Raw genomic sequence first — 57671 nt, forward strand, 5'->3', positions numbered from 1 at the left:
AAGGGATATATGATGGTTTTGCAAGTCCAGATTAAATTGAGTAATTGTAACAATTACATCTGGATTGTCGTGAACTTTGATTTGAGTATTTTGGGAAACTGGAATTGGACCTCCTTGAACATGACCATTCTTTATTCCTGAAAACTCTGAATTATAAATAATTCCAAAATTATCATCTCCTGTATAAGAAATAGACAGTGTGGTAGTTACAGATTCATGAGTAAATACTAAGTCATAATTGTGAGTTTCTGACTTAGTATCGATAATAGTAGCTTGAGACATAATTAATTCTCCTTTTATTTATTTAAAATTATCATTTGGATGACTTATTTAATGTTACTGGAAAATAATTCAAGATGAATTGAGTTGGGTATAAAATAACAAAAATACTAGTTAAAATACCATAAATCTTAGTTGAAATGCAAAAGTGTTTCTATAAAATTTTTTGTGAAATAGTGTTGGAGTTAGAATTCCTATTTATAGAAGCTATCTATTTTTAATAATTAATCACAAGTATTGACCGTAGGAATATTATCTTATATGATACTTTCATAAGTAAGAAATAAATCATAGTAAGAGTTAGAAAACTCTTATAACTAGATATAGAGGAAAGTAGGTTTTCAGTATGAAAAACATAATATTTGATGTTGATGGTACCTTATGGGATACCACAGGAAGTGTAGCTAAGTCATGGAATAAAGCAGTTTCTGAAGTTGGTGTGGCAGAGCCAAATTTAACTGCAGATATGCTAAAAAAAGAGTTTGGAAAGCCAATGAATGTTATAGCAGACGATTTATTTCCAGATGCTAGCCCAGAACAAAAGGAACAATTATTAGAGCTTTGTTGTAAGTATGAGCATGAGGATTTGCTAAAAAATGAGGACAACCTATTGTTTCCAGGTGTAAAAGAAACTATCATAGAACTTTCAAAGAAATACCGCTTGTTTATAGTTAGCAATTGTCAATGTGGTTATATTGAATTATTTATGGACAAGATAGGCATTAAAGAATATATAGAAGACTACGAATGTTTCGGAAATACAGGCAGATGCAAAGGGGAAAACATCAAGCTTGTTGTTGAAAGAAATAATTTGGACGAAGTAGTGTATGTTGGAGATACTCAAGGAGACTATGAAGCTACTGTTCTTGCAGAAGTACCATTTATTTTTGCAAGGTATGGTTTTGGTAACGTTGAAAATTTCTATATGGCTATTGATAATATAGGAGAATTGTTGAAGCTATAAAAAACATTGCATTAATTTTAAGTCAGTATCTTATCGGAAGTCGCTTATTAATAAGATGATCAGAATTATATTATATTTAGTAAAGAAAACTATACTATAAAAATGAAGTTAACCTGAGAAATTGTAGCATGATTAAATACTAATTGCTTACGGATGGTGATTAAATGGATATCTTCGAAATTATAGCAGAACGAAAAATACAAGAGGCAATGGACAAGGGGAAGTTTGATAATCTTGCTGGACAAGGTAAACCACTTGACCTTGAAGATTTATTAGGAGTACCATCAGAATTTAGAATGGTTATACTATCCTTAAAAATGCAGGATCATTACCTCCAGAGATAGAGCTTACGAAAGAAATTAGTGAGCTTGAAACAAACTTAAATGAAAGTGATTCCGAAGAAGAAAAGAAACTTATAAGAATGAAATTGAATAGTAAAATTACTGACTTTAATATACTGAAAGAAAAAAATAAAGGAAGGAGAAGCCCTAGAGGATGATGAATCGGCCACTGGCAAGTAGACAACGTAAATATAAAAACGTTATTACTGTGGAGAGATCATATCACTAGATGATAAGGTTTCTCCTTTTTTTGTTACAAGAATATAGTTGTTTACTAGTATGAAATAAACTAGGAATTGGTGTTTGATTAAAGAAATGTTGATGTGAGATAACTAAATTTTAATATAAGAGATTTTGAATGAGAAGAATGATATGATTATTGAAAATATATTTTTTTCTATTGATGATTTTATTATAAGTTAAAAATATCAAAGCATCAATAAAAAACAATAGAATATACGTTATATGAAGACCAAGTGTGATTATATATCCATAGCCCTGTAGATAATATAATATGGAAGATTTAAGTTTTTTTATAAATCATATTTTAGTGATATACTCATATTAAGTTGATTAGGGGGCGTTTATATGGAAAATCAATTAAAAATTAGAAAAGCATCTTTGGAGGATGTTAACTTGATAGCGGAGATTAAAACAAAGGCTTACAGGGATGAGAAAGAAAGATTTAAACCTGAAGAAGACAAGATTCCTAAGTGGTTCTATAGTGAATGGTACATAGATATACCAGAGAATATTCGATTGATAAATGAATATAACGTATACTTACTAACAGTTAATGAGGTGGTTATAGGAACATTTTGGGTTCATGATGTTTATGAAGATACTATTGAACTTGAAGATTTTTGTATATTGCCAGAATATCAAGGCTTTGGTTATGGTTATAAAGCCTTAAATATGATGGAAGGAATGTTTGAGAAAAAGAAAAGATGGGTTTTAGGAACTCCTTTTTATAGCATAAAAAACCATTACTTATATCAGAAAGCGGGTTATAAAAAAGTCGGAACAGTGTCTGATGAAACAGTTATAGTATATGAAAAAATTATGATATAAGTCTAAGATAAAATTTGAGCTAATATATAGCTCATTTTTTTTTGCATTTCTAAAACCTTTTGATGCTTTTCCTTGTCTAATAGATGTAAAATATGAATTACATGTAATTTAAGTTTTGAGGAGTTAAAATATGAATTTAGAGGAACAAGTGAAATTAGCGATTAAAGGCGATGAAGAAGTTTTTGAATACCTTATGGATATTAATAAGGAAGGGCTTTATCGTACTGCTATTGCTTATGCAAAAAATGAGCAAGATGCATTGGATATATTACAAGAGACGGTGTACAAAGCCTATATTTCCATAGATAAATTAAAGAAACCAGAGTATTTTAAAACCTGGCTCACTAAGATATTAATAAATAATGCAATCAACTTTACTAATAAAAAGAAAAAAATTGTGTACATAGAAAATCATAATGAAAAGGGCACAGCTTCCTACGAAGAGAAGAGCATAGATGAAAAATTAGATATTCTAGAGTCTATTGATAAGTTAGAAGAGAAATATAAGAAGGTAATAGTTCTAAAATACTTTCAAGATCTCACAATTACTGAAATTGCTGAAGTCCTTAATTGTCCCACAGGCACAATAAAAACTTATCTTAATAAAGCTTTAAAGAAGCTGAGATTATTTATGAATGAGGAGATAGTTTAACATTATGGATAATTTAGATAATTTGAAAAATGATATTAAAATTCCAAGCACAATAGACTTGGCAGTTAAAAAAGGAATTGAGAGAGGCAAAAAAGATAAGAGAAAGAAAAAACTTCAAAGTACATATAAAAAAGTTGCTGCTGTGATAGCGATTTTAGTTGTAACAACTTCATTCGTAGTCACTCATCCAAACATAGCGATGGCAATTCCAGGGGTAAAGTCAATCTTTAAGCTTATAGGCTATAGCTATAGAGGAGAAAACTTTGAAAAACTTCAGGAGTTTTCAAATAGTATAAATCAAACTGTAGAGAATAATGGGATAAAAGTAACCATTGATGAAGTAACGATTAATGATAATATTTTAGCAATTACTTCAACTGTTGAGGGTAACAATATTAAAAATGATGATAAATTTGGAAAGAGTCTTATAGAAGAAGTTCGCTATCACCAATTAATAAGCCTTAATGGTAAACATTTAAGTCATATGGTTGAAAATAAAAAGATTGATGATAATACACTGGTGACAATGACTTATGCAAATATTTCTGATATAGATTTAGAAGAGGTGGTGGATGTTGACATAGATATTAAGTCTATTGGAGAGGTATACGGTTCTTGGAATTTTAAGTTTCAAGTTTCTAAGGCGAACAAGGAAACAAATTCTAAAGTGATAAACGTAGATAAAACTATTAAAATACCAAAGAGCACCCTTAAGTTTGATAATGTAGTAATAAGTTCCTTAGGAAGCACGATAAATTACTCTGGTACTTATGATGCTGATAGTGTAATTTTCCGAAATAGTATTAGAGACTTTGTGGTTATGGATGATAAGGGAAAGATATTGCAAATAATGTCTCCAGGTGCGTCATTTTTCCCAGAAAAGTATCAAGGGAAGATAGAGATACTTAATGATTTAACTAATGTGAAGTCTTTAACTGTAATTCCTATATTTAAGTATTGGGGACTTAAGAGAATGTATATAGACGATTTTATTTATGATGTGTTACAAACAACAGTTAATAATAATTTTGATACTCCTCAAGAATTAATAACAGAGGATGGAAAAGCAATATCAGAAGAAAAAACAAGTGAAAATTCTTTGAATAAGAAGTTTTGTATGTTTAATATAGATAAAGCTAGAGCATTTTCATCCATAGAGGGATTAATTAATCAATCTATAAAAGTAGGAAATAGTAACACAGCAACAATTAGAAATATCGAAATTTCTGAAAAAGAAACAAAAGTTACTTTCAAAATAGATGGAAATGGTGCATATCCATATAGGCAAATTAGTGACATGGTTATTATAGACGAAACTTATAATAAAATTATAAATACAAAATATGAAGAAAAGGTTGTTTTTGAAAATTTAGATGAAGGAATTGTATCCATGAAGCTACCACCTATAGATAAAACAAAGAAATATAAGATAGCCCTTCCTATCATAGAGGAACCAGAAATTGATGAACAGTATAAAGCTAATATTGATTTAACCTGTTGTGCTAGCAGATAAGTTTTCATTAAAAGGATATTTATACCATGATTTTAGGCAGTCCTATCCTATTGTCTCATATACTGTTTTTGGAAATTATTATCCGAATACTAATTCTTTAATCTTTGATATTTCTATACCTATATTAAAAAATTTATTTATAAAATAGCAAAGATTATGAGCTAATATTTTATTTGATATTCTTGTGGCAAATCCCCAAGTTGATTTTGTAAGAACCCTCTGCATATTTAATTGCTCGGAGAGCTGAGAAAAAGTAGTTTCTACTCTACGACGAGCCTTGAATATCAACTGCCTAAAAGGTTTTAAAAGTTTAGTTTTACTATTGTTACGATTTATTGTTAAAAGACGAATGTACCTTGTTTCTTTTAATTGCGAAGCAACTTTTTGACCTATATATCCTTTATCACCTATTAGTATATCAATCTCTGAATTAGCTGTGAGTTCCCAGACGACATCTCTGTCATCAATATTTGCTGCTGTTACAGTAAAATCTGTGATATAGCCATCGAGGGCTACTAAAGCATGTAATTTGAATCCATAATATGTTTCTTTTTTCGAAGCGCATCGCCCGTAGGCAGCCTCCGGCTTAAAAGCTTTATGGAAATGAGCTCTCCCAAACTTACACACAGGAATTGGCATACTATCTGCAATTCTCATTCGGTCATATTGATAGTTAAGAAATTTCGTTAACTCTTTACGAATTTCATCAATGACTCGAAATAATGACTTTCTAACTCTATGAAACCTCGGCCTACTACAAAAGTTGGGAAATAAGTCTCGTAGGTTTTTAGAGCAAAATCCAAACCATGCTTTTTCAGAGTCAATGGTTAAGAGTTCACCTACTAAAGAAATCGTAATTATTTCGCTATCAGTCATTACTGATTTAGCGATGTTACGACGATTTTTAATAAATGTTGGAGTTACTTTTTGGTAAAAGTCATCAATTATAACATAAGTGACAACAATAAAATCTTTTAAGTCATTTATTGTTATGGTAGAATCTTTATTAAACTCTGGCATATAGGTTAGCCTCCTATCATTAGATTAGTGGTGTTTTTTAATGATAGGTTAGCAAATATGCTGGAGTTTTTCTATTTGTAAGTATTGCCAGCGTATTTAACTAGCACAACGGGTTGATTTAATAAAATGATAGGTTGAAATACAGGCTTTTAAAATAAAGTTTGATATTAAATTTGCAAAGTGAATCTCGCCTTACATATAAGTATAAACCCTTGTTGGAACATTGTCCAATAAGGGTTTTTGTTTTTAAAAGAAATATTTTTATTGAAAATCGATAAAAATATATTTAATCTTTCTCAGGCGTAAGTATAATTAGGTGAATTGTAACACGAGTTTCCCATTTGTAGCCCAAGAATCCCATTTTGAAAATGAAGTTCTCCTTTTGTAAGCGAAAGTCCCATTTTGAAAACAAATATCCAATTTTGTAATCCAAAATCCCGGTTAACATACTGTTTTTTCAGGAATTTTGCTATAATTATCTTACTGACATTTAAAAAAGTGCATGCCAAATAGAAGGTCGATCTTCGGTCGATTTTTTGTAATCGGAAAATCCACCCCTGCTGTAGTCATATATAAGGTAAGGTTTGCCGGTAGCCACTACTTATTTATATGTTATTTTTTGAGAAGTGCTGGTTTTAGAATGATTTCCTCAGCTGCTACTGAGAAACAATCTAACCTGTGTAGTAAATCTTCTCCATAGTAAAAGCTGAACGCCTGGAATGGACTCCTGTTGTTCAGCTTTTTTCTTTTGTATGAATTTATATGGTTCATCATAAGACATATGTCTTTTTGGTCTAAAAGCTCAAAAGTAGTCCCTTTAGGGAGAATTCTTCGAACTAACTCATGATTTACCTCTATGGAGCCCTTTTGATAAGGGCTGCTTGGATCACAATAAAACACATAAGTTCTTCTAAGTCCATCAGGTCCAAATTCAATGGCTTTCGGATTGGAGAACTCACTGCCATTATCCGTAAGGATGACTGGAAACAAATTCTTAAACTCTGTTTTCCTATTACCTGATAAATATGTTCAAAAACATCAATAACCGACTGTGAGGTATTTGAATCACGCACGAACGCCAACATAAGACTAGTATTCACAAAGTGAATGGTTAATAGGACATTTCCACCTTTGCTTCCTATAACGGAATCCATTTGTACAATAGAAAGCTCTGGATTCTTTTCCATAAAGGCTTGAAAATCTTTGTAATTCCGGCCTATACGGCATCCTTTATCAACTTTGAATTCTGATTTCTTGTAGCGTGGTCGATATTTTACCTTGCGTGGTAAGTCAATGTTTCGTACATCAAAGAGGCATGCATCTATGTAGTTATAGAGTGTCTTTTCACTACACATGAGCTCATTTATATGATCGATATATATCTGGTGTATCGATTGACCTTGTTTAATCAGTGGTGAAATCAAAGTATTCAGTCTTGCAAGCTCCGCTTCACTTGAGAGAATTCCACTCCTTGCATCTGATATGTTTTCTTCAAAGGCGGTCTGGGCATCATCTGCATAATACATCATTTTTTTAAGAGTACATCTGTTAAGCTGTCCACACCCATTACAAACATAAGGTGGTTTAAAACTACTTGAACAGATTTCTTCTTCAAACTCTGAACAAAGATCATTGCAGTTGCGACAAATCTTACAGTACTGTGCTGAAGGATGAGTACACTCTTCTTTTTTGCATATACGTTTTAGTTTGCAGCTTGAGCGGCGTTTACAGGTATTGTATGGCCACCCACTGTATCCAGTTTTTATTTCAGTTGCATGCTTCTTTATCTCCTTGGCGATAGTAGTACGATCTTTCTTAACTATCTTGCCAATTGCTCCAAAAGAAAGATTTTCTTTTAAACACGCCTGAATATCAAGGCGTTCTTCGTAAGTTAAATATTTAGACATGATTATCTCCTTATCCGCCACCAGCATAACAAGGATAGCAATCATGTTAAACTATTTCAATCATCAAACAAAAGAAGACCAACCATTAACATTGATTAGTCTTCTAGCATTACTATTTGTAAAGGAAAAATCTATACACCCTTTATCAATACAAACTATATTAATCCTACTAGAAACAAGCCTAATAGCATGGATTTTCATTTTACAATTAAGGGTAAGTATAATTATATTATGTAATTAGGAAGCGTTTTTGAAATGGAGAGATTAAAATGAGTAAAGTAATATCGGTTTTTAAGAAGGCACCTTTTCCAGCAGTGGTTACGGTAATTTCTTTCTTATTCTTTATATTCATATATAGTGGTGAATTTGTGTCAGCAATTACTCCGCATTACGTTAGAAAACTAATGTATTCAATTCCATTTATAACTTTTGGATTTATAACTTTTTTAGCTACAAAAAGAAAGTTAAGTTGTTTTGCTTCATGTACAATAACAGGAGTGTTGATCCATATTTGTCCTGAACTACTGTTAGTTTTAGCTATTTTCTTTGCTTTTGCAGATGGTGACGATCTGGCGACAAAAGATATAAATAAATATGGAAAAGCGTTAAGGCTAACAAATCATTCCTTAACAAAATATTTTCCAAAGAAGATTCCAGAGAACGCAAGAAACATTACATTTAGTTATAGTCCTGAGTTTATGTAGGCAGAGGAAGAGTTTATCTTAAAACTTCAATTAGATTCAGATTATATTGATAGTTATATTGATACATTCTCGGAGAAAGCAAAATGGATAGGAAAAGTAAGTGATAGTGAAGCTAATGAAAATTGCTTGTATTCACAGCGATTACATATATTTGGTTATGGGCGGTCACCAGAAGAGTTTATGATTTATGTGTTTTATAGTAAGCCTAATCCTAATGGTGGGATGGAGCATTATAGTGTAAGTTTTGTAGCTATAAGTAAAGAAACAAACGAGATGATATTTTTCGCACAACATTGGTAATGAAAATTTAGTTAAGGTATAATTACATATACAAATTATAAACTATTTATAAAGAAAAAATAAATTATTATGTAGAATGTTGGTAATCGATTTCTGTTGAGAGTATAATCTAAATATGTCTTGCAAAATCAATGCAAAGTCTGGGGATAATGGATAATAAATCTCAACAGGAGAAATATATGAAGAAAAAGAATATAGTTTGGATAGGGTTATTTTTAATTATAGGTGTTCATATTACCAAAACCGTTTATATTAGCATAAAGTATAATATTGATCGTATACAAACAACTATGGTGCAAAATATAAAAACGTTTAGCAGTGAAAATTTATCAAACAAAGCTGTTAAAAAAATTCCTGCATATGAAGTAGAAAATACTACTGATTTGGAAAAGGATAAAGAAGTAGCTTTAGAGATTTTTGGTTTTTCAAAAGATTGTTATATCGATGAGCAAGAAGACAGAATAATCTTTAGTGATGGTAGTAAGAACTTGGATGTATATAAAAATACAGGAGGTTTCTATTATACAGATAATTCAGCGAGAAGTAGTTCTACGAATATAGATTTAAGCAAAGTTGATGTTAATAAAATATATGAGAAATGTGAACAGATACTAGAAACTCTTGATATTGAAGATGTATCAAGAGGTGATATTGTACCAGGTAGTACAAGCTATACTGGTAATAGTGATATTCCTACTATTACTCTAATAAGTGTAGGTTATGCTAGGCTTTTAGATAATAAAAAAGTAGGCGGATTTGGTTCAATTAGCTTCAGTTTTGATAGTGAAGGCAATATAGCTTCAGCGATGGTCAGTGTAAAAAGGTACAAGGAAGTAGGGAAGGTACCAGTAGTATCAGCTAAAGCAGCTTTAAATAGATTCAAGGATGGAGAAAATGGACATCTTAGTACCGATGATAGCAAGTCTACGGAAGCTATCATTAAAGAGGCAGAATTAGTGTACTGGATAGATGACTTTTATAAAGATAAAATAATATTAAAGCCTGTTTATTTAATGAAGGGTAAAACTTTAGATAGTGATAAAAAAGAAAATGCCGATGTGAGAATAATTACTAGCGCCGTTGGCTAGAAAATAGAAAAAATAAGAGGTGAACATTAAATGTCTATTGACTATACAAATAAAAAGATCACTGAATATAAAGATTTTGTAGCTATAGTAGAAGAAGTTGGATTTATGCCATTCTCGAAAAATTCTTTAGGCTTCATAAATCTTGATGATTTAACAGTTCCAGAGCAATGGCATACAAACTTGCCTTCAGACCCATGGCCTTGGCGTGTGGATATCGAAAGAGATGGCAAAGCCGCCTATGGAAAACTTTTTGGCAAAAAGCCAGGGTTTATTTCTCTTAAGTGGTATCCAACATTTTTAGCAGCAAGGAGAAAAGGCAGAAGTTTTCAAGAGGCGTATTCTGATGGTCTTATGAGTAACTACGCAAAACAAATATATAATTTGTTTGAAGAACATGAAATTTTGGCTGTCCATGAAATCAAAACATTGCTTGGAATTACGAAGGAGACAAACTCACAATATGAAGCTGCTATGTGTGAACTTCAAATGGGAATGTTTATAACAGTAAACGGAACAAAACAAAAAATAAACTCTAAGGGTGAACCATATGGCTGGCCTTCCACAGCCTATTCAACGGTGGAAACTTGGGTAGGACAAGAAATGATTGAAGATGCAGAGTCTATTATACCAGAGGATGCTATGGATGAAATTCTTGAAAAGATTTATGAATTCATTCCTGATGCTAAAAGAACAAAATTAAAAAGTTTCATAGGGTTTTAAATTCGAAATAGTGATATTATGAAAAGTAATAGTGCATATGTTGCACTTAAAAAGCGATATTGCTTTCATAAGTGATATATATTTAATGTAGAAATATTATTATAGCTTATATATTATAAAAAGTAGTATCATAAAAAGTAGTGGTATTATTAAAGGTAGTAACATCATTAAAAGCAGTACTATTATTGACGTAAGGAGCATCATTAATGGGAGAAAAGATAAAGTTAAACAAAAAAGTTGATTTATCTAGTAAAGAGGAGTATGAAAGATGCGTTAGTGAATTGATTAATCATGAAATGGTTGAATCAATGAAAGATTTCATACAACATGGAGATATAACCTGTTTAGATCATTGTCTTTCTGTGTCCTACTATAGTTACTTAGTTTGCAAGAAGTTTGGTTTTGATTATCATTCGGCAGCTAGAGGTGGATTGCTTCATGATTTTTTCTTGTATGATTGGCATGAAGAGAGGACTTATGATGGATTACATGGCTTTGAACATCCTAATATTGCGTTAAATAATGCAAATAAATACTTTAATTTAAATGAGATAGAGAAAGACATAATCAAGAAACATATGTGGCCGCTAACAGTGAAGTTTCCAAAGTATAAGGAAGCATATGTGGTATCTTTTGTAGATAAATACTGTGCAATTTTGGAGACGGTTAATGGAAGGAGGAAACGATGATAGATTTATTTTTAACTGAACCTAATGAAAAATATAAAAGAAGCTTTGAAAATTATATTTTAGCTTATAAAAAAATAAATGATGAAAATTATTTTAATAAATATAAAAGAGCCTTAGAAAATTTCTATGAGTATTTGAATTACTTAAAGGAGCATTCAGAGGGAAAAAATTTACCTCAGGGATATGTTGCTACTTCAACATTTTGGTTAATTGATAGAGAAGAAGTTGTTGGAGTTGTGAGAGTTAGACACCAAGAGGTAGATACTGCTGGTCATATAGGTTATGATATATCACCTGATTATAGGAATAAAGGATATGGGTTTCAAATTTTGAAGTTGGCACTGAAGAAGGCTGCAAAGATAGGAATTAAAGATGCAATTGTAACTTGTAATATAGAAAATATAGCTTCTAAAAAAATTATAGAAAAGAACAATGGAAAATTCTTAGAAACTATTTTTGATGAAGAGGAAGATGAGCATTTATATAAGTATAGTATTAATTTGACTAGTAGCTTATAACTTAATAAAGAAAAATAATAGAACCTCTGATTAACGGATAATAAGCTGTTAGTCAGAGGTTTATATTATATTCTGGGATAACTAAAAAATCCTTTTAGTAGTCTGAGGTGTTACCTAAAACTAATGCTTCAGACTTTTCGAGAAATTTTTGTATTTCTGTTGAGTCAAGAAATGGTTCTCCAATAAGACTATGCTTACGGTCACTAGGTTCATTTGTATGAAAATCTGAGCCAGCTGTATAATAGGAAAATTTTTCAGTGGCAACGCTTATAAAAGACCTTATCTGATAATCAGTGGAACGGCTATATTTTGCTTCTATTCCGTCAAATGGCATGTTCAAGAGCCAAGGTAGATTTTTTTCTGAGATACGAACAGGGTGGGCTAACACTACACTTGCCCCACAGGTTTTTAGAAGGAAAATTCCATCAACAGTAGATAAATGTTTATTGGCATGATGTTTTCTATAGCAATCTAGTATTCCTGTGACTTTATAAGCTTCACGGGCTTTTACTAACCTTAAAATTCTATGGAAATCGAGACTATTATATCTATCATCCTTGAAGTAGCCTAAGACATGAATGCTTTCATCATCAAATCTAGTTGATAATTCAATAGCAGGTATTACAGAAACCCCAAATTCTTTACCTGCTTCTGAGGCTTCATAAATTCCATCTATTGAATTGTGGTCAGAGATAGCAATAGTATCTATGCCTCGGCTTTTAGCGAACATTACTACTTGGCGAGGGTTAAGATAACCGTCCGAGGCTGTTGTGTGAATGTGAAAATCACCTCGGGTGAACATAGTATCAGCTCCTTTATCTTTCTTTAGTAATTTAAATGGCAGATATAAAAAAATAATCTTAGTATTAATATATTGTCTATAGAGATTTTTGTAGCATTATGATATATAAGATTTTTGTAGATTCTGGTTTTGGTATTCTTATAGCCTTCATGTTTTTTTCGATCTTTTTTAGGAGCTACGTTTATTGTTATTTTAGGCAAATGTGTACCAAAAAAGATTTATAACTTACATAGTTTCTTTATAAGAAAATTTAATTTATTAATAAACTCCTCAAAAATATAAAAATCAATATTCGACATATTTTGCTAAAGAGGATATTTTATCTGACGATATTAGATATAAACGTATTTGAAATATGCCATCTATAGAATAAAGAAATAAGCCAAAGATTACAAAGTGAGGAAAGAGAGATGAAAGACAATAGTCAGATAAAGATTTTGGTTGTGGATGATACGCCTTTTAACATTAAAATTGTAAGTACAATTCTTCAAGAGGTAGGCTACAACATTTACAGTACAACTTCGGGCCGTGAAGCTCTTGAAATGGTCAAAAACATTAGATTTAATTTGATTCTTCTAGATGTGATGATGCCTGAAATGGATGGTTATGAGGTTATTAGAAAGCTAAAAAATGATGAGGATACAAGAGATATACCTATAATTTTCCTTACAGCAAGAGGTGATAGCGAAAGTGTTGTAAGAGCCTTTGACGAGGGGGCTTATGATTATTTGATAAAGCCTTTTAATCCAAAGGAATTATTGTCACGTGTTAAGACTCATATTGAATTAAAGTTTGCTAGGGAAAATTTAGAGGAGGCAAACAAGACAAAGGATAAGTTTTTATCAATTATAGGACATGATTTGAAGAATCCTATTGGAGCAATTAATGGGTTTGCAATGGAACTTAAGGAAAATATCGATTCAATAGATATAGATGAGATAAAGTATTATACTGATAGGATTTTTAAAAATTCAAATACAGTAAGTAACTTGCTACAGAATTTACTTCAATGGGCAAGATCACAGAATGGGAAAATTGAGTACAACCCTAAAATCTTAAACCTATACAGTATTGTAGAAAATAGTGTTACCCTTTATATGTTAAATGCCAATGCTAAAAAGATAGAAGTAATGGTGTTAGTTGACGAGAATATAGAAGTTTATGCAGACTTTAATATGTTAGATACAGTGATAAGGAATTTCTTATCAAATGCTATTAAGTTTACCAAAAACGGAGGCCAAATAGCAATAAAGGCAAAGGAAGAAGATAACTTTTTTAGACTTATTATAAGAGATACTGGAGTAGGAATAAAAGAAGAGGATTTGAATAACTTATTTGCAATAGATTCCAATATGAGTACAAAGGGTACAAACCAAGAAGAGGGGACAGGTTTAGGCCTTATATTATGTAAAGAATTTGTTGAGAAAAATGGTGGCGAAGTTTTTGTTGAAAGCGTATATGGAGAGGGCAGTTCCTTTTCCTTTACAATACCTAAATTGGAGAAAAGATAATGAAAAGAGGTATATCTAAAAAGCATCAAGCATTAGTTTTTCCAATACTAGATATAGCCTTAAATGGACTCAATTATTTTTTTCATATATTTATTAGTTGGTATTTTATACCTGAAAAATATGGGACATTAAATTCACTTCTTTCTTTATTAGCTATACTATTAGTTGGAGGAATAGCATTTCAAACCTTTACTGCAAAAAGTACAGCAGAAAGTGGATTATCTATAAGCAACACAATTAATATTATTAAAACAGCCATATATTTTAACGCTAGTGCAGCTATAATTTTAATTTTAAATATTGTATTTATGAAAAATTTTACAAGGGCTAGTTATCTATCTGTTTTGCTTATAATAATCATTTTTCTTGTTAATGTAATGTTAAGTGTTTTTAGGGGGATGTTTCAAGGGACAGGGGAATTTTTAAATTTAAATAAAAGTTTTTATTGTGAAGTATCATTTAAAATACTGTATCTATTCGCTTTTTTAAAAAAGTATCCAAGTATAAATACAGTATTGCTATCTATACTTTTTGGTATGTTAGTTGCTATTGTTTATGGGTTCATAAAAAATAGAAACAGATTAAATTTTAATATAAATTTCTTGGAGATAGTAAGTGTTAAGAAAGAGGCAATAAAGTTATTAAAAATATTTATTGTAAATTTCTTTTTTTATTTCTTTACTTCAATTGATATGCTGATGGTCAATTATTTTCTTCCTGAAAAAGCAGGTGTTTTTGCAGTTATTTTAAAGTATAATCAAATTCTTCAGTTTGCGACTTTTAGTATTCTAACCGTATTCATAACCATATTAAGTAAAAATATAAATAACAAACCTGAGTTTGTTAAAAAAGCATCTTTAGCTGCTTCTATAATTGGAGGAATTAGTTTTGTAGCTATAATATTATATAATTATGTTTTACCTCCAACGGTAGGTTTGTTTTTTGGTACAGCTTATAGTGAAGCTGGAAAGTACTTGGTCTTTGGTCTTATTCCATATATATTTATGGTATTTTCGTTTCTAATAATAAATATAAATGTGGTTCTTGAGAAAACCAGATATATAGGAGTTTTGCTAATAGCAACTATTATAATTACTAGTTTATTATTTAATTTTCATAGTAGCATAAAAAGTATTCTTATTGTAGAAAGTGTATTCTACTTTTTGCTTATGCTAGTTTTACTTTTGCAATTGAAATTTGAAACCAGCGAAAGGAGTTGCCAGAATGGAGATTAGTAACTATGAAGTAGAAAAAAGTGATAAGATTACTTTGCTTTTTTTATCTTGGAGAGATATACAAGCACCTAAAAAAGGCGGTGCAGAAGTATTTACCCATGAAATGCTTAAAAGAATTGATTTTGAAAAGTATAGGGTAATACATATATCTCCTAGCTTTCAGAATTCAAAGGACGTTGAGATTTTAGATAATATTACGTATATTAGAGTTGGCAATTCAATTTCGGTTATTTGGGAAGCAAGAAAATTTTATATGAAGAACAAAGATAAAGTTAATTTTGTTGTTGATCAGTGTAACACTCATCGCTTTTTCACGAAGTTTTGGGTGGAACATAAAAAACGAATATTTTTTATCCATCAACTTACTAGGGAGATATGGTTCCTAAATGCGAAATTCCCAATAAATTTAATTGGATATATTACTGAGACACCATTTTTAAGACTTTCAAAAAATGATTATACTATGACTGTATCAGAATCTACAAGACAAGATTTACTTAAAATCGGATTTAAAAATGATAAGGTGAGAATTTTACCTGAGGGTATAGAATTTGAACATTGGAAAGAAGAAGAATTTTCCCAAAAAGAAAAAGTTCCTACTTTTGTCTATGTTGGCAGATTTGTTAATTATAAAGGTATCGATGCTTCAATATTAGCCTTCGCTAAAATTAAAAAGGAATATCCTGAGGCTAAGCTTTATATTGTAGGAAAGAAAAATGATAAATATATTGAAAATAATCTAAAGCCAATTTTTCAAAATGAAAATATTACATGGGGCAATCGAGAGGAAAACAGAGATGTAACTTTATTTGGTTTTGTCAGTGATGAAGAAAAATTGAAATTAATGAGTATGTCCCATGGTTTACTTTTCCCATCACAAAGGGAAGGGTGGGGGCTTATAGTAACTGAAGCTGCAGCAGTAGGTACTCCTAGTATTGTGTATAACTCACCAGGAATAATAGATGCAGTAGACAATGGTAAAGCGGGATATTTGTGTGACGAAAATACCCCAGATAATCTTTACAAGCTTATGAAAAGAGTAATAGAAAGAAAAGATGAATATGAGGAATATAGAGAAAATGCATATAGATACTCACTTAAATTTCATTGGGATAAAACAGCAAAAAGCTTTGATGATTTTATAAATGAGGTAATAAAAGATAGATAAGCTGAAGAAGGAGCAAAATATATGAGTAATGGAAGAGTTTCAATAGTATTTTCTACCTATAACAGTTCAGAATATATTGAGAGATGTTTAGAGAGCTGTCTTAATCAAGATTATGGGGATTTATTTATTATAATTGCAGATGATGGTTCAACAGATGATACTATAAAAAAGATTGAGGAAAAATGTGGAACATGCGATAACTTTAGACTTATACCGCTGCCTCATGGTGAAAGAGGTATTGCAAGATCAACGGCAATAGCTGAAGCTAAGAAGTTAAAATCTGATTATATTTATATAATTGATTCAGATATGGTTTTAAAAGATAACTTAATTTCTGAATGTATTGATTTTTTAGGGGAAAATAAAACCGTTGGTGCACTTGTTATTCCAGAAATAGCATTTTCAGATTACAACAATTTTTATTCAAAGGTAAAAGTATTTGAAAGAAATGTAATAAATGATGCTGGCGAGGATATCGGAAGTAACTCCGTTGAGGCAGCTCGGTTTTGGAAAATGGAAGCTTATGATGCATCAGGTGGGATTAATGTTCATCAGATTTCTTTTGAGGAGACACAGCCTACAATAAGATATATTGAAAATGGTGGTATAATTAAAAGGGCTATTTTCACAGGGGTATATCATGATGAAAAGGAAGTAACACTAAAAAATATTGTTAAGAAAAAAAGATATTATTTCAGTGTTATGAATACAACAATAGAAACAGAACAAGGTGGAGCTAAAAAAGCATTTTCAAGATGGTTCTTTTTTAGGCCAGTATTGTATAGGAAAGAAAACCTGAAAAAATATGTAAAACATCCAGTATTAACACTAGGGATGATTTATATGTATTTGGTTTTGACGTTAGTAGGAATAGAAGAAATTTTAAAAGCTAAAATAAGAGGAAAAAAATAATCCAACTATTGGATTATTTTTTTATATATATTGAAGTATTAGAATTTAGTTGATGTTTATCATAATTACATAAGTTTTCAGCTGAGAGAAGCTCTTCTAAATTTTTAGTTATTTCATTATCTGAAGCCGTTAATAATTTGTTATCAACTATAATGAAAAACTCTTTATTATAGAGTTTCATAATATTTTTTAATTCTTCTTTATCAATAGAAATTTTCGAATAATTATTAGTTTCTTTAGAATTTTCTTTAATATAATCTGAATACTCTATAGCCTCACGAAGAATCATTTTTCCTTGATCATTTACTTTCCAAGGCTTTGTAATATATCTAAAAATATCTCCTTTATTTATTGCATCAAGAATAGATGGAACTTGAGAATAACCAGATAAAACCACCCTCACAATATGCGGATGTGTACTCTTTATTAGTTCGAGAAGTTGAAGTCCACTTACATTGGGCATTATCATATCAGTTACAATAACATCTATTTTTTCTTTATTAACAATTTCCATAGCCTCTAAGACATTTTTGGCAAAAAATTTATTATATTTCTCATCTTTTAATATTCGGTTTATTAATGTTAGTACATCTTCTTGGTCATCAACAAATAGAATTGAATGAGAATAGGTCATTTTATTCCTCCACTAGTATGATTTCAATTTGATTTAGATGATCTTCTAAGTTCTTGGCTAAGCTCTTAATTTCAACCATATTATTTTCTTTTGCAGCTAACTCAAGTTTTAAAGCTATACTGGACATGTAATCAAAGCCATAGCCTCCAGCTGTGCCCTTTATACTATGGCCAAGGAAACTTATAGAAGCATAATCCATATTAGCAACAGCAACCTTTAAGGCTTCTATATCATTAAAACGATTCTTTATGAAATTTGGAATTAGGTCTTCTAATTCACTGGTCACATGTACGATATTATTATTCATTTAAAGTACCTCCATTTGAAGAACGTCTTTTATTGTATCAAGCAACACTGCCTTTTTTACTGGTTTTGTTAGTACAAAGTTACAGCCTGCTTCAAGAGCCTTTTCAATGTCTTCATCAAAGGCGTAGGCAGTTAGGGCAGAGATAGTTGTCTTAGGTAAGTTGTTTTCTATTTCGTAATTTCTGATAAGTCTGGTAGAGGTATAGCCATCCATTATAGGCATCTGAATATCCATCAATATTAAATCATAGTTGTTATTTTTGAATTTCTCAAAGGCTTCTTCACCATTTTCTGCAGTATCAACAACTAGTGTGGTTTTCTTTAAAAAAGCTTTCATCAAAAATCTATTGTCCTCAGAATCATCTACTAATAATATATTTTTGGACTGCGGTATCGTAGCTGTTTCTATAGAATTAGGAGTTTCATTTGTAACAATATCAGTAGGTAATTCAAATTCACAATCAAAAATGAAAGTAGTACCTATATCCAATTTACTATCAACAGATATATGCCCATTCATGGCAGCAAGATGTTTTTTTGTTATAGCAAGTTCTAATTCGGGACCATTCCAGCTTTGGGAAGGCGAACTAATAACTTGAGAAAATGAATCGAAAATATAAGGTAGCTGTTTATCATCAATGCCAGCACCAGTGTCTTTTACCATAAAGTTTATGGAAACTTTGTTGCTACTTCTGTGACGAATTGAAGCATCAAAGATTATTTCACCTTTATCGGTAAATTTTATAGCATTATCTATCAAAGTTGAGATTATTCGATTAAGCTTTTCGTCATCGCCAATTAGAGTTTCAGGTATTTTGTTATCAAACTTATATATAAAGTTTAGTCCTTTCTCTTCTGCAGTAGTAACATACTTATTTATTGAATCATTTATTAATTGGTTAAAATTAAATAAGTTTTTATTCATATTGGCATTTGGTGATTGGAGCTCCAACATTTCATCTATAAGTTTTAATAAATTTGTAGAAGACCTTTTTAGTAATTTTAAATAACTATCATTACAAGAGTCGGAGTTATTTTCCGATAAAAGTTCTATAGTACCAATAATTGAGTTTAAAGGAGTTCTAATCTCATGGCTTATAGTGGATAAAAAGTTTGATTTAAGATTTGATGACTCCTTAGCTATATTCTTCAGTTGAACTTCGTTAGTTACATCATTAATATAAGTCAAGAAATAAATTAAGTTATTATTAGAATCATATATAGGATGTTTAGTTACCTTATTAAAAACTTTATCACCATTAGCTAATAAATTTACTACTTCTAAAGTACAGTTTTCTTCTGTATTAGATATATTTATTATCTTTAGTTTTGTTGCATCGTCTGAACCTATAGATAATATGTCATATAAGTTTCTGTTTATTATTTCATCAGGATTAAGCTTAACAGATTTTATATATGACAAATTGGCATATAGTACTGGATTTCCAAGTTTATTTGGATTTGAAATCAAAATCCCAACTGGGACATTATCTAGCAGATGAGAGATGAGGGAAGAACCATCTTCACTACAAAATACTTTAGAGAAAATATTATTTAAATTATTTATCATAAGCACCTCATAATTTGAAATCATGATTTTTTAATGAAATTTTACGATTTATTGTAATAAGTTTTATAACATTTTTAATAAAAGCTATAGAATCTTTTATTATATCTACATGAGAACCTTCTTGGTCAATACACTGTACAGGAAGTTGCAATACCCTAAAGTTAAGTTTTTTTGCTATGAAGGCCATCTCAAGGTCAACAGCTAAACCTGTATCTTCATGCATATATGGTAAAATTAGCCTTGAGGCGTTTGAAGTCATTCCTTTAAGACCAGTCTGTGAATCAAAAACACCTTTAGGAAGAAGTGGTTTTGTAATAATTCTTTTTACAAAAGACATACACCTCCTTAATATTGCTCTGTTCTCAGCAGTTAAATCTTTAGTACCAATAACAAAATCATAGTATCCCATGGATAACACATTTATTATCTTTGCAATATCTTCTATATCGAAAGAATTATCACCATCAACAAAAATCATGATGTTAGAATTTATTGAGTTGATAGCTTCTATAAAAGTTCCAGCCTTTCTAGTATTGTATTGAAGTTGATATACGTTAATCAAGGATTGATTGGTTATTATATCAGTACCTTGAAATTCATCTTCTAGTAATTTATCGATAAGTTCTTGGGTATTATCCTTGCTGCCGTCATTTACAAAATATATATTGATATTTGAAAAACTTTCATTAAAAAGTATCTTAACTTTTTTAATAAAGTCACATACCTTATTAAAACGAGCTTCTTCATTATATACTGGAATGATTATAGCAATATCAGAGCTTTTGTAAGCATATTCAGGGTGAAACAGAGCTTGAATGCTTAGAAGTAATTCATCAGGATAGGAACTTCGCCACCTCAATATTCTAGTTTTTCCATACCCTTGTAACTTCATAAAAAAGAAATGCTCAGCTGGGGATATAAAATCATTTATAAAGAGTATATTAACAGACGGATTAATTTGTCTTAGCTTATTTCCAATAATAATACTTTCACGAGGATTTTCTACATCAATAATAACGAGATTTTGATCTATTTTACTAATGGAATCCAAAGCATCAATGGGGAGTATGTTTATGGTATAAAATATAATAATAGATTCATAAGCTATAGCCTTTTTAAAATCAGTTAAAATCAAAAGATTATCCATACAGCAAACCTCCGAATTTAGTTTTAATGTGACACGAAATATGATATATTTACATTATACTACATATTATGAGGTGAAATAGTGAAAAAAATAAATATAATTATAAAAAAAATTAAAGTGATTACATTTTTGCTGATAATAGCAGTAGCAATGATACCTACGCTATTAATTACCTTGATATATGGAAACGCAATTAAAAGTTATTTAAATAAGGCTGGAACTTCATATGTCGAAAGGGAAAGAGACGCGAAAGTGAAGAATATTAAAGCTTTTTATGAAACTATGAAATTGCAGTTAAATAGTTACTCAACGATACAGGGATTGGGTTTTATTGATAATAACACTGATGGTAAAATGAATTATGAGGGGATTAAGTCTATACAGTATATTGACAATATATATATCCTAAATGCAGATTTTAACTTATTAAATTCCCTTTATCCAGATAAAGTTAATGAACACCTAATTACCGTGCTTAAGGAAGCAAAGTTTAGTAAGCATTATTATGTATCAAATTTTTATATGAAAGACAACAAAGAGTTTCAATTTGTTTTTTTTAAGTTAGTTGAAAATGGTGAAATAAAAGGCTACACAGCTTTTGAAATAAATAATTCTTTCTTTGAAGAATTCATGGAAAGTAATAGCGACTTAAATGTGGATATCTACAATGATAATTTTACAATTATAGCATCAACAATTGAGAATAGAGTATACACAAATAAAATTAATGAATATACAAAAAGAATGCTAAATGGTTATACTAGCACTGAAAGTGTTGAGGGAATTAAAACTTCTTATACATTTATAGATTTAGAGAATACTTCTCTATATATGGTTGTTACAAAAAATGAGAGTGAAATTTATGCACCATTTACCAATTCAATTATGTACATTTTTATAATTTTTTTACTATGTCTAGTATTTTCTGTGGTAGTTGCAGTTAGATTTATTCGATTCCTTGGTGAACAAATGAAAAAGGAATATTTTGATTCTGAAAATCAGAAAATTTATGAACAAAATAAATTATTGATACCTCGCGTAGAAAATATAATAGAGTTATTAGATATTTCTGTTACAAATTTAGAGGAAATAAAAATTGCTAAGAATAAGCTATCAACTACATATGATCAACTTAAAGGTGAAGAGAGTGGATTTAATGATAATAGTAAAGATAAGTAAAAAACTATGGGGATATTTATATATCTATCGATATGATATATTTTCATTAATAATTATGTCATCGATAATATTATGGATGATGGCACCTATTTATAGAGGAGGTCATATTGTATTTAGCGATATGGCTTTCGGATTCAGTTCACAAAGATATATGGAAGAAATATTTGGCTTATGGAATGAAAGATGGAGTACTTCAACACTTTTAAATGTTCCAAGACTTATATATATTTATCCATTATATTTTTTCTCAAAATATTTCAATTATAGCGGAGCAGTTTTAATTAAATCTTTTATTACAGTTTTAGTTTTAGTGTCAGCTATTTCTATGTATTTGTTCACAAAGAGAATAATAAGTATATACTTTTCAAAAGAATTTAATTTCTTCAAAGTCTTTGCATTGATAACTGGAGCAATTTTTTATGCCCTCAACCCTTGGGTGGTAATGAGACTTCAGCATATATATTTGCTTTGTGGATACAGTCTTCTACCTATAGTACTTATGTTCTTCTTTAATGCTTTTGATCCAAAATTTCAACAACAGCTTATCCCAGGTTATTATATTTATCATAGGGGGATATATAAGCGAAATGTATTTGATTTATTTATGCTCAGTATCTTTTTTACAATAAGTGCAGCCGCTATTCATTATTTTTTTTATGGAATGATTTTTTTATTTATACTTGGAGTTTTAATAGTTGGAAAGACTCTTATACAAAAGGGTAATAGAAGTAAGAGAAAAATAAAAAGTATACTTATAAATACCATTAAAAAGATAGCTGTATTTGCAACGTTGTTTACATGCCTAAGTGGTTATTGGTTGTCTGCATATTTTGGAAGTATTGTCTTGAAAGCTCAAGCTTCTCAGCACAATATTAATGTAATAGACACCCTTTCTTTATTTAGTCGCAATAGCTCTATAAAAAATGTAGTATACTTTATTTCTTACTGGTGGCCTATGTTTAATATTTCAGAATTGCCTCTTTCATTTTATATAGGCGGGGCAGTTACAATGATATTTGTGTTATATGGAGTATTGTACAAAGGTTACAAATATAACATTATAGTATTCTTTACAATTTGTACATTAGGTTTCAGCATAGTTTCTACAGGTGTTAAGCTTGAATCCTTTGCTAATATATTTATAATCATTGTGTCAAAAACACCAATAATTGGTTCTATGTTTAGGGACCCTAATAAATTTATAGGGCTTATGGCAGTTGGTTATAGCGTTCTTTTAACTTTTGGTGTACAAAGTTTTCTTATAAAGCTAGATGCAATGCGCAGGAGCAACATATTAAAAACAGTGACGTTTTTTTCTGTTGTAATTGCTTTTTCGTTCTACTTTAGACCATTTTATGACCATTTTATCAATGGTTTCTATAGTCCTATAACTATCCCTCAGGAATATAGTGATGTTCAGGATAAGTTTAAAGATAAAGAAAAATTCGATAGCAAGGTTCTTTACATGCCAATTGCTGATAATATGATCCAAAGTTTTAATGGAGTAGCAACTCCATATTGGAATAGAAATAGTAACAATGAAATGGAGAAAGCTACAGGTGATATTCAAGTATATTCATCACAAAAAAATACGATTTTTCATCACGAGGGAAATGCAGTAAGTATTACATACTACATGAATTTTCTTCAGTATCTTTTAGATAAAGGAATGACAAAGAATTTTGGCAATCTTGTTTCCACCTTTGGTATAAATGAATTTGCGTACCATAATGAATATGTGGGACAAGAAGCAAGGCAAAAATTTAATTTGGAAATCCTTAAGCAGCAGGATGGGTTAAAGAAAACCTACGAGAATGGGATATTTAGTTTATATGATGTAGAAACCCCGATCCCTTATTTATACAATGTACCAAAAAAAATAATTACCCCATATGGATATAGCCGTTTGGAGAGTTATAGTAATGTTAAAAATTTCAACTTTAGTGATTATGGAGTGATCTTTTCAGCTCTAGGTGAAAAAAGCTATCTAGAAACTCTTAATAACGGAGATTATATAGACGTAGCAGATTATAATGATTTATTCCTATCAAATTTGCCTAAAGATAATTATCTGCTACCATTTGATGTTATTAATGAGGGGAATTCCTTCTTAACTTGGAGTAAGACTTTAGTAAACAATAATGATTGGCTTTGGTATTTGTCGTCACAAAACCTCAACAACTTTCCTTTTGAATTTGATTTTAACTCAGGAGTAGCAGTTACTTTTGCTTCAAGTAGGCTAGACATACCACCTTATAAAATAGATTATACTAAGGGAAAACTAATTGCCGATTTTGATTCTATGTTAAGAACGGACAGATTCTTTGTACCAGATAATCCTGAGATATTTAGTGTTTCAGCTAATCCTCGGACAAATAATAACTCAATACCAGTTTTGCATGGGGAAATTATGAAGGGTGATCCTAAAAATATATGGCAAGTTGCAAAATCAGGACTTTTAGATGCAAAAGAAAATAACCCATATAAGTTCAACTTGGTGGTATCCGGAAGAGGGACAAATAAAATGCATGTAAAGGTTAGATTTTTTGATAAGCAGATGAAGGAAATCGGAGTAAGCTATGTAGTTGCACCAGGTGAAGAAGTAGATTTTAATGAAGTTAATTTTACTGGTGAGTATGTTTCTCCACAAGGTAGTGCTTATATGAGAATAGACCTCTTAAGTTATCAACAGCCTGAACAAAAAAATTATTGGTGGATTCATGATATAAAGATATATGATTTTGACGAGTATAAAAAGCCTAATGTATTTACTATGACAAAAAAGTTTGATTCGCCTCAGAGAGCTAAGGTATATATGAGGACATTATATTCAGCAAAAGGCGGTGATCTTCAAATAAATATAAATAACAGTGAAGCAAAGAAAATAAGCACTATGGATAATTCTATAACTCAGTTTAAGTGGATTGAAGTTGGAGATTATGATTTTGCAGCAGGTGAAAATAAAATCTCCGTTGAGAATAAGTCAGGCTTTAATGCTATAAATATCTTTGCTATTATTCCAGAAAAAGATTATAGCTTTTTGTCTAATCCTTTGAAAGTAGCTTTAAATAAATGCAATATATTTTCGGTTTTAGAAGCAGAAAATGACTTTAGCTATTCAGGAAATATCCAAAGTGAAAGAGTTTATCCTAAATTAAGTATGGGTAAAGGCATAAGTTCTCAAAAGGGAATTTTAGAACGTGATCTAGACATAGTAAAAACCAGCAATTACTCTTTTGCTTTCAAATTAAATGGTGGCAGTGATAATGATGGTAAGTTAACTTTTAGTATACTCAATGAGCAGAATGAATTAGTATTGAAGAGACAGATAAACAATTCTGATTTGAGTGAAACTAGTAATGAAAAAGAGGTTGTAGTAGATAAAATTTATAATACAGATACATTTCCGCAAACTATAAAATATATCGATAATATGATGGGGCATTATAATACTTTTTTAGTAAACAATATAAATCTTGTTGAAGGAAAGTATAAAGTTAGAATAGAATTTGACAGTAATGTGTTTTCTCTAAGTAACCTTAATGATATCCATAAGTTTGAATCAACGGAAGTGGCATTGGATTATAATGCAATAGCTGAAGAGGTTGATAAAGAAGATATTGGAAATTATATAGGGATAACATCTGATATGATGAGAGATAGCATAGTAGATAATACATTAAATATAGAGTATGATAAAACTTTTTCTAACAGCTGGTATGATTATGCTTCTAAAAAAGTGTTGGTAAAGCCTGATGAAGAATATCTTATTAATTTTGATGCAGTTTCTCAGAATGTAAGTAACAGACATATGAAAGTTGTGTTTATTGATAAAGATGATAAGGTGATTAATACAACCTATATAAATGATATAGAAGATAAGTATAAAAGTACATGGAATAGTTACGAACAAATAGTGAAAGCTCCAACTGGGGCAAAATATATGCAGTTTCATATACTTTGCCAAGGAAGTAAAGTTTCAAATGGCTTTGTAAAAATAAAAAACTATACTATTATACCTTATAAAGATCTCATCACATTTGATAATATGATGATCTTTGAAGGGAATGATTTCGAAAACTTTTTCAAGAGTGATATTGAAAAGAATGAGATTAAGTATAGTAGATTGGATAGTATGAAGCGAGAATTTCAGTTAACAAATTCAAATAGAAATACTGTATTATTAAACTATTGTGAGTCTCCAAACCCATTGTGGGAAATTTCACTGGGTAGCTTTAAAGAGAGAGGGACAATGACATTAAATGGTGTAACAACTGGTATTGTTACAGATGAAAGTGGTAAAGGGAAAATTGAGGTTATTTTGAGAAAAGTATACTATGGAAGTTTTATGCTTATAGGTGTTGGGATAATTATCTTTGTTGTTTTATATAAAAAATCAAAACGGTAGGCCAACTCGAAGTAATTAAAATAAGTTTCAACCACTATCACCAAAATTAGAATAGGAGGAATTGCTAATGTTAAATATAGGTTGTCACTTATCTTCAACAAAGGGTTTTGAGCATATGGGAAAGGAAGCCTTAAGTATTGATGCAAATACTTTTCAGTTTTTCACTCGAAATCCTAGAGGCGGAAAGGCAAAGGACATCGATGAAAAGGATGTAGAAGCTTTTCTTGAATTTATAAAGGAAAAAAACTTTGCTAAGATTTTAGCTCATGCACCTTATACTTTAAATCCTTGCTCTGCTGAGGAGAGAACTAGAGAATTTGCACTGGAAGTAATGACCGATGACTTAATCAGAATGGAATACGTTCCAAATAACCTTTATAATTTTCATCCTGGCAGTCATGTTAAGCAAGGATTAGAGGTAGGGATTGATTATATAGTTACTTTGCTTAATACAGTTTTAAAGCCAGAGCAAACAACAACAGTTCTTCTTGAAACCATGGCTGGAAAAGGGACGGAAGTTGGAAGCCGCTTTGAAGAGCTTAAAGAAATTTTAGATAGAGTAACCCTTTCAGATAAAATGGGTGTTTGTTTAGATACTTGCCATGTTTATGATGCGGGATATGATATTGTCAATGATTTAGATGGAGTTCTTGAAGAGTTTGATAGGATTATTGGCCTTGATAAACTTCGTGCTATCCATTTAAATGATAGCAAAAATCCGTTTACCAGCCACAAGGATCGCCACGAAAAAATTGGGGAAGGATTTATTGGTCTAGAGGCTATAACAAGGATAATCAATCATCCAAAACTTAAAGGTATACCTTTTTTCCTTGAAACTCCAAATGAAGTTCCTGAATATGCTGAGGAGATTAAATTGCTTAGAGGTGCATATAAGGGTGACTAGGATATACAATACACAAAGTCATTAAATATAAATCTTTGATTTTAACAAATTAAAGGCTATGTTTGATATGATGTTGAAATGTAGTCTAAGAAAATTATAGGTGGGACTGGCCACCTATAATTCTCATGATGAAATATTATTTTTCTTTGTGTATGGAGAATAACTTCCTGTAACTACAACAAATCCTTCACTAATTGTATAATTTGTATCTTTTATAGGGCTTACATTATTAATTAAGTTCATTGCAATTTTATAAACTGCTTCAGCTTGAGCCTCGTAATTAATATTAACAGTACCAGTCATAAATCCTTTATCAATTAAATCTCGGGCTTCTTGTGATCCGCCAGCGCCAACAACATCAATATATTTTGCTTTATTTCCTTTATTATAACCATATTTTTGCAATGCTTCAATAGCTCCTAATGCTATAGTATCATCATTTGCAATTATTGCCTCAATACTACCAGCGTATTGAAGTAACAATGATTCAATAGTCCCTTTAGCTATTTCTTTACTCCAATTAACAACTCTTAGTGCAAGCTCTTGTGTTTTTATTCCTGCTTCATTAATTGTTGAAACAGAATACTTTACCCTATCATTGGCCACTGGATTGTCAGTTGCTCCTTTTAACATAATATATTGCAATATGTTATCTTTATTTTTATCCATAACTTTATTATTATTCCATTGATCAACAAGAATTTCCCCCTGAACAATCCCAACTTCTCCCTGTTTACCTTTAAGAAATACAACTTTACTATACTCCTTAGACAGTTTTGATGCTATTTTAGGATCAACATCGAGCATAATTAGTGGCATATTTCGTAAACTAGCTTTACGAATAATATCTTCTATTACATCACTTGGTGGGTTACTTAGTCCAATTACCATAAAATCAATAGTGGGATTTAAAAGTAAAGAGTCTACTATTGCCACTTGTATAGATAAGTTATTTTTGCCATTATAAAAACTAAAGTTCACTTTATCCTGATTTTTGTTTTGGATATCTATAAACTTTTGTTGAATAGACTTCATTTGTGGATTTTCAAAATCATACATTCCTATTGCAATATTGGCTACTTTTCTATTTTCACTAGCAAATATGCTATTTTTAGTATTATTTGTTTGCATAACAATCAATATTAGAATCATAAATAATGCAAATATTCTTATTAATCTTTTCATTATTACTCCTCCAAGTGGTTACATCTGGTGATTATACTAATTTAAAAATCCTAGCTTTTCAGTAGTATTCTCTATTAGTCAATTTCTATTGTTAATTAGTACAACCGGCTATTCGCCGACATATATTAATTGTTTCCTCAAAGGATAACTTTGATTAGTTGTTTTTTAGAAGTCAAAAAGATGTATAATTATTATGGAATATTTAGACTTTGAACGAAAGAAGTTGATAGGAAAGATGAATTTGTATAGTAAGTATTTTAAGTTATATAAAGTGCCATTTCTCACAGCTGTTTTTTGTGTAGCTCTTGAAGCTATATGTGATTTACTGTCTCCAACACTTATGTCCAATATTATTAATACAGGTATCAATGAAGGGGCACTTTCTAATGTTTATTATTGGGGGGGGCTGATGCTTACGATTACTGCAATAGGAGCAGGTTTCGCAGTTACTAGAAATATTTTGGCAAGCAAGGTATCACAGCGTGTTGGAGCAGATTTAAGATACGATTTATTTGAAAAGATTATAAGTTTTTCAGAAGTGAGCACTGATAAAATTGAAAGTGGATCGCTTATTACTCGTATGACTAATGACACCTCTCAAGTTGTTCAATTTGTAAATGGAATTATGCGTATATTTTTGAAGGCACCAATTACTTGTATTGGGAGTATTGTATTTGCAAGTCTATTGAATTTTCGATTAAGCCTTATAATTTACAGTGTTGTTTTCTTGGTTGTTGTTATTATTATAGTAAGCATGAAGCTTAGTTATCTTCGTTTTTATCAATTGCAGAAGGCTATGGATAAGGTGAATTCTGTTGTTCAGGAATATCTTATAGGTGTGCGTTTGGTAAAGGCCTTTGGAACCTATGAAAAAGAAACAGATAAGTTTGAAAACTCAAATATCAATTTAATGGAGAAGGGTGTGTCTTCTCAAATGATAATGACCTTAGTGTCACCAATTATAACCTTTATTGTTGGAATTGGAACTGTCATTGTAATTTTTATTGGAAGCAAATTATTTTCCTTAGAGATGGCAAGCCCTGGGGACATAACGGCCTTTACTATTTACATGGCTCAAATTCTAACTTCTTTGATTATGATAACAAACATATTTAATGCCTTTGTTAGAACTAAAGCTTCTACTGCTCGTATTAAAGAAATCTTTGATTGTAAAAGTGATTTTACTAGTAGTGGTGAAGAAAAAGAATTAAATGGTGATATTGAATTTCAAAAGGTTACCTTTGCATATCCTAGTGGCAGTGGTGTGCCTGCTATAAAGGATTTATCCTTCTCTATAAAAAGTGGACAAAGTTTAGCAATTATTGGACCAACAGGTAGTGGGAAATCCACAATCGCTTGGTTACTTTTAAGATTTTACGATGTGAATAGTGGAAAAATTCTTGTTAATGGACACGATATAACAGAGTTAGATATTGATTCCGTGAGAAGTAATATTGCTATTGTGCCTCAAAAACCAATGCTTTTTTCAGGATCTATTGCGGAAAATATTAGATGGGGAAACAAGGATGCTACTGATGAAATGATATATGAGGCTGTAAATAAAGCAGAGGGAAGCTTTATTGAAAAGATGGAAGGTGGTTTTGAAAGCCTTCTAGGCAGTGGTGGTGTTAATGTTTCTGGAGGACAAAAACAACGTATTTCCATAGCTCGTGGAATTCTTAAAAAATCTTCTATACTTTTATTAGACGATGTGACTAGTGCTCTGGATGCAATAACTGAAGCTAAGGTAAGGAAGAATTTGAACTCCAAAGAAAATAAGCAAACAATAATAACCATTACTCAACGTTGTGGAACAGCTATGGCTGCAGATAGGATTTTAGTTATGGACAATGGTGTAAAGGTTGGTTATGGAACTCATGATGAGCTTATGGATACTTGCGAAGTTTATAGAGATATTTATAAAACACAAATAGAAAGCAGTAGGGAGGTGTAAGCTGTGGCTCAAAGTTTTTCAAAACAAGAGATGAAAGCACCGTCTATCGGAGGAAGACCAATGGGGGGAATGCAGCGTTTTGCACCTTCTAAAAAACCTAAAAATGCAAAAGATACGGTAATGAGAGTGATAAAAATATATATGCGCTTTGCCAAACCGATATTTGTAGCTATGATCCTTACAATTATTTCATCAGCAGTCTCTGTTGGAATTCCTTATCTCATTGGAAAGACCTTTAATACCTTTGAGTTTCAGACAAGAAGTGTAGATACAAATATGTTTATATGGCTATTGATGATAATCGTTACATTACATATAGTTAATTTATTTATTTCCTCCTTTAATGGAGTTGTTATGCTGAAGGTTTCACAAAAGCTTGTCTTTGTATTGAGAAGGGAATTTTTTGAGAAGATGCAAAAGCTTCCTCTAGAATTCTATGATACAAGGTCTCATGGTGATACAATGAGCAGAATTACAAACGATGTAGACAATATTAGTTCTACCATTGCACAAACCACTACTCAATTGATATCTAGTATACTGATTCTTGTAGGCTCTTTTGTAGTTATGATGACTCTTAATATACCTCTTACTTTGGTTGTCTTATTATGTATTCCTCTTGTTATGACTTTAACTCGCACCATTACATCGAAAAGTCGAGGTTATTTTATAGAACAGCAAAAGAATTTAGGAGTATTGAATGGAATAACTGAGGAAAATATATTAGGGTTAAAAATGGTGAAAGCCTTTGGAAAGCAAGAAGACATACTAAAACAATTTAAAGAAACTAATGAAAAGCTATACCAGAGTAGTAATAAAGCACAGACATGGGCAGGGCATATGATGCCACTTATGAATGTTATAAATAATTTCATTTTCGCTGTAGTTGCAATAGTAGGTGGTTTTTTATCAGTGAAATATGGCGTTGCTGTTGGTACTGTTGTTAGTTTTATGAGTTATTCAAAGCAATTCACTCACCCGCTTAATGCTGTTGCTGGCATGTTTAATACTATTCAATCAGCTCTTGCTGGAGCAGAACGTGTTTTTGAAATTCTAGATATTCAGGAAGAAGCAGCGGATATAGAAAATGCTATAGATATAGATAATCCAGAAGGTGAAGTAACCTTTGAAAATGTAAGCTTTTCATATAATAAGAGCAATGAAATATTAAAGAATATAAGTTTTAATGTTAAAGCTGGAGAAATAGTTGCTTTGGTAGGAGAAACCGGTGCTGGAAAAACTACTATCGTTAATCTTCTTACTCGTTTTTATGATTCAGGTAGTGGTAGAATTTTAATTGATAATAAGCCTATTACAGATCTTAAACGAGATAGTCTTAGAAAATGTTTTTCAGTGGTTTTACAAGATACTTGTCTTTTTACTGGAACGATTATGGATAATATTCGATATTCACAAAAGGATGTTACTGATGAAGAGGTAATTAAGGCAGCTAAAATAGCTCATGCCCACGATTTTATTGATAAATTGCCAAAAGGTTATTATACAATGGTATCTGGAGCCACAGATAACTTAAGCCAAGGTCAACGACAGCTTATATCCATTGCTCGAGCAGTATTATGTGATAGTCCTATTCTAATTTTAGATGAAGCTACTAGTAGTGTTGATACAAAGACAGAGAAGGATATCCAGAAGGCTTTGTTAACCTTGATGAAGAATCGCACGTGCTTTTTAATAGCTCATAGATTATCTACTATTAGAGATTCAGATTGTATCATGGTAATAGGCGACGGAAAAATATTAGAAAGTGGAAATCATCAAAACCTTATGGAGAAAAAGGGCAAATATTATAAGATGGTTATTAGCCAAATGGGACAATTACCATAAGGGTTAACATAGGAAAAAAGATTATTTAAAAGGATAAGGTGTATTACAGTGACAGCTAAAGAACAAGATTTAGAGATAACAGAGAGGTTAGGTTTTGGAATATTGCTTACATTAGTTGGAGGCGCTATGGATGTATATTCCTATATTCTTCGTGGAAATGTATTTGCTACAGGACAAACAGGAAATTTTGTACTTATGGTAGTTAGAGGAGCAGAGAAGGATTACTTAGGAATGACTCATGCGATGGTGCCTATAGTGTCCTTTTGGATAGGGATTTTTATAGCTTGGCATATATTCTATTTTTATTGCAAAGAAAAGCAGTTGTTATGGAAACGATGGGTTTTAATTATTGAAATAATAACTCTATTTATAGTAGGGCTGGTGCCATGTTCTTATCCGCCAATAATAGCTAACACCCTTCTGTCTTTTGCAGCATCCTTGCAGTACTGTGCTTTTCGTAAGTTTGGTACAGATGATAATTATGCAAGCATATTTTGTACTGGAAATATGCGTTTCTGTGCGGAAAATTATTATAGAGCAATTGTAAAAAAGGATAAGAAAGGCCTTAAAAGAGCAATAGGATATACTTATATTCTTTTAGCTTTTTTAGTGGGAATACTTTTAGGTGCTTTGGCTGTGACAAATTTAAAGGAAAAAGCAATATGGGTGGTGGATGCAGTACTTATAGCTGCACTTATAATTTCTTTTATATATAGTGAAGATAAAAAAGAGGATATTAGCGTAAGTAAGGAGAAATTATAATAAAAGGTCGAATTACACATTATTGAATGAATAAGTTTTAATAATCAGTTTTAGTAGATTTAGTAGAATCTTAACTTATTCAAGTTGATTATTAGTAAGTTTCAGTGCTTATGAATAGCAACTTCAAAAGATGAAAAATCTTTCAATGAATAAAACTTTAATTATGGGACATTATAAAATATTTGGGAGACTAGAGACATGAGAAAAAAATATATTATATTAGCACTTATTTCAACATTGGCAATTGGATTAGCGGCATATAATGTCGTGGGTAAAGATATGATAGCCAATACCGGTTCAGGAAAAAGCTTCTCTATATTTACTTCCTCAAAAGAAAAATTGGCTAAGGATAAGAGTGAAGAAATTATTTCTTTAATAAATCAATTAGAAAAGACAAGCTCTAGTGATATAAAGGCAAAGAAATTGTCATCTGATAGCACATTTAAGAAGGATACTAATATACATGGGCAAAAAAAACTTATAGTTTCAGATGAAAAGTTAGAGGTTGAACTAGATGAAGCTGGTGAATTAGTAAAGTATACAAATAATGAAATGGTGGAATTTATAAAATCCAGTTCTGAAAATGATATGAAGGAGGAGCCAAATCTAGATGCACTAAGAAAAAGAGCTAAGGATATTTTAAAATGTCTTAATATTAGCTTTTACGATGAAGAGAATTTTGCATCAGGAATTGGTGATAAATATATAGATTTTACTTTTCCAAGAAGCTATGAAGGATATGCTTTTGATGGAGATTTTGCGAAAGTAATTTTTGATAAGGCTACAGGTGAAATTGCTTGTATCTCTAAGCAATTTTATTCTAAGGAACCTAAGTCAGTTAGTGTAGAACTTTCAGAAGATGATGCTAAGGAATCAGCCATAACGCTTTCAGGAAAGGAAACTATAAAATCAGTAAAGCTACGTATAGTCAAAAAGAATACTAATTCTTCAAGTTCATCAACAAGATTAGCTTATATTGTTACTTTTGAGAATGACAATGCTGTTTGGATTGATGCAAAGGATGGCAGCAGATTAGCTGGAGTGCAGACAAAATAATAAATAGATTATAAATTGATAGAAATTTAAATAGAAGACCAGCAGGTTGTTTGCTGGTCTTTTAGTTTTAGGTTATTTTTTATAGTAAGTTTCAAGTAAGTAAAGATAATTTTCTTTTTCTTGGTATCTATTATGATCCTTGAATTCTTTGTAACAAGCACAAAATAGACCTAACAAAATCGATGGGAGTAAAATAGAAAAAGTTATTTTGGGTACAGTTAGGACATTAGGAGCATGGTTATAAAAAATATATACAATTAGTGAAATTACAGAATTTAAAAATTCTATAAAAAATAATGTTGCTAAAGAACTAAAGAAATTTGTTTTAGCAATATACTTTTGCGTTAAGGTATTAGGATTAGTGCTAATATTACTATTAAAACGTGACATAGTACGAGCATAATCTTTTAAAAATTTATCATTTTTAAACTGTTCTTTTAAATTGCCATGACTTGCTACAGTAGTATTAGGTAGCTTGTACCTGTCTGATAATGTATCCGAGTTATCCTTAAGTACAGATAAAATGATCTCCGAAGAACTTTTAGCTGTGGAAGGTGGAGTTGTTGATAGAGCAGTGTCGATATTCGTTGCTTCCTTAATTATATTATCTGCATAGGTTTCGAGTTGACTTACTGAAGCTTGTACATTACTTGCTGAAGCATTGTTAGGATCTATTGATGAGGTAATAAATTTACCTAAAGATTTTACATATTTTGCTGAAACTTTAATATCCTTTGTAACCAATTTATTTTTGCTAAAAAAGAGCTTTGCTTTAAACGGAAATATTCTCTTTATTTTATTAGCAACCCATGTCCATGATATGCCGAAGCCAATGCTTAAATGCTTTAGTAAGATTCCAATTATATAGGCTACGATTAATATTGGAATATAGTAGGTTAATGGAAGGTTCATTGATTGTAATAATCCTTTAAAGTTGCTTATATCAAGATATAAATAATATATAGAGCTATAAGAGAAATTGCTGTTTATTACGAGCATTATAAATGGAATAGTAATTAGTCATGGAAGTATAAATCCAATAATATCATAAACAGCTTCTTGTAATACATCTAAAAATTTCATAATTATCCTCCTGTCTTTAATATTTCGATTAATTCTAACATAATTTACAATAAACCATCAACATATTGATGGAATAGGGTTTAAAAGTATAATATAATTTAGATAATAATAGAATTTTATGGGGGAAGATGGCTATGGACATGATAGGGTCAGGCAAATTAAGTATTGATAATTTGCCTAAGGAAAGAAGAGCGATATTAGCTGGAATTGAAGCTCAGATACAAAAATTCAGAGGAAATGCAGAGCGTGAAGAAAAAGAATGTGCAAGTAAAGATAAAATTAGAGATAAAGAAAGACCTAATAATGTTATTTCAATATTAGGGGGAAGGGGTTCAGGAAAAACCTCAGTAGCGTTAACCATTTATAATTCATTAAGAAATAATAACTCTGAAAAAAACTTAGATTCTATTTTAAATATAATCGATCCATCAAAATTTAATGTAGAAGATAACGCTTTAGGGTGGATAATTTATAGCTTTGAAAATGATATAGAGAAATGGAAAAAGGATAATTCTCAAAATATTAATTATTGTAATGATATAAAAAACGATGGTTTATATACGAAATATGAAGAATTAAAAACAAATTATATCCATTCAAGAAAGTTTTATCGGGAAAACTTATCAGCTATTACTGAAAGTAGGTATGAGTATGATAAGATAAATGAAAAAATAAGTAGTGCTGATAGAAATTTAGAAAAATCCTTTAGAGAATTTATAGAAGAGCTATGTAATGTGAAGAGAGGAAGCTGTAAGAGCAGTGATGATTCTGGAATCAATGAACCAATGATTTTTATAACTTTTGATGACGTAGATTTGTGTCCTGAGAAAGGGCCTGAGATATTAGAGTTAATATTAAATTATTTAAGTCACCCTAATATAGTTTGTATAGTTTTGGGTGATTATGCTACCTTTAGTGAATCTTTAATTATAGATTTATGGAAAAAGAGCAACATTCCAAGTCAGTTAGAGAAAGACACTAAAGCTAATAATAACAATACTATATTTAATAATATAGTAAGACGTGCTGATGATATATTAGGCAAGGTATTGCCATATAAGTATAGGTTTGAGTTGAAAGATTTGGAACTTATGGACAGGTTGCATTTTACACCTTTTGGTAAGGGTAAAATGCCAAAATTATATGAATTGATTGATAAAATATTGATAATAGAAGTAAATAAAGGGAAAAGTGATGAACAGACTACTGGAGAATATGAAAAGAGCAGTTTACTGAAGTATTTTATAGAACCGCTGATTGATGTAAGTAGTATAGTAAAAAAAATTGAAGAACTTAATCTAGATAAAAATGAGACAAGAAGACCATATGATGGATATCATTTAGATGTAGCAGATAACAATTCATATAATGAGTTAATTTTAAAGTTACAAAATAGTTCTGAACATAGGAAAGACCTCAAGGAATTAAAAGCATTTGATTATGCGTATATTCTGAGTGGAAATCCAAGAGGATTAATAAATTTATATTATAAGTTAGAAGAAATCTGTGATGGTCTCGATAAACCTAAATTACAGGTTGTTAGCAGCACTTCTAGTAAGTTTTTCGGCTATGGAGATTATCAAGAAATTTATCTTAATAACTACAATATGTACACTAAGTTATTTGAAGCTTTTTATAATAGCAATATAGAGCTTGTTAACAATAACGATGGCTTTGATATTCGAGATATCTTAAAGTTAAATAAAAATCACTCCACCTTAGAAATTAATGGAAACCGATTAATCCTAACAGGTAGTGATTATTATGAGTATTTTAACTTTAATGTATCTACAAGCCTACTTACGATATCAGCTTTAAAAGAAAATCGAAAAATGGAAAAATTAAATAAGGATAAGTGTGCTTTTATTCAATTATTTTATGACTTAGCTAAGGTATTCCTTGGAAGTAAAATAAAAGAAGATGAAAAAACATGGAGTTTTAAAAATATATGTATATATAAGAGATCTGAAGATTATATAAGTTATAATTCAATAGATTTTAAATATTTTTATGATTTCTACTATTTCCAAAGGTTATATAAGGTATGTTTACCATTGATAATAAGAGATAGAAAAGTACATGCAGATATTAGAAATAGGCTTAAAGCAGTAGCTTTAAGTATTATTAAAGCTATTTCAGCTGATGAAGTAAAAGAAAAATCAAGATTTATAGAAGGTATATTTAACATTAATAAATTAGATTATTATTTAATTTCAGATATTAGAGATAAGTTAAATACTATAAATACCATTGCAGAAAACTATTCTGAAAGAGGAATTGGTATATTCTTTGATCATGAAAATACTGATAATATAGTTCATGAAATTCTTGAGAGCCAAGAACAAGAATATTATAGAGTTCGTGGTTTAGAGGAGATATTGAAAACCTCAAGATATCATCTAGTATGTAACGAAATATTAACAGCAAGTGATAACTCTAAGAAGAGTGTTTCTCAAAGATGTAGGGAGATTAAAGATATAGTAAATTCATTGAGGAATGATGAGGTTTTCGGTGATGGAACCTTCAATGAAATTTTAACATATGCAGAATCAGAAGATTGGCAAAACATGAGGAAGGAATTAGTTAAAATTAATACAATCATAGCTGAGTATTTAACTTATAAAATACAAACATCAGGAAACAGTATCACATCTGAGAAGGCTGTAGAATTAATTCAGAGTATAAAGGAAGTAAATCAAAAATTCTATAACAGGATTAATAAAAATAAATCAGTAGAGCCAGTTATAGGATTAGCTGAGTATACAGAATTACAAGATAAATTAAATTCAGTTATAAATAATTCTGAGATTCCGTTAATATCTAACGACTCATTATCAGAGAGTCGTATTCTTGAACCAATTATTGTAAATAAGAAATCAAAATTATCAGAGCAGTTTATCCTTAAACCAGTTATCGTAAATAGAAATAAAAAATCAAAGCTTGATGAGCCAGGTAAAATAGAATTTATGGTAAGTGAATTTTTACGCAGGTCTGTTATAAGGGAACCATTTAAAGAAAATGCCATAGGTGTACTAAAACAGGTTACTTCTGATGAAGAGGTCGTAAATATATGCAAAGACATTGATAAGAATAATTTTAAAGAAAAGATGTATGGAATTTCAAAGATTTTAATTGGAAGATGGTACAGAATAGGAAATATGGATAAGATAAATTTATTAAAGGAAGTTGCTACACCTGATAATGAAGAGTTTATATCAACCTACGAAAATGAGCTTTTAGTTTTATGATAAGGAGTTAAAAGAAAAAATAAATGAATAGCATAAATAGTGCATTTTTATATCAAAAGACAAAGCTAAAAACTGCTGTTTTGAATTCCGAATATTCTTTTGTAAACCCTAACTTTATAGATGAGGAATTTAATAAGGATGATCATTTAGAGTGTTTAAAGGAACTATATAACGAATTACGAGAAGGTATGATAGGGATAAAACTAGATAGCTTTAACCTAATCGCTAACATGGAGTGGAGAGCAGAATATAATAAAAAGCCTAGAGAGGATTATTATTTTAGTCTATGTAAAGAGATAGCCAATGATTTTTTTAAGATAAGAAGTGGACAACTATATATCGATGGAAATGAAAAGGAATATAGTGAAAGATATGATTATATATCCAGTTCAAATAGTAAGTCTCTTGAAGTTGGCAGTAAGACTAATAATAAATTTCAGTGGTATATATTAAAACAGATGATGGATGTAGATGTTTTAATAGGAGCTTATCTTATAAGTAAAGGGCTAACTAATATCTCGGACATGGTTTTGTGGGACACCTTGCTATATACTACAGATTCGCTGCTAGAGAAGGTTCTTGAAAAAGGAACAGCGGAATTACATATGCATGTAGTTGCAAGTAAAAGTTTTACAGCTTTATGGACAACCTTGATGAATCGTAATTTTCCAAAAACAAATTCTAAAAGTGGAAAGAATAAAGGACAAAGCATATTTGCACAGCTAAAAAACAACTACAGCTATGGAAAAATAAACTTTGAAAAAAGCGTGTATTTATTTAGATTGCTTCGTATATTATTAGCTATGTATTTACGAGAGTATAAAAGAAGTGGGATAATTAAGGATTTTTCTCAGTTCATAGAAAAGGTTATTGACGATGAAATGATAACCTTGATAATAAGTAAGGTACTAAGGCATATACAAGATGAAGAATATAGCTTTGATGAAGACGATAGTATTTCTATAGAAGCTATACAAGAAGCAATCTATAGAATAACTAAAAAATTCGATTTATATCTAGGTATGATAAAGAAAGGGGATATAGATGATTCTTATGAAGGAGAAGTTATGCTCTGGGAAAGTAATCTTGTCCACAATTCTCATATAGATACGCCGTATGAAGGAAAAGGCAAGGCTACTAGTAAAGTAACAAACGCAATATTGTCAGAGGATATATTAACAGGGTTATTTGAAGAGTTTTATCATATAAAAAATGAAGATATAATATTAAAATATAAATTTCAAGGAATAGTTTTGCCAGAGCAAGCATTAGTTTTTGAAGCTATGAAGTACATTGACAATAACTCTTGGGAAACCGATAAGGATCAGTGCTTTAAGAAATTATTTTGGCATTATGTTAAGTTTAAAAACATAGTTTATAGGCAAATTGTACAAGGGCCATCCTCAGGTAAGGGCCTTGATACATTTCAAGATTTTTATAAAAGGCAAAGTTTAATTGAAATAAAAAACTATATTTATGAGAGTTTTTATAGTCAAACTAAAAGCCAAAACATTAAAAAGTTTGAGATAAGATTGGGAATCAGCAGTGACAAAGAAGCAGTAGTAAAACTTTTGATGGATATTTTTCAGCAATACAAGAGAGTATTGAAAGAAGGCGGCTTTGGCAATGGTGAATATAAAGAAGTTCCACTTATGGGTATCGTATTTCATTTTATTAAACGGAAAGATAAGAACAAGGATAAATGTGCCTATGATGATGAATTAAAGAATAATTGTTTAGATTATTTATTTAATCAACAAAAGGAATATTTACAGCAGGCAAAAATTATAGGGGAACTTAGGTGTAATATAGATTTGCTAGACTACTATTTAGTAGGAGTAGATACAGCAAGTAAAGAGAATGAAGCAGAGCCCTATGCTTTTAGAGAAGCTTTTAATTATTTAAGAAGCATAGACGCCATAAAAAACCGAAATAGTAGAAAAGGAAGCTATCTAAAGCAAATAGGCTTTACTAATCATGTTGGTGAGGAGTTTAGGGATTTACTAAGTGGCTTAAGGCATATAGATGAAACAATTGAGCTATTTAATTATAAATCTGCAGATAGATTAGGACATGCTATTGCCCTGGGAATAAATATAGATAAATGGGCAGAATTTAACCAAGTAGTCTGCATTAATGCTGGAGAATATCTAGATAATTTATTGTGGCAATGGAATCTTTTAATAGAGGAAAAGATTGATTTAGACAGTATATCATTACTGGAACAGCGAATTTATGATGCAGTAGAGTACATATTTGGCTTCACAGAAAGTGTTAATGTAAGAGAATTGTACAAAGCTTATTATATGAAGCTTATGAATAAAGGCTGCTATACTAATGTAGTTATGGAGAAAGATAGAAAAGTATGTGCATTGCAGAAATACACTAAAAAGAAATATTATATTATGAATGAACCTTGCAAAGGTAATGCTGAATTTGTAGAGGATGACTTCAACAATATTATATGGTCATCACAAATGATTTATAAAGCGATGCAGTGCAAATATTTTATCAAGGAATTAGACAAAAATGTTACTATAAATATCGACAAGGATACAATAGAAAACTACAAACGAATTCAAGAAATAATGATTAAAAAAATAGGGGATAGGCAAATCATCGTTGAGACCAACCCTACATCAAATTTGATAATCGGAGAATTCAAATCTTTCGAGGATTACTATATCAGCAATTTAAGTTCACCTGAGAAGGAAAAGGTAATTGTAACTATAAATACTGATGATCCAGTTGTTTTTGATACTAGGATAAATAATGAATACGCTTTAATCTATGATATTATGATGCGAAAAGGTGATTATTCTAGTAAGGAAGTAATTGATTGGCTTGATAAGCTAAGAAAAAATAGCTTGGACTATAGTTTCATTAAGGATAGAAATTTAAGGCCAGAGGAAATTGTAAATGAAATAGATTATATATATAACCAGTTAGCTAATTATTTATAACGATACTTTCCTTACAATTTTTGATTTTTGTTCCCTAGCTTTGTTAGATAGTTAAGCATTTATAATTTTGCTTTACTGTAAAGTACAGATTTAATAAATTTTCATTTTCAAATAAATAATGTTTTTTACATTAAATTAAGAAAATCCACTACAGCAGAAGCAATGCTGCGGTGGATTTTTTTATTTAAGTTCCGTAAGATGCTTCCAATACCGTCTAGGCATCAAGCGGGCTTGGAGTCTAGGGTTTTTACGTTCTTCTATATTAACAGAATTATAAAAGGTTTTCCAAAGGCCTTCAAATCCATCGTTGCCTGTGAAAGCTTCTAAGGCTTTTGCTTCATCTTTTGTTAAATTACTTATAATAGCAGATTTCTTATTGTATATAATGGCTAGTTCTCTTTTTAAATCGTGAATTATAAAATTTTGATCAGAAAACCTATTTGTAAAATGATCTATTATCAATGGCAAAACATTGTGATTAGGTTCTATTGAAGCATAAAAGCTAAGTGGAGCAATTTCTTGAAACCTCACAAGACCTGTTAATAGATGAGCTTCACCAAAAACTCTTCTTGTGTATTTATCAACTAAAATTATAACATCATTGTTTTTTGCTAAATTTATTCTGGTACCATACTTATAGCAAAGCTTGATATAGTTTAGTATGAGAGTATCAGATTTGGGAATATCACTAAGATACAAATGATAAACATTCATCAAGGTATCATTATCAAGTTTTTCTACTATACTTTTATAGACTCTATCAAATTTATCATATTCAGTTGATATCTCTGAAATCTCAGTAAGCAAAGAGGGAAGATAATCCCTATTTTTTGTTATGATAGCTTCTTCTTTGCAGCTATAAGCATAAAAAACAGCCGTAAGTAATCCTTCAAAGCTATTATCATATATAAATTCTTTCAAACTAGAAAAACCTCCTATAAGTTATATTTTTAAGAAAACCTTCTGTGACCTATAGATAAACAGAGCCAATCCTCAGCCTATTACTAAATTTATTAACATCAAATAGTTGTATCAATAAAAACTTTTATGGATAATAAAAGTCTTTATTTTGAATATCTATAAGGATAATCCTAATTGTAATTAGAATGTTGTTATAATTATTTAAAGAAGGAGTTCTATAATTCACCTGTTAATGAACTGGATTTATCATTTAATAGTAGCAATTTATTAGTTGAAGAGCCCTTAGGAAGGAGTAGTTTACTGCTGTTATCCTCAATAAAATTAGTATTGCTTAGGTCGTTGTTTAAAAATGTACTGTCGAAGATATCGGTATTATCAAAAAAGCTTAATTGCTCTACCTCTTGATCCACTAGATTTAAATCGATTCTAGGAGTAAGGACTTTTTTTATAGCTACATCATCAAAAGCAACTTGACCATAGTATTTGCCTTTGCAGGTAATGAAATATTGAGCTCGTTTAAGGACTACCCCAAGCTTCTTTAAGTCGCAAAAATCTAAGGAATTAACTCTACGGGCGCTTACTATTTTTTGAGCTCCTCGTATTCCGATTCCAGGAATTCTTATAAGGGTTTTATAAGGTGCTTTGTTGATTTCAACAGGAAATAAATCCATATTATTTAAAGCATAAGTGGTTTTAGGGTCAAAGTTTATATCAAAATTAGGGTTCTTTTCGTTTAACAATTCTTCAGCCTTGAAGCCATAAACTCGTAAAAGCCAATCCCCTTGGTATAACCTATGCTCTCTAAGGGTTGGAGGGGCTTTAAGCTCAGGAAGATTTTTCCCAGTGTTAACTGGAATATAGGCAGAATAATAAACCCTTTTTAAATCAAATTTGTTGTATAAGTTTTCTGAAAGATTTAGTATATTTAAATCGCTTTCCTTTGTAGCTCCAACGATAAGCTGAGTGCTTTGTCCACCAGGTACAAATATAGGTGAATTTCTATACTTTTTACGCTCATATCTATTGATAGCAATATTCCTCTTTATATCTCCCATTGGCTTCAAAATATCAGTTTTACTTTTATCAGGGGCTAATAGCTTTAGCGAATTTGATGAAGGTAATTCTAAATTCACACTCATTCTATCTGCAAGAGAGCCAGCCTTTTGTATAAGAGCTTCATCTGCTCCAGGAATAGCTTTTAGGTGAATATAGCCTCCGAAATTATGCTCATTCCTTAGTTTTTCTACTACTTTTATTAGCAGTTCCATGGTGAAGTTTGCATTATTAATAATTGAAGAACTCAAGAATAAGCCTTCTATGTAGTTACGTCTGTAAAAGTTCATAGTTATGTTTACAACTTCTTCTGGAGTGAAGGAGGCTCTTTCAATATCATTAGATTTTCTATTGATACAATAGGAGCAATCATATATGCAGTAATTTGTTAATAGTATTTTAAGCAGAGATATACATCTTCCATCTGGGGTAAAGCTATGGCATATACCGCTTGGGGAAACAGAACCAATGGCTCCCTTTTTTGGACTTCTATTTGAACCAGAGGATGAGCAGGATACATCGTATTTAGCTGCTCCAGATAAAATTCTTAGCTTTTCACTTATTTCCATAATTAAATCACCAATCTTTGTATTTTAATAACTTTATTATAGCCTAATATTTTCAAAAGAACAAGTGTTCGTTTGTGTCTATTGATAGTATATTATGAAATATCTAATTATATACGAGATTCTATTATTTAAAGTTTATTGCTAAGGGCTATATATCCTGATTAAAAGTTTACGTTACTTTTATAAAAGTGATGAGGACTAGCAGATTAAAGGTAGAAACATTATTGGAACTTATACAAATAAATAAATAAATAAATAAATAAATAAATAGAAGAGGGGCTAAGGCTACTGGGAATCTGTAGATATATGTAGAATCATAGAAAATCATTTTCGTTGAAAAGGAAGAAAACTATCTTTATACTTTAAAGTGTAAATAATATAAAATTATGGATATAACGGGAGGAAAAATGATGAAAAGTAAAAAAATAAACAAATTAGCCATTGCATTAATTATGTTCTTAGGAATGTTCTTAGGAACTTATACTAATGCTATGGCTGAAGGAACAACTGGAACTACTACATATAGTGAGAACTTAATTCCTAAAATGAATGGATATACAACAGATGGAGTTACTGTTAGTTCCAGTAGTGACTGGAGTGTGGATTATATTGCATGGAAAGCATTTAACAGAAATCTTGATATACCCTATGAGGGCATTAATGGAAACTGTTGGGCTACTGTTAGTGGATCAGTAGCAGGGTGGTTAAAGGTAGACTTTGGAGTTGGAAATGAAAAAAAGGTAAATAAGTATACTATTAAAAGCAGGACTGCACCAGATAATAATTCTTCACCTAAATCTTGGACCTTTGAGGGGTCTAATGATAATGAAAACTGGACAGTTATAGATAGTAGAATTGATCAGCTAGATTGGGACGATAGTATAGGTGAAAAGCGAGAATTTACTTTTTCTAATAATACCAAGTATAGGTATTATAGAATTAACATAACCGCCAATGATGGACAAGTTCATAGCTCTATTGATGAATTAGAAATGATGGAAGCTATTAGTGTTAGTAATGTTACATTAAATAAAACAGTAGACACATTGAATATTGGTGATAAAGAACAGTTATTTGCATCAGTAGAACCTTATAATGCTGCAAATAAGAATTTATTATGGAAATCAGACAATCCAGCTGTAGCAACAGTTGATTCAACTGGTAATGTTACTGCAGTAGCAGTTGGAACTGCAAAAATAACAGCTACAACTGAAGATGGCTCTAATTTAACTACTTCTTGCACTGTAACTGTAAAGCAACCGATAATTTTAATTAGTGGAATAGCTTTAAATAACAAGACATTGGACTTGATTAGTGGACAAAGTGCTACTTTATTGGCTACAGTGACACCAGATAATGCCACTAATAAGAAGGTTATTTGGACATCAAGTAATCCATCAGTAGCAACAGTTGATTCTACTGGTAAGATTACAGCAGTAGCAAGCGGAACCGCAACAATAACAGCTACAACAATAGATGGGACAAATCTAAGTGACTCCTGCGCAGTAAATGTAAAAGCCGATACTAGCAACGATGTTTTATTGACTATATATCTGACAAATGGTAATAAAAAATCCTACGCAATAACTGATGAAAAATTAGACGATTTTTTAAATTGGTATAATGATAGAGCTGCTGGAATTGGAAAGGTATATTACGGCTTTGAAATGCCACCGGTTTCTAGTGAATTTAAAAGAAGAGTTGAATATGTAATGTTTTCTATGATATCAGACTTTGTTGTAGATGAATACAAGTAAATAAATTACTGCTGATTAGGGCTGTGGCACGAAGTGAATAACTAGTGCTGCAGTCCTTTTGTTATTTGTATATTAGAAGTAGTAGTTTGAAGTGAAGATATCATCGGCAAGTAATGTACAAGTCTTCGATAATTAGATATTCAATTTTTTACAATTCAGATTTGTGACGTAGATATTATATTGAAAAACTAGTATAAAAATACAATTATATAACGAATTTATAAACAAATTAGAATATCGCTTTACCCAGGAATAAGTCGATGATAGAATGTAAAATGAATTAAATTTATACAATATATATATAATTTAAATAAAAATAAACAATAAAAACAATATTATTACTATATAATGTATTGGATAAAATTTTTTTCAGCAGTACAAATTTATTTTTTATGTGGAGGTACATTAATGAAAAATGTTAAAAAATTAACAAAAGTTTTGGGAATATATACAATTGTATTCTCAATAGTATTCTCAAACTTTCAAGGTGTTTTAGCAACAACAAATGTGGACAAGCAAGAAACTGAAGAAACTCAAATGGCAGTTGAAAACGATGGACACGTTAATGGAGCAAAACCACTTACAGAAGAAGAAAAGCAGTGGATGGAAGAGAATATGATTAGATCAAAAGTTATTCTTCCAAATAAACTAGGTTTAGAGAGAAGCAATGAAGTAAGAGAAAAAAAGGGATTAAGCAAAATTGACGAAAGTAAGGCGGTAAAAGTTGGAGATGAAGTTATTGCAGATACAACAAGTGGAGGAATAACAGCTAAGGCAACAGCTAATGCTACAGCAACTAGTGGTTCTACAACAGAAAGTGCTGCAGTAGAAAGTATTACAGGAGAAAGTAGTACTTCTACGACTATTGAGGCTTCGTATCTTCCAAATAGTGTGGACAATTCAGAACTTCCATTTTTTCCTGAAATCCGTAGCCAAGGAGAAATAGGAAGTTGCGCTTCATTTGCAACTACATATTATCAAGCTACTTATATGACAGCTATGGCAAGAGGGTGGGACGTAAAGAATGATACTGATGATTCAAAGAAGTTTTCACCAAAATGGACATATAACCTTATAAATGGAGGTGTAAATAGTGGAAGTTCTGAAGTTAGTGCATATAGGCTTTTTCTAGAGCAAGGTATAGCTACTTGGAAAGATTTCCCGTATAATGGAAACAATATTACACAAAAGGATTACTTAGAATGGGCTACAAATGAGAATGTTTGGAAAAATGCATTGAATTTTAAAGCTGATAAAGCTGGATATGAAAGAATTTCTGATGGAACAGATACGCCAATACAAAATGAAACAGATGATTCTTTAACTAAAGTTAAACAACTAATAAGTAATGGATATATTTTTGAGATTACTACAGATATTTTAGATTGGAAATATAAACCTATATCGAATAATGATTTAACTAGTGAAGATGATAAATATGTTGGAAGAGCTTGTGCATATATTGAAGATTATAGTGGAACTAATGGACATGGTATGATTGTAGTTGGCTATAACGATAATATATGGGTAGATATAAATAGCAATGGACAAATGGATGTTGGAGAAAAGGGAGCATTTAAAATAGCAAATTCATGGGGAAGTACTTGGGGAGTAGATCCGAATACAAATACCAATGTATATAATAGTGATGGCTTCATTTGGGTATCTTATGATGCAATTAACAAAGTGTCTTCTGTATTAGGGGCACCAGAAGCACAACACCAAAGAGATAGTATTTTTAATACTTTCTATTGGATTACAGCTAAAACAACAAATTCCCCATCTTTAATTGCTTGTATTAATGTTATGCACAAAGAAAGAAACCAATTAAGATATGAGATTGGTTATTCAGATGTAACGGCACCAGATTCAGAAATAACATGGGCACCTATTACAGTAAATAAGGATACAGGAGCCTATTCTTTTGATGGTTCAAGCGGTACTGAAACACAGGGAACTATTGTACTTGATTATTCTGACCTTATAAAGCAAGGAAATTTAAGCGATGTCACAAAAAGATGGTATGTACGAATAACTGATATCAATAATGATGATATTGCTGGAACAAATATCAATTTCAAAGTAGTAGACTTTACAAAAGAAGGAAAAGAGTTTTCTTGCACTACAACTAATTCACAAGTAAATGGAGGATCTATAACTTTATATGTTGATCATGCATTAGGCACTACTAGTGCTGTAACAAATAAATGGAATTTGAAAAATGGAAATCCTTATACTAGCAATGATAATTATAACAAAGATCTGATTACTTATGATAATAAAATATATATGTATGATATGTCCAATCACAACTTAGTACAGTATGATTCTATTAATAATCAATGGAGTATTTATGATTCTACAACTTGGCCAGAATTAAATGTTAGATGTAGAATGGTTGGATACAATGGCAAAATATATGTTTTCAAAACTGATGAAGCACTATTAAGCAAACCAATTTACAAAATGTATGTTTATGATATAGCAACTAAAACTTGGGATTACACAAAGGCATTTTTGGAAGAAGAAATATCTGGTTCATCTATTGTGGAATGCAATGGTAAGATATACTTAATAGGTGGATATAGAGATACTAATTCACCTGATTATAATAGAGTGATACATGAATATAATCCTCAAACGGATAGTTGGGTGACTAAAGCAGAGCTTAATGTAAGCAGAACATATGCAGATTCTGTAGCAGCAAATGGAAAAATATATATCTTTAAGGGACAGTACGGAGTTAATGAAATTAAAACTATTGAAGTGTTTGATCCAATACTTAACAAGAGCTCAGTACTAGGAGATATACCTGAAAATATCTCATTTTATGGAGGCCAACCAATAATTAATTTAGAGGGCAAAATCTATTTCTTTGGAGACTCCAAATACCTTGTTCAAGAAATATATGAGTATAAGCCTACTAGCAACTCTTGGACAAAAGTATCAGAGGTGCCAGGAATTGCAACCACTAATAAAGCTATAGTATGTAATAATAAAATATATACTATGGTGGGATCGGAAAATAATTTCTACGAGTTTAATTCATCAGTTCAAGTACCAGTAGAACTAGAAAGAATTGGAATTCCATATTTCAATATCTTGAATGGTACATATTCGACTCAACAAACTGTATCAATAAATTGTTTTACAATTGGTGCTAAAATAAGATATACAACTGATGGATCAACACCAACAGAAACTTCAACTGAGTACACGGGTCCTATAACAGTAGCAGATGATATGACTATCAAAGCAATTGCAATGAAAGCAGGAATGACAGATTCGTATGTTATTACTGGTGATTACAAAATACAACCTCCAGTGGCAAACCCAGTATTAAGTCTTGCAGAAGGTAATTATAAACAAGGAAAAATACTTACTATAAGTTCTGCAACAGAAGGTGCAAATATAAGTTATAGGTTGACATTTGGCCAAACTCCTGGAGAATGGTTTCAATATACTGGACCAATAAATATAATTGGAAATATTACAGTAACAGCAAAGGCTACAAAAGTAGATATGACAAATTCTGATACAATTAACCAAAATTATAGGATAAGATCAATTATTGGGGATGTAAATGGAGATGGCAAAATCAGTATCAGTGATTATATAATACAAAAACGTATAGAAGATCCAAACTATGATTTACCTATTGATGATGATTTATGGGGTGGAGATGTAACTGGAGATGGTTTAATTAACAATGATGACTATGTTTTAATAAAGCAATGTAGAACTGAAGGGGAGAATTTTGGATATTTTCCAAAGGAGATAATGCCACTTAACGTATCCTTAAAGGATACACCAGAAAACAGTGTCACTATAGGTTGGGATAATTCTTTAGGTGTGGCTAATATAGTTAGTTACCAAGTATATAGGGATGGTTCTTTAGTAGGAACAACCAGTAGTACAAGCTATACAGATTCAGAAGTAACAGGAGATAGTGACTATATATATACAGTAAGATCTGTACTTGAAGACGGTACAATATCAAATGCTAGTATTCCATTGACAGTTAAAGCTTTTATTAAAACACCAACTTTTAGTGTTGGAACAGGTACATATACTTCAGTACAAACATTAAATATAAGTTGTGGAACTCCAGGAGCAACGATTGTTTATACTATTGATGGTACAGAGCCAACTTCAACATCAGAAGTATATACTTCACCTATTTCAATAGGTGGAACAAAAACAATAAAAGCAAAAGCTATAAAAACAGGAATTCCAGATTCAAATACAGTAAGTTCTACATATACAATGAACTTTAAGATAGGTGATGTAAATGGCGATGGCACTATAAATACTGATGATACAAACATGTTAAAAAGTTATATATTAAGCAATATTACAAGTTTTCCAGTGGAAGACAAAATGTGGGTAGCAGATGTAGATGGAAATAACAGAATAGATGGTATGGATGCAATCTACATAAATCAATACATAGCTGGAACAAGAACAAAATTCCCAAAAGAAGCATAGAAAAATAGCCCCCTTGAGTAGACAGTTTCATCATTTTAAATGTCTAACAAGGGGGCATTTTATTTTAAGGTTAGCTTAAAAGTTTTTTCTTAAGAACAGCTAAATCAATAGCATTTATTTTCCCATCATTATTCATATCTGCAACAGCTAAGTCTGGAGTTGTACCAGTACCTAGAAGAGCTTTTTTAAGAACAGCCAAGTCAATAGCATTTACTTTTCCATCCTTATTTATATCTCCAAGTAAAGGTGGATTTATGACAATGCTAGTTCCTAAGGTTATACCGTTTTTACCTAAAGGTATTTTATGGTCTAAGCCGATGAATTTCCCTTCATCATTTCTCCATAAAGTAGGTAATAGATAGTTATCATACTTATTGTCATTCCATTTTAAATCTCTTGCACCAGGGAAGGCAGTTCCCTCGCCACGAGTAAGCAATCCACCAGTATCTGAGGAGTCAGTGTTTATACACCAAAAAGTATGATGTAATTTATATTTATTTGCTATGATATAATCTCTCATGGATCTTAAATATTTAAGGTTAACATCAAGAAGTTTATCGGTACCTTCTGTTAGGCCACCCCATTCACCAATTAGTAGTGGAGAAGTTCCATTTTCCATGATATATGCCCAGTTATCTCTCCAACACTTTTCATATAATATTGTTTTGGCAGTAGCATCATCGGCAGTAACAAAATCACCTTTAAACCACGATTGTTCATATACTAATGGACCATAATCATGTGGTGAATAAACAAGTTGTTTTTGGTATTCCCCTAGGTTAATAGGATAATCTTTTACACCTCTTAGATTTCCGCCCCACCAGTTACTAGTATAATCATTGTTGCCTGCCCAAGGACTTGTATTGATAGTTCCTTCATCCCAGGTTCCATCTTTAGGGTAAAGTTCTACACCTTCTACAAATATCAAGGCATTAGGATGTACATTCATTATATCTAAAGCTGTTTCTTGAGCTACTCTTTTCCAGTTATTTGCTTTAGTGGAGTCGTCCCAAATAGCACATTGAGATAAGTTTTTTGCATCACCAGGATTTGTGTGAGGCTCATTTTTTAAATCAAAACCTATAATAGTGTCGTCATTTTTGTATTGATCAGCAAACCATACCCAAGAAGATTTAAAGACATCTTCTGTTATAGCTCCTTTATACCAAAGAGGATAGCTATGCCCCATGTTATCTGTTTCTGCACTATGTACATCCACTATTACTTTTATTCCAACTCTTTTGAAATTTTGTAGCATAAAGTTAAATAATTGAAAGCTATTTAGTCCAGCCAAAGATGCATTATTATAACTGGTATCTGTTGATTCTGGATATTCCCCTTTGCTCCAAGCGTACAATAGGTCTGTGGCTATTGGCATTCTAACAACGTTTATACCCTTATCAGCAACCATTTCTATATCGGCTATTATGTTGCTGTGATAAGAATCTAAAAACATCCTTTCTCTGCAGTTAAAGCCAAACCAGTTTGCACCAGTTAACCAAACTTTATTGCCATACTTGTCTACAATATTTGTACCTTCCACATGAAGCCAATCATCATTGGTTTCAGCTACAGGTGTAGTTGTTTCAGCACACACTTTAATACTAGGTGTTACTAATAAAGAAGTAAGTGCTATCGCTGTAGTAGATAATTTCATAATCTTTTTCATTTCCATTCCCCCTAGAATTGATAGTTTAAAAAATATTTCTCTTTATATAATTCGAAATATGTTGAATTTTTGTGGTTCAACATGATAGATAAAAAGTTTATATTTAATATATAATAGGTGTGTTTATGGTAGATAAAACTTTTTTGGTAATTTAATGGAACTTGGCTTGGGTAAATATAAAGGAAAGTATTATATTTAGTCTTAAAAACTACATTGATAAGATAAAAAAATATATAAAAAATTTTTTAGGCGGAAACAACTTGGCAACAAGTTCATTAATTTTGGAAAAATCCTTGTGGTAATATTTATACATACCAAATACAAGGAGAGATAATTATATGAAAAGAAAATCTATAGTTTCATTAATCTTAATAGCAACAATGATAATAAGTGTTTCAGGATGTGGAAGCAAAGAAAAAACAATTGTATTAACAGAGGATGTAAAAAGTGAACCAATTCCTGAGGAAGTGTTTAATAATATATTCGATCCTTTTATAAAGCATAGTAAGACTAATAATAGGGACAGTAGGGGCTTAGGGCTATATTTATGTAAGGAAATTATTAAGGAACATGAAGGGGCAATAACTATAGAAAATGGAACAATGGTAAAAATAAAAATTTCTTTGATGGTTCAAAACTAACAGAATATTAGAAATGTAATCCTTCTGATTCCAAACCGAGTATTAATTCTTAAATTTAATATTGGTTGCACCTTGGCTTACAATAAGATTGGATTATACCAGTCTTTTTTGTTTTTCTAGGTTTAGAATATATATCTTAAAAGAGTTGCTGATGGAGACATTGTGTTGAAACCTACATTTCGAATATAAAGGTGGCATTTCTTTTACAAATATTCAATTGTCAGTTGCAAAAGTTGATTTTAAATTTACAAAGTGTCATATGGTGTTTCTTTCACCATCTCGCATTCTAATTTGCTTAATGTACCTGCCTTAATTGTAAAATGAAAATCCATGCTATTAGGCTTGTTTCTAGTAGGATTAATATAGTTTGTATTGATAAAGGGTGTATAGATTTTTCCTTTACAAATAGTAATGCTAGAAGACTAATCAATGTTAATGGTTGGTCTTCTTTTGTTTGATGATTGAAATAGTTTAACATGATTGCTATCCTTGTTATGCTGGTGGCGGATAAGGAGATAATCATGTCTAAATATTTAACTTACGAAGAACGCCTTGATATTCAGGCGTGTTTAAAAGAAAATCTTTCTTTTGGAGCAATTGGCAAGATAGTTAAGAAAGATCGTACTACTATCGCCAAGGAGATAAAGAAGCATGCAACTGAAATAAAAACTGGATACAGTGGGTGGCCATACAATACCTGTAAACGCCGCTCAAGCTGCAAACTAAAACGTATATGCAAAAAAGAAGAGTGTACTCATCCTTCAGCACAGTACTGTAAGATTTGTTGCAACTGCAATGATCTTTGTTCAGAGTTTGAAGAAGAAATCTGTTCAAGTAGTTTTAAACCACCTTATGTTTGTAATGGGTGTGGACAGCTTAACAGATGTACTCTTAAAAAAATGATGTATTATGCAGATGATGCCCAGACCGCCTTTGAAGAAAACATATCAGATGCAAGGAGTGGAATTCTCTCAAGTGAAGCGGAGCTTGCAAGACTGAATACTTTGATTTCACCACTGATTAAACAAGGTCAATCGATACACCAGATATATATCGATCATATAAATGAGCTCATGTGTAGTGAAAAGACACTCTATAACTACATAGATGCATGCCTCTTTGATGTACGAAACATTGACTTACCACGCAAGGTAAAATATCGACCACGCTACAAGAAATCAGAATTCAAAGTTGATAAAGGATGCCGTATAGGCCGGAATTACAAAGATTTTCAAGCCTTTATGGAAAAGAATCCAGAGCTTTCTATTGTACAAATGGATTCCGTTATAGGAAGCAAAGGTGGAAATGTCCTATTAACCATTCACTTTGTGAATACTAGTCTTATGTTGGCGTTCGTGCGTGATTCAAATACCTCACAGTCGGTTATTGATGTTTTTGAACATATTTATCAGGTAATAGGAAAAACAGAGTTTAAGAATTTGTTTCCAGTCATCCTTACGGATAATGGCAGTGAGTTCTCCAATCCGAAAGCCATTGAATTTGGACCTGATGGACTTAGAAGAACTTATGTGTTTTATTGTGATCCAAGCAGCCCTTATCAAAAGGGCTCCATAGAGGTAAATCATGAGTTAGTTCGAAGAATTCTCCCTAAAGGGACTACTTTTGAGCTTTTAGACCAAAAAGACATATGTCTTATGATGAACCATATAAATTCATACAAAAGAAAAAAGCTGAACAACAGGAGTCCATTCCAGGCGTTCAGCTTTTACTATGGAGAAGATTTACTACACAGGTTAGATTGTTTCTCAGTAGCAGCTGAGGAAATCATTCTAAAACCAGCACTTCTCAAAAAATAACATATAAATAAGTAGTGGCTACCGGCAAACCTTACCTTATATATGACTACAGCAGGGGTGGATTTTCCGATTACAAAAAATCGACCGAAGATCGACCTTCTATTTGGCATGCACTTTTTTAAATGTCAGTAAGATAATTATAGCAAAATTCCTGAAAAAACAGTATGTTAACCGGGATTTTGGATTACAAAATTGGATATTTGTTTTCAAAATGGGACTTTCGCTTACAAAAGGAGAACTTCATTTTCAAAATGGGATTCTTGGGCTACAAATGGGAAACTCGTGTTACAATTCACCTTAATGTACCTGTATCTATAGATTATTTAATGTTATATATAGAAAATTTAATGTTTATCGTTAAAATGTTATTGTAAAATATTAAAAATAGTGCTATGATAAGGATATATTAATAAAGGAGGTTCGTTTTATGAATCAGAATATTATCAAAATAAAAAAAATTAGTAAAGCAATGATGATGGTTGTTAGAGGGTTAATTATTGTGCTTGTCGTAGCTATGTTATATACTACAGCTACAAGTTTCGTAATTAATAACAACAATGGATTGTTAAAAGAGATAATTGCAGTAGGTATTTCTTCTATCAATGCATTGCTTATAATCGCTGTTTTAGTTGTAGCTTCTAGGTTGTTAAAATCTATAGGAAAGGATTACACCCCTTTCAGTAGTAAAAATGTAAAAATGTTAAAGGTGGCAGCTGGACTTCTCATGATATTTGAACCAGTACATATTATTGCACAGAAAATTATTAATACAATACGTCCTGTGATTTTGGAAAATGGTCAAAGAATAGCTGCATTCTCATTTTTCGGTGGTGTATTCTTTGTTTTAGGATTGGTTGTTTTTTGTATTGCTTTAACATTTGAATATGGAATAGAACTTCAAAAGCAATCTGATGAAACACTTTAAGGAGGAACTATGGCTATTATATTAAGACTTGACCGAATGATGGCAGACCGTAAGATATCTTTGAATGAGCTAGCTGAAAAGGTTGGAATTGCAAATGTTAATCTTTCCAATATAAAAACTGGGAAAGTAAGTGCAATACGATTTTCTACCCTTGATGCTATTTGTGATGTATTAGATTGTCAACCAGGAGATATCTTAGAATATAAACGTGAACAAAAGTAAGAAAGTGATTAATTGTTAAATTTGAGAAGATGATTTCTGTAATAAACGAGAGCACTAAAAAATTATAAATTTTTAGTGTTCTGGTAGTAAACTGGAATCATCTTTTTTATTATGTTCTTCTCTAGCTTGGTTATTTTAGCAATCCCTTACTTGGCTTCAGCAAGTTTCTCTTTTAGAGATATCCAAACTTCTTAGTGAAAGAAATAGTATTTGCTGAATGATTCAAATACTTGAGAATGTGCTTGAAATGTGCCAGATGGAAGTATATAGTATAAATATAAATATTATCTATAAAAACTTGGCGAAGGTTGTAAAATTTTTAATTACGTGTAAGGAAGTGTTTATATAATATACCAAAATGAAGGGTAGGGTTGTAAGATGGAAGTAACTATAATTAAAGGGAACATAGAGTACATAAATGAATGTGAAAAAGCATTACTTAACTCAAAGTTAGGTGAAGTACATTTCCAAGAAGAAGGATTTGCAAGAAAGATCTTAGAAGATGGGGTTGCAAGGGAAGAAATATATATCGCAATAGATAGTAACCAAAAATGTAGAGGATTTATCTGGATTATTATAGATGGGATATTTCACTCTGCTCCATATCTACAACTTATAGCAGTAGACCAAGAAAGTAGAGGTACTGGTATAGGAAAGAAACTTCTACAGTTTTTTGAGGATTTGTGTTTTAAGAATTATAACAAGTTGTTTTTGGTAGTTGGAGAATTTAATGTAGATGCTAAAAGACTCTATGAAAGTATTGGATATATTGAGGTAGGAGCTATACCTGGTTTATATAAAGAAGGAATAACAGAACATTTGATGATGAAGCTTAGAGAATAGGATTGTCTAAGGTAGATTAGCTTTTCTTTATAAAATTGTATAAGAAGGTAAATTAGGATATTTAAAAGGTTTAGAAGAAAAAATTGTGGATAGGAGAAAAAGGTTATATGAATAAAAAGAGAAAAAGAGTCAAAGTAGGTATTGTCTTGTTGTTAGTAATAATAGCCTTTTTGTATTACATAACTTGGGGAATAAGACCGAAAGTGAAAATAGAAGTCCTCGATGCTAAAAATATTAGAATCAGCTGTAATGTACATAAAAATGCAGAATTTTATCGTATATATAGAAGCGATGAAAAGGATGGTCAATACGAGAGAATAGGTACTGTAAGGGAAAATAAGTTTATTGATGAGGAGTTAAAGCCTTCAACTACATATTGGTATAAGGTAGCGGTGATAAAAGATGGGAAGGAAGGAAAGTTAACATTTCCATCTAGTGGAACTACAAAGGAGCTTCCTCCTACTCCGGTCAATGTATCAGCAGATTCTATTACTTTTGAAAGTGCCACTATAAGATGGAACAAAGCTGAGAATGTTAGAAACTATTATATTTACAGGGCAGATGATGAAAACAACTATTATAACATAATTGGACAAAGTATAAATAATAGTTTTATCGATAGAACATTATCACCAAGTAAAAAATATAAATACAAGATTACCTCTAATAATGAGAATGGAGAAAGTGAGACTTCTTCAGAGATAAAAATTGAAACTGCAAAGAAAGCTAGTTGATATTTTATTGGACAATTCTTAGTTTGTATCTATATAATTAATATAAATACATTTATGTTATAAATAAGTATATGCATTATATAATGCAGACTAAAGAGTACTGCAAGTTACAAAATCACTGTTGAAAAGGGGAAGAAGAATGAAAGAATATGTTGGATATGGTGGAAATAAAGTAACCATTGATGGACAAAACGTTTATATTAAACAGGCGTTTCAAAAAGAAGAGTGTATATTTGGGGATATCAAAAGCGTAAGCTTTAGAGAACCGACGATATTAAAAAATGGAGCTGTTGTGATTACAACTCTAAAAGCAAAATATGAAATTATGTTTTTGAAAAAGAATTTACAAGAATTTAAGGAATTATACGATATGCTTTATGCAAAAGTATATTTA

Annotated in this window: 44 protein-coding genes and 1 pseudogene (2 of these 45 only partly in view); 32 read left to right on the forward strand and 13 right to left on the reverse strand. The window is 30.8% G+C overall.

The genetic code is table 11. The annotated features are described in order from the left end of the window. Positions 1-282 carry the 5' portion of a hypothetical protein gene (locus CLOCEL_RS04760; RefSeq protein ID WP_010076441.1) on the reverse strand. 132 nt of this gene lie to the left of the window's left edge, so only the first 282 of its 414 coding nucleotides appear in the window; the start codon lies at positions 280-282; its stop codon lies off the left edge, out of view. 343 nt (positions 283-625) lie between these two features. On the opposite strand from CLOCEL_RS04760, the gene CLOCEL_RS04765 reads away from it, so the two are divergent. From CLOCEL_RS04765 to CLOCEL_RS04785, 5 genes are all read left to right on the forward strand, one after another. After that, a complete protein-coding gene (locus CLOCEL_RS04765) occupies positions 626-1243 on the forward strand; it encodes an HAD family hydrolase (RefSeq protein ID WP_010076440.1) in 618 nt (205 codons plus the stop codon). A gap of 164 nt (positions 1244-1407) precedes the next feature. Beyond that, the gene (locus CLOCEL_RS23760; RefSeq protein ID WP_010076439.1) at positions 1408-1587 is read left to right on the forward strand and encodes a DnaJ family domain-containing protein; all 180 of its coding nucleotides are present in this window, start codon (positions 1408-1410) and stop codon (positions 1585-1587) included. A 585-nt stretch (positions 1588-2172) separates the two neighbouring features. Further along, entirely contained in the window at positions 2173-2655 is a 483-nt protein-coding gene (locus CLOCEL_RS04775; protein WP_010076438.1) for a GNAT family N-acetyltransferase, read from the forward strand. A 130-nt stretch (positions 2656-2785) separates the two neighbouring features. Then, on the forward strand, positions 2786-3307 hold the full coding sequence (locus CLOCEL_RS04780) for a sigma-70 family RNA polymerase sigma factor (RefSeq protein ID WP_010076437.1): 522 nt from the start codon (positions 2786-2788) through the stop codon (positions 3305-3307). Between the two features lie 4 nt (positions 3308-3311). Beyond that, positions 3312-4820: a DUF4179 domain-containing protein gene (locus CLOCEL_RS04785; RefSeq protein WP_013291630.1), complete on the forward strand. Its 1509-nt coding sequence runs from the start codon at positions 3312-3314 to the stop codon at positions 4818-4820. 78 nt (positions 4821-4898) lie between these two features. On the opposite strand, the gene CLOCEL_RS04790 is transcribed toward CLOCEL_RS04785, so the two are convergent. Together CLOCEL_RS04790 and CLOCEL_RS04795 are read right to left on the reverse strand one after the other, a co-directional pair. After that, a complete protein-coding gene (locus CLOCEL_RS04790) occupies positions 4899-5840 on the reverse strand; it encodes an IS982 family transposase (RefSeq protein WP_010077629.1) in 942 nt (313 codons plus the stop codon). 612 nt (positions 5841-6452) lie between these two features. Beyond that, positions 6453-7747 (reverse strand): annotated as a pseudogene (locus CLOCEL_RS04795) (IS30 family transposase). A gap of 269 nt (positions 7748-8016) precedes the next feature. Here CLOCEL_RS04795 and CLOCEL_RS04800 point away from each other — a divergent pair. From CLOCEL_RS04800 to CLOCEL_RS04820, 5 genes are all read left to right on the forward strand, one after another. Further along, positions 8017-8451, forward strand: a complete 435-nt coding sequence (locus CLOCEL_RS04800) for a hypothetical protein (protein ID WP_010076435.1) — start codon at positions 8017-8019, stop codon at positions 8449-8451. Positions 8452-8930: 479 nt separating this feature from the next. Then, a complete protein-coding gene (locus tag CLOCEL_RS04805; RefSeq protein ID WP_010076433.1) occupies positions 8931-9839 on the forward strand; it encodes a hypothetical protein in 909 nt (302 codons plus the stop codon). 30 nt (positions 9840-9869) lie between these two features. Beyond that, entirely contained in the window at positions 9870-10559 is a 690-nt protein-coding gene (locus tag CLOCEL_RS04810; RefSeq protein ID WP_010076432.1) for an AlkZ-related protein, read from the forward strand. A gap of 206 nt (positions 10560-10765) precedes the next feature. Then, positions 10766-11248, forward strand: coding sequence for an HD domain-containing protein (locus tag CLOCEL_RS04815; RefSeq protein ID WP_010076431.1), 483 nt, complete (start codon positions 10766-10768; stop codon positions 11246-11248). Next, positions 11245-11766 (forward strand): GNAT family N-acetyltransferase, encoded by a 522-nt coding sequence (locus CLOCEL_RS04820; RefSeq protein ID WP_010076430.1) that lies wholly within the window; start codon positions 11245-11247, stop codon positions 11764-11766. Before CLOCEL_RS04815 ends, CLOCEL_RS04820 begins: the two co-directional genes overlap by 4 nt. Positions 11767-11860: 94 nt before the next feature. On the opposite strand, the gene CLOCEL_RS04825 is transcribed toward CLOCEL_RS04820, so the two are convergent. Continuing rightward, the gene (locus tag CLOCEL_RS04825) at positions 11861-12568 is read right to left on the reverse strand and encodes a PHP domain-containing protein (RefSeq protein WP_010076429.1); all 708 of its coding nucleotides are present in this window, start codon (positions 12566-12568) and stop codon (positions 11861-11863) included. Between the two features lie 410 nt (positions 12569-12978). Between CLOCEL_RS04825 and CLOCEL_RS04830 the strand changes: the two genes are divergently transcribed. From CLOCEL_RS04830 to CLOCEL_RS04845, 4 genes are read left to right on the forward strand one after another with little or no spacing between them, the layout of a single operon-like run. Next, positions 12979-14079, forward strand: a complete 1101-nt coding sequence (locus CLOCEL_RS04830) for a hybrid sensor histidine kinase/response regulator (RefSeq protein ID WP_010076428.1) — start codon at positions 12979-12981, stop codon at positions 14077-14079. After that, positions 14079-15314 (forward strand): MATE family efflux transporter, encoded by a 1236-nt coding sequence (locus CLOCEL_RS04835; protein ID WP_010076427.1) that lies wholly within the window; start codon positions 14079-14081, stop codon positions 15312-15314. Before CLOCEL_RS04830 ends, CLOCEL_RS04835 begins: the two co-directional genes overlap by 1 nt. Further along, positions 15304-16482 (forward strand): glycosyltransferase family 4 protein, encoded by a 1179-nt coding sequence (locus CLOCEL_RS04840; RefSeq protein ID WP_013291631.1) that lies wholly within the window; start codon positions 15304-15306, stop codon positions 16480-16482. Before CLOCEL_RS04835 ends, CLOCEL_RS04840 begins: the two co-directional genes overlap by 11 nt. Positions 16483-16503: 21 nt before the next feature. Then, a complete protein-coding gene (locus tag CLOCEL_RS04845) occupies positions 16504-17394 on the forward strand; it encodes a glycosyltransferase family 2 protein (protein WP_010076424.1) in 891 nt (296 codons plus the stop codon). Positions 17395-17407: 13 nt separating this feature from the next. On the opposite strand, the gene CLOCEL_RS04850 is transcribed toward CLOCEL_RS04845, so the two are convergent. Genes CLOCEL_RS04850 through CLOCEL_RS04865 form a run of 4 tightly spaced genes read right to left on the reverse strand, consistent with a single transcriptional unit; the run spans position 17408 to position 21051 of the window. Beyond that, positions 17408-18028, reverse strand: coding sequence for a response regulator (locus CLOCEL_RS04850; protein WP_010076423.1), 621 nt, complete (start codon positions 18026-18028; stop codon positions 17408-17410). Position 18029: 1 nt separating this feature from the next. Further along, positions 18030-18335, reverse strand: coding sequence for an Hpt domain-containing protein (locus CLOCEL_RS04855; RefSeq protein ID WP_010076422.1), 306 nt, complete (start codon positions 18333-18335; stop codon positions 18030-18032). Next, positions 18336-19904: a response regulator gene (locus CLOCEL_RS04860; RefSeq protein WP_010076421.1), complete on the reverse strand. Its 1569-nt coding sequence runs from the start codon at positions 19902-19904 to the stop codon at positions 18336-18338. 7 nt (positions 19905-19911) lie between these two features. Next, a complete protein-coding gene (locus CLOCEL_RS04865) occupies positions 19912-21051 on the reverse strand; it encodes a glycosyltransferase (RefSeq protein ID WP_010076420.1) in 1140 nt (379 codons plus the stop codon). An 81-nt stretch (positions 21052-21132) separates the two neighbouring features. Between CLOCEL_RS04865 and CLOCEL_RS04870 the strand changes: the two genes are divergently transcribed. The 3 genes from CLOCEL_RS04870 to CLOCEL_RS04880 all read left to right on the forward strand — a co-directional run bounded on the left by CLOCEL_RS04870 (position 21133) and on the right by CLOCEL_RS04880 (position 27542). After that, on the forward strand, positions 21133-22230 hold the full coding sequence (locus CLOCEL_RS04870; protein ID WP_010076419.1) for a cache domain-containing protein: 1098 nt from the start codon (positions 21133-21135) through the stop codon (positions 22228-22230). Next, positions 22208-26638 (forward strand): polysaccharide biosynthesis protein, encoded by a 4431-nt coding sequence (locus CLOCEL_RS04875; RefSeq protein WP_010076418.1) that lies wholly within the window; start codon positions 22208-22210, stop codon positions 26636-26638. Before CLOCEL_RS04870 ends, CLOCEL_RS04875 begins: the two co-directional genes overlap by 23 nt. Before the next feature lie 67 nt (positions 26639-26705). After that, positions 26706-27542, forward strand: coding sequence for a deoxyribonuclease IV (locus tag CLOCEL_RS04880; protein WP_010076417.1), 837 nt, complete (start codon positions 26706-26708; stop codon positions 27540-27542). A 123-nt stretch (positions 27543-27665) separates the two neighbouring features. On the opposite strand, the gene CLOCEL_RS04885 is transcribed toward CLOCEL_RS04880, so the two are convergent. After that, positions 27666-28727: a substrate-binding domain-containing protein gene (locus tag CLOCEL_RS04885; RefSeq protein WP_010076416.1), complete on the reverse strand. Its 1062-nt coding sequence runs from the start codon at positions 28725-28727 to the stop codon at positions 27666-27668. Between the two features lie 235 nt (positions 28728-28962). Between CLOCEL_RS04885 and CLOCEL_RS04890 the strand changes: the two genes are divergently transcribed. The 4 genes from CLOCEL_RS04890 to CLOCEL_RS04905 all read left to right on the forward strand — a co-directional run bounded on the left by CLOCEL_RS04890 (position 28963) and on the right by CLOCEL_RS04905 (position 34344). Continuing rightward, positions 28963-30681: an ABC transporter ATP-binding protein gene (locus tag CLOCEL_RS04890; RefSeq protein ID WP_013291632.1), complete on the forward strand. Its 1719-nt coding sequence runs from the start codon at positions 28963-28965 to the stop codon at positions 30679-30681. Between the two features lie 3 nt (positions 30682-30684). Further along, positions 30685-32526 (forward strand): ABC transporter ATP-binding protein, encoded by a 1842-nt coding sequence (locus CLOCEL_RS04895; RefSeq protein ID WP_010076414.1) that lies wholly within the window; start codon positions 30685-30687, stop codon positions 32524-32526. Positions 32527-32574: 48 nt separating this feature from the next. Beyond that, positions 32575-33288 (forward strand): YoaK family protein, encoded by a 714-nt coding sequence (locus CLOCEL_RS04900; protein WP_010076413.1) that lies wholly within the window; start codon positions 32575-32577, stop codon positions 33286-33288. 198 nt (positions 33289-33486) lie between these two features. Further along, positions 33487-34344: a hypothetical protein gene (locus CLOCEL_RS04905; RefSeq protein WP_010076412.1), complete on the forward strand. Its 858-nt coding sequence runs from the start codon at positions 33487-33489 to the stop codon at positions 34342-34344. A gap of 72 nt (positions 34345-34416) precedes the next feature. Here CLOCEL_RS04905 and CLOCEL_RS04910 read toward each other — a convergent pair whose 3' ends face one another. After that, entirely contained in the window at positions 34417-35256 is an 840-nt protein-coding gene (locus CLOCEL_RS04910) for a hypothetical protein (protein ID WP_010076411.1), read from the reverse strand. A gap of 305 nt (positions 35257-35561) precedes the next feature. On the opposite strand from CLOCEL_RS04910, the gene CLOCEL_RS04915 reads away from it, so the two are divergent. After that, a complete protein-coding gene (locus CLOCEL_RS04915; RefSeq protein ID WP_010076410.1) occupies positions 35562-38675 on the forward strand; it encodes a hypothetical protein in 3114 nt (1037 codons plus the stop codon). A 23-nt stretch (positions 38676-38698) separates the two neighbouring features. After that, on the forward strand, positions 38699-41638 hold the full coding sequence (locus CLOCEL_RS04920) for an amidohydrolase family protein (protein WP_010076409.1): 2940 nt from the start codon (positions 38699-38701) through the stop codon (positions 41636-41638). 180 nt (positions 41639-41818) lie between these two features. On the opposite strand, the gene CLOCEL_RS04925 is transcribed toward CLOCEL_RS04920, so the two are convergent. Both CLOCEL_RS04925 and CLOCEL_RS04930 read right to left on the reverse strand, forming a co-directional pair. Beyond that, positions 41819-42559, reverse strand: a complete 741-nt coding sequence (locus CLOCEL_RS04925) for a TIGR03915 family putative DNA repair protein (RefSeq protein WP_010076408.1) — start codon at positions 42557-42559, stop codon at positions 41819-41821. Between the two features lie 215 nt (positions 42560-42774). Then, on the reverse strand, positions 42775-44181 hold the full coding sequence (locus tag CLOCEL_RS04930) for a putative DNA modification/repair radical SAM protein (RefSeq protein WP_010076407.1): 1407 nt from the start codon (positions 44179-44181) through the stop codon (positions 42775-42777). Positions 44182-44591: 410 nt separating this feature from the next. On the opposite strand from CLOCEL_RS04930, the gene CLOCEL_RS04935 reads away from it, so the two are divergent. Beyond that, complete coding sequence (locus tag CLOCEL_RS04935; protein WP_010076406.1) at positions 44592-45938, forward strand: Ig-like domain-containing protein; 1347 nt, start codon at positions 44592-44594, stop codon at positions 45936-45938. 408 nt (positions 45939-46346) lie between these two features. After that, positions 46347-50426: a chitobiase/beta-hexosaminidase C-terminal domain-containing protein gene (locus CLOCEL_RS04940; protein WP_010076405.1), complete on the forward strand. Its 4080-nt coding sequence runs from the start codon at positions 46347-46349 to the stop codon at positions 50424-50426. Positions 50427-50496: 70 nt separating this feature from the next. Here the strand turns inward: CLOCEL_RS04940 and CLOCEL_RS04945 are convergent, their stop codons facing one another. Beyond that, positions 50497-52095 carry a cellulase family glycosylhydrolase gene (locus CLOCEL_RS04945; protein WP_010076404.1) on the reverse strand — a complete coding sequence of 533 codons (1599 nt, stop codon included), beginning with the start codon at positions 52093-52095 and terminating at the stop codon, positions 50497-50499. A 338-nt stretch (positions 52096-52433) separates the two neighbouring features. On the opposite strand from CLOCEL_RS04945, the gene CLOCEL_RS04950 reads away from it, so the two are divergent. The 7 genes from CLOCEL_RS04950 to CLOCEL_RS04980 form a co-directional block, all read left to right on the forward strand. Continuing rightward, on the forward strand, positions 52434-52736 hold the full coding sequence (locus CLOCEL_RS04950; protein ID WP_010076403.1) for an ATP-binding protein: 303 nt from the start codon (positions 52434-52436) through the stop codon (positions 52734-52736). 521 nt (positions 52737-53257) lie between these two features. Next, positions 53258-54553: an IS30 family transposase gene (locus CLOCEL_RS04955; protein WP_013291633.1), complete on the forward strand. Its 1296-nt coding sequence runs from the start codon at positions 53258-53260 to the stop codon at positions 54551-54553. A gap of 427 nt (positions 54554-54980) precedes the next feature. Continuing rightward, on the forward strand, positions 54981-55478 hold the full coding sequence (locus CLOCEL_RS04960) for a DUF2975 domain-containing protein (protein ID WP_010076402.1): 498 nt from the start codon (positions 54981-54983) through the stop codon (positions 55476-55478). Between the two features lie 9 nt (positions 55479-55487). Further along, complete coding sequence (locus tag CLOCEL_RS04965) at positions 55488-55700, forward strand: helix-turn-helix domain-containing protein (protein WP_010076401.1); 213 nt, start codon at positions 55488-55490, stop codon at positions 55698-55700. 378 nt (positions 55701-56078) lie between these two features. Then, positions 56079-56543: a GNAT family N-acetyltransferase gene (locus CLOCEL_RS04970; RefSeq protein ID WP_010076400.1), complete on the forward strand. Its 465-nt coding sequence runs from the start codon at positions 56079-56081 to the stop codon at positions 56541-56543. Between the two features lie 107 nt (positions 56544-56650). Beyond that, positions 56651-57277 (forward strand): fibronectin type III domain-containing protein, encoded by a 627-nt coding sequence (locus CLOCEL_RS04975; protein ID WP_010076399.1) that lies wholly within the window; start codon positions 56651-56653, stop codon positions 57275-57277. Positions 57278-57416: 139 nt separating this feature from the next. Beyond that, positions 57417-57671 carry the beginning of a PH domain-containing protein gene (locus tag CLOCEL_RS04980; protein WP_010076398.1) on the forward strand. 663 nt of this gene lie beyond the right edge of the window, so the window shows 255 of its 918 coding nt (coding positions 1-255); the start codon lies at positions 57417-57419; its stop codon lies off the right edge, out of view.

It is taken from the genome of Clostridium cellulovorans 743B (assembly GCF_000145275.1).
In the GTDB taxonomy this organism is placed as follows: domain Bacteria; phylum Bacillota; class Clostridia; order Clostridiales; family Clostridiaceae; genus Clostridium_K; species Clostridium_K cellulovorans.

Excerpts from the sequence above, each read along its gene's own strand:
- CLOCEL_RS04765 (WP_010076440.1), top strand. The coding sequence starts at position 626 with ATGAAAAACATAATATTTGATGTTGATGGTACCTTATGGGATACCACA.
- CLOCEL_RS23760 (WP_010076439.1), top strand. The coding sequence starts at position 1,408 with ATGGATATCTTCGAAATTATAGCAGAACGAAAAATACAAGAGGCAATG.
- CLOCEL_RS04775 (WP_010076438.1), top strand. The coding sequence starts at position 2,173 with ATGGAAAATCAATTAAAAATTAGAAAAGCATCTTTGGAGGATGTTAAC.
- CLOCEL_RS04780 (WP_010076437.1), top strand. The coding sequence starts at position 2,786 with ATGAATTTAGAGGAACAAGTGAAATTAGCGATTAAAGGCGATGAAGAA.
- CLOCEL_RS04785 (WP_013291630.1), top strand. The coding sequence starts at position 3,312 with ATGGATAATTTAGATAATTTGAAAAATGATATTAAAATTCCAAGCACA.
- CLOCEL_RS04790 (WP_010077629.1), bottom strand. The coding sequence starts at position 5,840 with ATGCCAGAGTTTAATAAAGATTCTACCATAACAATAAATGACTTAAAA.
- CLOCEL_RS04800 (WP_010076435.1), top strand. The coding sequence starts at position 8,017 with ATGAGTAAAGTAATATCGGTTTTTAAGAAGGCACCTTTTCCAGCAGTG.
- CLOCEL_RS04805 (WP_010076433.1), top strand. The coding sequence starts at position 8,931 with ATGAAGAAAAAGAATATAGTTTGGATAGGGTTATTTTTAATTATAGGT.
- CLOCEL_RS04810 (WP_010076432.1), top strand. The coding sequence starts at position 9,870 with ATGTCTATTGACTATACAAATAAAAAGATCACTGAATATAAAGATTTT.
- CLOCEL_RS04815 (WP_010076431.1), top strand. The coding sequence starts at position 10,766 with ATGGGAGAAAAGATAAAGTTAAACAAAAAAGTTGATTTATCTAGTAAA.
- CLOCEL_RS04820 (WP_010076430.1), top strand. The coding sequence starts at position 11,245 with ATGATAGATTTATTTTTAACTGAACCTAATGAAAAATATAAAAGAAGC.
- CLOCEL_RS04825 (WP_010076429.1), bottom strand. The coding sequence starts at position 12,568 with ATGTTCACCCGAGGTGATTTTCACATTCACACAACAGCCTCGGACGGT.
- CLOCEL_RS04830 (WP_010076428.1), top strand. The coding sequence starts at position 12,979 with ATGAAAGACAATAGTCAGATAAAGATTTTGGTTGTGGATGATACGCCT.
- CLOCEL_RS04835 (WP_010076427.1), top strand. The coding sequence starts at position 14,079 with ATGAAAAGAGGTATATCTAAAAAGCATCAAGCATTAGTTTTTCCAATA.
- CLOCEL_RS04840 (WP_013291631.1), top strand. The coding sequence starts at position 15,304 with ATGGAGATTAGTAACTATGAAGTAGAAAAAAGTGATAAGATTACTTTG.
- CLOCEL_RS04845 (WP_010076424.1), top strand. The coding sequence starts at position 16,504 with ATGAGTAATGGAAGAGTTTCAATAGTATTTTCTACCTATAACAGTTCA.
- CLOCEL_RS04850 (WP_010076423.1), bottom strand. The coding sequence starts at position 18,028 with ATGACCTATTCTCATTCAATTCTATTTGTTGATGACCAAGAAGATGTA.
- CLOCEL_RS04855 (WP_010076422.1), bottom strand. The coding sequence starts at position 18,335 with ATGAATAATAATATCGTACATGTGACCAGTGAATTAGAAGACCTAATT.
- CLOCEL_RS04860 (WP_010076421.1), bottom strand. The coding sequence starts at position 19,904 with ATGATAAATAATTTAAATAATATTTTCTCTAAAGTATTTTGTAGTGAA.
- CLOCEL_RS04865 (WP_010076420.1), bottom strand. The coding sequence starts at position 21,051 with ATGGATAATCTTTTGATTTTAACTGATTTTAAAAAGGCTATAGCTTAT.
- CLOCEL_RS04875 (WP_010076418.1), top strand. The coding sequence starts at position 22,208 with ATGATAATAGTAAAGATAAGTAAAAAACTATGGGGATATTTATATATC.
- CLOCEL_RS04880 (WP_010076417.1), top strand. The coding sequence starts at position 26,706 with ATGTTAAATATAGGTTGTCACTTATCTTCAACAAAGGGTTTTGAGCAT.
- CLOCEL_RS04885 (WP_010076416.1), bottom strand. The coding sequence starts at position 28,727 with ATGAAAAGATTAATAAGAATATTTGCATTATTTATGATTCTAATATTG.
- CLOCEL_RS04890 (WP_013291632.1), top strand. The coding sequence starts at position 28,963 with ATGAATTTGTATAGTAAGTATTTTAAGTTATATAAAGTGCCATTTCTC.
- CLOCEL_RS04905 (WP_010076412.1), top strand. The coding sequence starts at position 33,487 with ATGAGAAAAAAATATATTATATTAGCACTTATTTCAACATTGGCAATT.
- CLOCEL_RS04910 (WP_010076411.1), bottom strand. The coding sequence starts at position 35,256 with ATGAACCTTCCATTAACCTACTATATTCCAATATTAATCGTAGCCTAT.
- CLOCEL_RS04915 (WP_010076410.1), top strand. The coding sequence starts at position 35,562 with ATGGACATGATAGGGTCAGGCAAATTAAGTATTGATAATTTGCCTAAG.
- CLOCEL_RS04920 (WP_010076409.1), top strand. The coding sequence starts at position 38,699 with ATGAATAGCATAAATAGTGCATTTTTATATCAAAAGACAAAGCTAAAA.
- CLOCEL_RS04930 (WP_010076407.1), bottom strand. The coding sequence starts at position 44,181 with ATGGAAATAAGTGAAAAGCTAAGAATTTTATCTGGAGCAGCTAAATAC.
- CLOCEL_RS04935 (WP_010076406.1), top strand. The coding sequence starts at position 44,592 with ATGAAAAGTAAAAAAATAAACAAATTAGCCATTGCATTAATTATGTTC.
- CLOCEL_RS04940 (WP_010076405.1), top strand. The coding sequence starts at position 46,347 with ATGAAAAATGTTAAAAAATTAACAAAAGTTTTGGGAATATATACAATT.
- CLOCEL_RS04945 (WP_010076404.1), bottom strand. The coding sequence starts at position 52,095 with ATGAAAAAGATTATGAAATTATCTACTACAGCGATAGCACTTACTTCT.
- CLOCEL_RS04950 (WP_010076403.1), top strand. The coding sequence starts at position 52,434 with ATGAAAAGAAAATCTATAGTTTCATTAATCTTAATAGCAACAATGATA.
- CLOCEL_RS04955 (WP_013291633.1), top strand. The coding sequence starts at position 53,258 with ATGTCTAAATATTTAACTTACGAAGAACGCCTTGATATTCAGGCGTGT.
- CLOCEL_RS04960 (WP_010076402.1), top strand. The coding sequence starts at position 54,981 with ATGAATCAGAATATTATCAAAATAAAAAAAATTAGTAAAGCAATGATG.
- CLOCEL_RS04965 (WP_010076401.1), top strand. The coding sequence starts at position 55,488 with ATGGCTATTATATTAAGACTTGACCGAATGATGGCAGACCGTAAGATA.
- CLOCEL_RS04970 (WP_010076400.1), top strand. The coding sequence starts at position 56,079 with ATGGAAGTAACTATAATTAAAGGGAACATAGAGTACATAAATGAATGT.
- CLOCEL_RS04975 (WP_010076399.1), top strand. The coding sequence starts at position 56,651 with ATGAATAAAAAGAGAAAAAGAGTCAAAGTAGGTATTGTCTTGTTGTTA.